We start from the raw sequence: 57,252 nt of genomic DNA on the forward strand, positions 1-57,252 counted from the left end.
GCGGTGATCATCGACTTCGGGATCGCCAAGGATACCAATCCGGGCGCGGCGACGATCGTCGGTAATGAGTTTGCCGGAAAATACGCCTATGCCGCCCCCGAACAGCTCAGCGGCCGGACCGATGCGCGGTCGGATCTGTATTCGCTGGGCGCGCTCTTGCTGGCCACTTTCCGCGGACGGCCGCCCAATGCTGGCTCCAACCCGATGGAGGTTTTGCAAAAGAAGGGTGAGCCGCTGGACACCGAGGGCGTGCCGGAGCCCTTGAAATCGCTCATCGCGAAGATGTCCCACCCGGACCCCGACCAGCGCTTCCAGAGCGCGGCCGAAGTCGTGGCGGCAATCCGCTCGGGCGGGGCGGGCGCGGCCGCGCCGCTTGAGGACAAGACGGTCATCGTCGCCCGCCCGAAGGCGGAGGCGCCGAAGGCCGCCGGTAAGACGCCTCTGGCCAAGCCCTCCGCGACGCCCGCCCAGGGCAAGAGCAAGCTTCCGCTGATCATGGCGCTTCTGCTGCTTCTCGCCGGCGGGGGCGGGGCGGGCGCCTATTTCTCCGGCTTGCTGGGTCCGTCGCTGCCGATGGCCGACCCCTTTACCTTCACCGCCTCGAAGCCCAAAGGCGGCGTGCCCGAAGCCACGGGCTTCGCGCCCTCGCAAGAGGTGCAGCGCGCGCTGGCCCAGGAGATCGCCCGACAAAGCGGGACCGCCGAACTGTCGCTCGCGCGCGGGGACATCGAGCCCGGCTGGGGCGCGGATGTCGGCCTGCTGCTCTCCACGGTGGCGGTGCTGGACGACTGGCAGCTCTCGGTCAGCGACATGACCTTTTCCGTCTCCGGCCAGACCGCCGACCCGGGCAAGGAGGAAAGTGTTACCGCGCTGCTCAACACCACCCTGCCCGGCGGGATGAGCGGAAGCGTGGACATCACGCGCGAGGTGCTGCGCCTGCCCACGGCGAATGTTCAGACGATCATGGACCAGATCGCCGACTGCGGCCCGCTGACGCAAGAGGCCGCCCCGGCTGAAGGTTACGGCGAGGCGGACAAGGTCGTCGTCTCGGGCCGGCTGGCGGACAACGGGTCGCGCATCCGCCTTTACGACGCGCTGCGCGAGGCCGCGGGCGACCGGGATGTCGTGATCGACGCGGAAATCCTGAACCCCGCACTTTGCCTGATCGAAACCCGCCTGCCCTCCGCCCCCAGCGGCGGGTTCGGGATCAAGTTCGGCTTCGGCGACAGCGCCGATCCCAACCCCTCCGGCCGCTATTTCGTCGGCGAAAACCCCGTGATCGACGTAAAGATCCCTGCCGGGATCACCGACGGGTTCCTCTATGTCTCGGTCCTTGACGTGTCGGGGAACGTCTTCCACCTGCTCCCGAACCAGACCCGCACCGGCAACGCCGTCGCGGCGCTGCGCGCGGGCCAGTCGGGCGAGGTGCCGGTGCGCGTGGCCTATGGCCTGACCGAGGCGCAAGGGACAGCAAAGCTCGCCTTCACGGTGGATGCAAGCTCACTCGGCAAGAGCAAGGTAATGGTGCTTTACGCCAAGGCGCCGCTGTTCAAGACGATGCGCGACATCTCCGAACCGGCCGCGAACTACGCGCAGGCGCTCGCGGACCTGCAATCGGGCGGCACGGCTTCTGTGGCCTCGATCGACAGCCGTATCCTGACGACGGCCCAGCCCTAAGGCTGGGCCACCGGCCTAGATCGCATCGACCACGATGATGGAGATGTTGTCGGCGCCGCCCCCGTCAAGCGCGACCTGAAGAAGCGCATCGGCCACCGTCTCGATCGGGTCGCGCGCGAGGATGCGGCGGATCATCCCGGTCGTGGCGTATTTGTTGAGCCCGTCTGAACACAGCAGGAACCGGTCGCCCGGATTGACCTCGCCCCGGATCTTGTCGAGTTCGAGCTCGTCCCCCACGCCGACCGCCCGCGTGATCGCGTTGGACTGCGGGTGGGCGTCGGCCTCGTCCCAAGTCATCTGCCCGGACAGCACGAACTCCGCCACCAGCGAATGGTCGGTGGTCAGAACCTCGATCTCACCGTCGCGTAACCGGTACAGGCGGCTGTCGCCCGCCCAGAAGCACAGGAAATGACCATTGGCCAGCATCAGCGAAACGACCGTCGCCCCGATCGTGGTCACGCCGCGCCTGTCGGCCTCCTGCCGGATGACGCCATGCGCGCGGGTGATCGCCGCGCGCAATTCCTGCATCTTCTCCCGTGGCTCAAGCCCCGGGGGCAACATGGCGACCGCATCGACGACGCACTGGCTGGCGAACTCCCCGCCCTCATGTCCCCCCATCCCGTCCGAGACCACCCAGACATCCTGTTCCGGCATCGCCAGGATCGAATCCTCGTTCAGCTTGCGGACGCGTCCCACATGCGTCGTCGCGCTGAAACGGACGTGAAAGCCCGAGCTCATGCGGCCTCCCTTCTTTGCCAGATCGCGGCGGTGAGGTCGAAGAGCCCGACCGATGCCGCCTCGTCCGGCAACCCCTCGAGGATCATCAATCGCGGGCCACTCTCGGCCTCGGCGCTCCAGACGCTGGGCGCGCGGAAGTCGCGCGCAAGGCATCCCGCCGCGAGCGCAGGTAGCGGCCCACCTGCCCCGCCAGAGGTCACCACGGCGCGGCCCGGCGCCAAGGTCACGCTGGCCGGGTCCACACCCGGTTGCCAAGCGATCTGGCCCAGCCGTTCGGCCAGCGCATCGCGCGGCAGATCGTCGAGCGCAGAGAGCGCCAGATCCTCCAGCGCCTCGAAGACGGGGGCGGCGTCGAAATGGGCGGAGACCGGGTTCAGTTCGCCCTGCGGCGTCGCGACAAGGGTCAGCGGAAACTGCCGTCCCACCCGATCGACCGAAGGCATCAGGACACCCAGGGCCGGGTTTGGCCCAGCCAACCCCGGCGCCAGCGTGAACCGCCAGATCGGCGCGGACATATAGCAGTCGTGCCAGCCCTCCCCCAGGCGGTCGCGCGCGGCAAGGATGGCGCGCTGAAGCCAGCCATCCCAGACATTGACGAAGCCGGGCGCGACCTCCAGCCGGAAGAAGTCGCCAAGCGCGGGCATCTTTCCGAAGGCGCCGAACCCACCCGCCATCAGAACGACTTCGGACAGGCGAACTTGGAGATGGCCGGCAGCGCGAAGGGGTTGAAGACCGACCCCGCCTGAAGCTGGAAGATCGCGATCCGCCCGCCGACGTTGAAGATCACGCGGTTTCGGTCGGCGACGTTGGTGGCCCGCACGTCCGCGGCGTCAAGCATCCGGAACCACGCCCAGGGGCCGTCCTTCATGAAGCTGTTCTCGGCGTTCTTGGCCGAGGGTTCCAGCTCCAGCTTCGCGACACCGACGCCGCCGGGCCAGGTGACGGCGACCGGCGCGGGTTCGCGGTGGTTGAAGACGATCTCCGTCCCGTCGATGTTCAGTGTCACCTTCTTGGCCTTGGGGTCCAGCGCCTCCGGCGTCACCTGGAAGCTGACCGCCGGGGTCGGCCCGCCCGCGAAGAAGGCGTCGCGGATCTCGGCCGCATACTGGAACTGCTGGAGCACCGAGGCCGAAATGCCCAGGTCCACGTCGTTCACCTTCTTCCAGCTCCAGGGCCGCGCGCGGGTATCGACATACTGGAACAGGTTTTCGTTGAAGAAGCTGTCGATCATGCCGCTTGGCGCGAAGAGCTTGGCGAAATCCGCGATGGCGATATCGGCCCGCGACCCGCGCGTGAACGGATAGCGGTTATCCAGCGCCTGTTCGCAGAAGGGCAGCACCGTCGCCTGCCAGCGCGCGTTGATCGAGGCGCGCGTCCCCCCCGCGGTGATCCCCGACGAGCCGGAGGAGATCTGCGTGGCCCAGCGCTGCATCGGGCCCGGCAGGCGGCCGGCCTCCTGCTGGAACTGCTGAAGGGCGCTGACCTCGCCCGTCGGCTGGGCGACCCCGCCCGAGAACGACATCTTGTTCAACTCCTGATAGACCAGCGTCAGCGTCTGCATCAGCAGGTCCAGTTGCGAGGGCTGGCCCTCGCCCCGCGCCACCAGGTCGTGCAGCCAGGAAAAGCGGTCGGTGACGTATTCGCCCGGTTGCTTAGGCGCGACGGTCTGTTCGCCCTGAAGGACCGTGCTGCTTGTCAGCGCATTCAGGAAAATCTGGCTTTGCACGTCGAGGTTCGAATGCAACTCCAACTGGCCGACCTGGCTCAGCCCCTCGGTGACGCCGCTGGTTTCGACAAGCCCGCGCCTCTGCGTCAGGTTCGTTTCCGCGGCGATGGCCATCAGCACGTTGGTGATGGGCGAGGTCGGGCCGGACAGCACGTTCGTGACCTCGACCGCGTGGCTGAGCGATTCCATCGGCACGATGTCGAGATCCGAGAGGATCCCGTCATAGCGCGCGATGTAGTCGTTGTAATAAAGGTCGAGCACGTCGCGGCTGATCGCCAGCAGTGCTGCCTCGCTCTGTTCAGAGGCACCGCGCGGCCCCAGCACCCAGCTTTCGCTCTGGATGCGCTTGGCAACGCCCAGCGCCTCGCCCAGGAAGACGTTGTTGAAACCGTTGTAGGTAAAGATCCCTTCGACCCCGTCGGTCAGCGCCTTTCCCGAGTTGCGCAGCATCACACGCGAGATTGCGGGCCCGCCCACCTCGGACAGCCGCCATGCGGGCAGTGCCGCCGCGGCGGGGCTGTTGACGATGCCGTTGTAGATGCGCTGCGCCAGCGACATTTCCGACAGGATGCCCTGCACCTGTTCGACCAGCGGGCCGTTCAGCAGGATCTCCTGCATGGGCTGGGTCAGCATCGCCTCCAGATGTTGCGACAGGTCCGCGCGCATCTCCTCGCGCGAAGGCCCGGGATAGGCCAGCGACCAGTCGATCTTCATCCATTCGGCGATCATGTCCTGGTTCATCGGCCCTTGCAGACCAAGCATCAGGTAGATCTTCAGCGCCTCATAGAGGAAGTCGTGGTTGTTCATGTTGGCCTGCATCTGCTCCTCAAGACGCAGAAGAAGGCGGGGGAGAAAATGGGTGTTGAGCGCGGCGCGATAGGTCTGCTGGGCCTGCGTGCCGATGACCTGGCCCTGGTAAAGGCCCCAGGTCAGGGCGCCGTCCGGCTCCGGATCGCCAAGCGCGGGGTTGCCCGGCATGTCGCGCAGGATGTTCAGCGCGGGCACGATCGCGGGCAGGTCGGTGTCGCCGATGGGGCTTCCCGGAATCGCCTCGGCCATCTGCTGGAAGGTGTCAGCCTGCGTCGCGGCGTTCGCGATCATGTCGCGGTTGCCCATGAAGCTGCGCGCCCAAAGCCCGAAGCCCCCGATGGCCAGAAGCGTCATCGCGGTGATCGCGATGCGTTTGGTCCAGCGGTAGCGCCGTTCCACCTTGTCGTCGGCAGAAACCAGCCCCGCCTCGCGGAAGATCACATTCTCGAAAAGCCGGGTCAGGAAGAAGGACCGCCCCGTTCCCCTGCCCGAGCCGATGGCCTGGCGCCCGATCCCGAAGGTGCGCGCCATGTTCATCATCAGCCGGTCGATCGGCGTGCCTTCCTGCGTGCCGGAGGTGAAATAGACCCCGCGCAGCATATGGCGCTGCTCGAACCGGTTGTCCTGGAAGACCTGCGCCAGGAAATCGCGCGCCACCTGCCGGACCGAGGCCACCTGCCCCGGGAACGCCGCGATCAGGCTGCGGCGCTGGTGATCGGTCTCTGACTGAAGTTTTTCAAGCGACTGCCCGTTCAACCGTTGCAGCAGAAGCGAGAACTCCTGGTCGAAATTCGCGATGGGCGAGACCTCGCCCTTCGACTTCTCAAGCGGGAAGGTGAAGCCCCAGACCTGTTCGCGGTCCTCCTTGCCGAGCGTGTCGTAGAACTCGGAAAAGCCCGCGATCAGGTCGGCCTTGGTGAAAAGCACATACACTGGGAAGCGCACGCCCAGCTTCTCACGCAGCTCATGCAGGCGGCGGCGCACGGCGTTGGCGTGTTCCTTCTGCGTCGTCTCGTCCTGCATCGACAGATCGGAAAGCGAGATCGCGATCATCGCCCCGTTGATCGGCTGGCGCTTGCGGTACTTCTTCAGAAGGCTCAGGAACCCCAGCCAGGTGCCGCTGTCGGTTTCCGCGTCGCTTTCCTGCGTCGTGTAGCGGCCTGCGGTGTCGATCATCACGGCGTTGTCGGTGAACCACCAGTCGCAGTTGCGCGTGCCGCCCACCCCGCCGATGGCGCTTTTGCCCATCGCCTCGGCGAGGGGAAACTGGAGGCCGGAATTGACGATGGCCGTGGTCTTGCCCGCGCCCGGCGGGCCGATCATGACGTACCAGGGAAGTTCGTAAAGGTGCCTGCGCCCGAGCTTCGACTTACGCAGCGCGCCAAGCGCGGTCTTCATCTTGTCGCGCAGTTCGGCCAGTTCCTGCGCGGTCATGTCGGGCTCTGCCTCGACCGAGGTCAGGTCCTCCTCCATCTTCCGGTTGCGGCGGCGGCGCAGGAACCAGCGCAGCGTCATGATCAGGAAGGCGATGACGAACATCGCCGCGATCGTGATCGCGCGGGACATCACGCTGTCGAGCGGGCGCCAGTCGCCCCAGTGGAAGAGCGGACCGAAGTACCAGATCAGGCCGCCGAAGATGATCGCCAGGATCAGGATGACGAAGTTCAGCGTACCCAGGAGGTGTCGTATTTTGCGAAAGATCATCAGCCGTCAGCCTTCACCAGAAGGACCTCGATGCGGCGGTTCTTGGCCCGCCCCTCTTTGGTATTGTTGCTCTCGATGGGTTCCTTGTCGGCCCGCCCCTCGGCGCTTAACCGGGAGGTGTCCTGAAGCTTGTTCGCCATCACCTTCATCACGCTTTCGGCCCGCGCCAGCGACAGGTGCATGTTGGACGGGAAGCGCGAGGATTTGATCGGCACGTTGTCGGAATGGCCGACCACAATGACCGGCCCCTTGGAATCGTTCAACGCCGTCGCGACCCGTTCCAGCTTGACCAGGAACTCATCCTTCACTTGATCAGAGCCGGACCCGAACATGCCCGCACCCGCGATCCGGATGATGATGATGTTGCCCTTTTCGAACACGTTCACCAGCCCCTCTTCGATCTCGGGCTTGAGGAACTCCGCCACTTTGACGGATTCGCTTTCGGGCTGCGGAGGCGGCGGCGGGGGCGGCGGCGCGCGGCGCAGAAGTTCCGGCACCGCCGATGTTTCGAGCGCCGACAGTTGGCCGATCAGCCGTTCGGAGCGCACGCCCAGCGCATAGGACAGACCCGCGTAGCCCAGGGACATGATCACGGTCGCGACCCCGGCCGCGATCCAGACCGCCTTCCAGGCCGAAAGCGGCTTGTGCGGAATGTCGAGGCCTTCCCAGTTGGGCGACAGGTCCCGCTCCACCGGGCCGCGCTGGCCCCGGATGATCCGGGCCAGGCCGTTGCGGACTTGGAGGTGCTTGTCGCTGCCGCCCTGTTCGACACGCAAGCGCCCCTCGAAGCCCAGCGACAGGCACATGTAGAGGAATTCGAGCATGTCGATATTCGCCCCCGGCGCCTGTTCAAGCCGCGCCAGAAGGTCATAGAAGCGATCGCCACCCACCGTTTCGCGGTGGAAGGTCGCGACCATCGACTGCACCGCCCAGGATGACTGCCCGCCCCAGGGCGTGTTCAGCACCACATCGTCGATCGTGGCACAAAGCGCGTAGCGCGCGACCTTGACCGTCTGCGCCTCGACCCCCGCCTGAAGCGCGCGGTTCTCAAAGGCGCGCACCTCGGCGATCACGCTTTGGCGCAGCTTGTCGGCATCCATGTGCTGGGCACGGTTGCGGATGCGCCCGATCAGCGAAAAAAGCGTGGCCGCGCAGGCGTTCAGCGTGTTCATGCCCGTCATCGACAGGGCCAGCGCCGCCGCGCCATCGGCATCCTGCCGGGGACCGGGCTCGGCGGGGCGCTGGGGCTGCTGCGGCACGCCGTAGCCCATGGGATCGGTCATTGCATCCTGCCCTGGCGCGGGCGCGTTCTGCGGCGGCTGCTGGGGATAGGCGCCCTGCGGTCCGTAACCGGGCTGGGGCGGATAACCGGGCTGCGCGGGCGCCGCGCCGCCGGCCGGGCGCCGGCCACCGGGATTGGGACGGATCACCGTGCGTTCGTTGTCGTCCGGTTCGGCAAAGGGGTCCTTGTTCGACATCTTCCGTCCCTCCCTCCGTCAGCCCTGACGGATCGCCCAGAGCTCCATGGAGAGCCCCGGGTAATCGCCCGACACATGCACCGCGATCCCGCCCGAGGTGGTCATCTTGCCCCAGTATGCGCTTTCGCTGTCCAGTTCGAAATAGACCACGCCCGCGTGATAGGGGATCTGGCGCGGCGCCACCGGCAACGGGCGCAGCGTGATCCCCGGCAAGGCGGAGTTCACCAGTTGACGGATTTCCTCCACCGGGCCGATCTTCGCGTGGCCGGAGAAGTGCCGCCGGATCGTCTCGGCGGGAACATCGGCCTTGACGGCCAGAACGAAGCCCGCTCGGTTGATCAGCTTGCGATCCGCGATGATCCCGACGCTGATGCCGTACTTGCGCGGGTCGAGCGCGATCGCGATGGCCGTCTGCTCGATGACCGAGGACAGATACTGACGCAGCACCCGGATCACCGGGTTGAAGGTCGATGTCAGCTCGCCATGCCGGTAGGGCGGGAATTCCGGCGGGTGCTTTTCGCCCGCCATGAAGGTCGCAAGCTCCCCCGCAAGCGCCACGCATTCACGATAGGCGCGTTCGGGATGCACGTTCTCGATCGACAGCATGTGGCGGAAGACCGGCAGCGTCCGGTTCACCACCATCAGTAGCAGGAAGTCCGACACATCCGCCACGCCCTTCGCCCCGCCCTCGGCCAGGCGGCCGGCAAGCGCGACCATCCGGTGCGCCAGCAGCCCCTCGATCTCGCGCACGAAATCGAAAAGCGGCGGCGCCGCGCGCAGATCGATGGCCGAGGCGATGAAGCCCCGGTCCAGCACGATCTCGCGGTCCGACTTCACCTCGATGATGCGGGCGATCGGCATGACGAGCCGGTCGGCAAGGTCATCGACCGCCAGCGCGAAGGACAGCCGCAGCTTCGCGACCCCGATGCTGGAGGCCTTGCGGTCGCGGCCCATGGAATCCATGATCTCCATCTCGGCGGGCTTGTAGCGGCTGGCCGATTGCTCTGCGCCCGACAGATCCACCTCGACCGCACCTGCCCGGCGCTGCGGCACGGTCAGGTAGACGACGCAGTCCTTCACCGTCTCCGGCACTTCGAGCGATACCGGGTGGTCCTCGACCTGCGGCACGCGGAAGACGGCGCCATCGGGGGTGATCCCGGAGCAGGCACGGATCGCGAACTTGCCGATCTTGAGCAGTTCCTCGTCGATCTCAAGCGTCGAACATCCCCAGAAATAGGGCATGACCCGCCGCGCCACGCCCGAGACCAGCGCCTCCGCATAGCGATCCGACTGCTGGAAATGATGCGGCTGAAGGAACAGGCCTTCGGTCCACAGAACCTTGCTTTCCCAGGACAAACGCGCTTCTCCCCGCTTTATTCACCCGCCTTCGGCGGCCTTATGACTTTACCCCGGACCGGCCTATTTCAGCCGGTCCAGTTGTTCCTGATAGGCGCGCGAGAACTCGCGCGCGAAGAGGTCGTGGAAATCGTTCTCCGCCTGATCGGAGATCTCCGCATACATCTTTTCGTAGACTTCCCAATAGCGGGCCTTCTTGCCCTTCAAGAAGTCGCCGATGCCGCCGCCGCCCTGGATCTTTTCCTCCAGCGCCTTGGGATCGAGGCGCTTGAGCACGCCCTTCAGCGCCGCCTCCATCCCCGTGACCATCGCGACCTCATGGGCCTTGATGTCGTTGAGCGCCTGTTCGGTCGCGGCGGAGGCGTCCAGATAGCCGCGCGCGGTCGGCTTGACCATCGCCTCGATCGCCTGTTCCGGGCTGATCGAGAACTTCAGCGGGTTGTTTCCGCCCGCGCTGATCATGGTCTGGTTGATCCGGAACTCGCCCTTGATCGAGGTCCGGGTCATCAGGATCTCCCGGATCCCCTCGATCATCAGCTTCAGGACCGAGCCCATCCGGCCCAGCGTCGCGGCCAGGTCCTCGTCCCTGAGGTTCAGCTCGGCCGCGCCCAGCGCCTCAAGGAAGGCGCGCGCGGCGGCGGCATCGGCGGGCGAGCCGGCAGGTTGGGCGGCGGCCGGGGCGGCTGGCGCCGGCGGGTTCACTGCGGGCACCGCAGCCTTCGGGGGCGTGACCGTCGCCTCGGCCGGCGGCGCCGGGGTCGGCTCCGGTGCCGCGGCCTTGGGAGGCTGAGGCTCTGCCCGGGCCGCGGGTTGCGGCGCCGGTTCGGACGTGTCCGGGTTCAGGAAATCGTCGTCGAAATCCGGGATCGCCTGCGCGGGCGGGGTCGCCGCCGGGGGTGGTGCCGGGGGTTTCGGGGCGGGGGCCTTCGGAGCGGGCGGCGGACTGGCCTTGGGCGATGCACCGGGTGCCAGGAAATCCTCGTCCCAGTCGTCGGGAATGATCGAGGCGCGCTGCGACGGCGTGAAGCTGTCCTCGATCGAGGGGTTGTGGTAGCGCTGCGCGGGGCCGCCCTTGTCGGGCTCCTCCAACGGCGCGAGAAGATCGTTTTCGCCAAGCGGCGGCAACAACGGGTCTTCCGGCTCCTCCCGCTTCAGGCCCTTGGGGCCGGTGGGCTGCGATGACCCAAGGAGGTCGTCCAGAAAATCGCCCTTGCCGCTTCCATGCGTATCCTCAAGCAGCGCCAGCGGGTCGGGTGCGCGCCCGGCCTGCCCGTGCGACACCGGCCCGTCGGACAGGGGATCGGGGATATGGGCCATGGGATCGCGCGGCGCCTGCCCGAAGCTGACCAGAAGCTCATATCCGCCAAGACTAAGGATATCGCCGTCGTTGAGCGGCGTCGGCACGCTGCCCAGGGGCACCTTGCCGTAGTTCAGGAAAGTCCCGTTGGTCGACAGATCGACCACGACGACATTGCCGTTGTGATCCTCGATCACGCAATGGCGCTTGGAGATCATCCGGTCCGGGTCCGGCAACACCAGGTCGTTCTCGGGCCCGCGCCCGATGGTGAGGTTGGTACCGTTCATCACCACCGGCCGTGCCTGGCCCGGCATCATGCCTGTGGACTGGAATCTGAGCGTAACTGCCATTCTTCTATCTTAACCGCCCGTCAATACCGTGAAACATCCGAGCGTTATCGGCCCGCCGCAGGCGCAATTGTCAAGTACGCGCGCGGCAGGAAGGCTGCAGATAAGCACCGTGGCGGAGCCCTTGATGATCGGGTGCGGCGGCACCGCGGCGGTGTTGTCGGTCAGCCGGGCCGCCGGAAGGCAGCCGACCAGAACCGTCGGCGCGCCGGGGGCCACGATTGGCAGCGGCACCGGCAGCACCGGCGGCGGCGGGATCGACGGCGCCATGCAGGCGTGCAGGTCGGTCAGACGTGCTTGTGGAAACCCCATCTAGCCCTCCTTTGCATCCTTCTGGTTGCCCTCGACCCGCCCGTTGCCCCCGCGCGCGATGTTCACGGCGCGGTCGATCAGCATCTGGCTGTATGCCTCGAACCTATCAGAGTGCTTGCCCATTGCCACGACGTTCATCGCGAAGGCCGAGACCTCGGCCGCGCCGACAGGCCCCTGGTGATGGGACAACTCCCCCGGACCGAGCGTTCCGTCGGCGAAGACGATGGCATTGGCGAGGTAAACCGTGTCGTCGTCCACCTCGGCGGTGTCCATGGTCTGGCGCACGCGCTCGCAGTTCTCGGGCGTGGGCTTGAAGACCCAGGCCTCCGCCGCGGCAAGGCTGGGCGTGTTGTTTTCCGGCGCCGCCCCGATGTAGTCGCGCGCCGCCAGGCAGGCCCACCATACCCGCTCGCGCGCGGGCAGTGCAACCGCGAGCAGCCGCAGCATGTCCACCGTCGCGCCCTCGGCGTCGAGCGCCTCCAGCACCGTCTGGACCGGGGCGCTCGCGGGCAGCGTCAGCTTGGTCTTCAGCTTGGCATTGGCCATGGCCAGCATACGCGCGGCCGGTTCCTTCGGGATCTTCTTCAGATCTGCAAAACGTTCGCTCATGATGCCCTCAGTTGATCAGTGTCAGCCCGCCCTTGAGCGTCAGTATCCCGTCACCCTTGACCGTCGTCAGCGGCGACTTCGCCTCAAGCATCGCGCTGCCCTCGGCCTTGATCATGATCCCCTTGATGGTGATGCCGCTGTTGTCGATCTTGATCGAGTTGCCACCGACCTTCAGCAGGATCTCCATCCCCGCCGTCACGGTGATCTTCTGGCCTGCGTCGATCGTGATGTTGGAGCCCACGTCCTCGGTCAGGTTGCTGCCGATCGTCACCGAACTGTCGCTGCCGATGGTGAGGGTCTGATTGTTGCCGATGTCCTCGGTGTGATCATTGCCGATCGTCTCCGTCCGGTTGTTGCCGACGGTCCGGGTGACGTCGTTCCCGACATCCTCGGTCTGGTCGGTCGCGATCGTGCGGATCTCGTTGCCTTCCTCGACCGTGAAGGTGCTGTCGCCGGTTTTGACCGTCTCGGTCCGGTGGCGGTAGATGGTCTGGGTGAGGTCGCCGGGATCCATCTTGTCCACGCCGATGTTCACGACCGCATCATTCTCGACCGTCTGAAGGAAGTCCTTTTCGGCGTGGAAGCGGATGAACTCCTCCCCCTTCTTGTCCTCGAAGACAAGCTCGTTGTAGTTGTCCGCGCCTCCGCTCTTCGTGCTGCGGGTCTTGATCCCGGTCTGGGTCATGTTGTCGGGCAGCCCGTAGGGCGGCATCGTCTCTGCGTTGTAGAGCATGCCGGTACAGATCGGGCGGTCGGGGTCGCCCTCCTCGAACATGATGGCGACTTCCTGGCCGATCCGCGGGATGGCAATGAAGCCCCAGCTACTGCCGGTCCAGGGCATCACGCAGCGCACCCAGCAGGTGGTGTTTTCGTCCTTCTGGCCAACGCGGTCCCAGTGGAACTGAACCTTGATGCGCCCATATTCGTCGGTGTAGATCTCCTCGCCCGAGGGGCCGACGACAAGCGCGGTATGCATGCCGGGAATCCGGGGCCAGGGGGTCTTCTTCGGGGCGCGGAAGTCCGTCGTCTTGGGAATGGTCTCAAAGACGCAGCGGTAGGTGTCCACCAGATCCTCACTCACCTGGATCGCGCTGCGCCGGATGAGCGGCTGGTTCATTTCATCGTCGTCGTAGTCGGTCTCGATCTTCAACTGGTGGACGGCGCGGGTGATCAGGTATTCTTGGTTTTCCTGTTCGCGCTTGTGCCCCTTCAGGGTAAAGGTCAACCCGACCGCCATCGTGCGCACGTTGCCGACGCCTTGCCATTTCACATGCTCCGCCGCCTCGGCCTCCATCGCCACGCGGGTGCGGTTGCGGCCTTCTTCGGCCACCCCGTGGTGACCGGGGTACTCGTAGATCTCGTAGGCCTTGTGGCTGTGCGCCCCCTTTTCAATGGAGGTCACGCTGGTCAGATCGGCGCTCGGCGTCGTGAAATTGTAGTCGGTCATCGTGACCTTGCCCGAGACGACCCCCTCGGCCGGGGCCCATTCGAAGATGTGGTCCTTGCGGCGCCGATAGCCCTTCTCACGATAGTTGAACTCGACCTCCGACTCGCCGGGGATCGGGCTGTAAGCGCCCGCGCTGTCGGCCAGAACCAGCTTTTCGACCTCTCCTTCGTGCTCGAAGTAGTAGAACATCCCCTCCTCTTCCATGAGGCGGCAGACGAAGTCGAAGTCGCTTTCGCGGTACTGCACGCAGTAGTCACGTTCGGCATAGGTGGCGCTCGTCGCGTCCCGGAAGTCGGAGAAGCCAGAATCCGAAAACACCTGCTTGATCACGTCCAGCGCCGTCATGGCCTGGAAGATCCGGTTGTCGCGGCGCTTGGTCAGGAACCAGAGCCAAGGGCGCACCTTCGCCTCGAAATGGCCGAAGCCCTGGCAAAGCCCCAAGAACCGGATCGAGGTGCAGATGCCCGTGAACTGACGCTCGCCGCCCTCGGCAAGTGAGACATAGACCGTGATGCGCGTCCCCGCGACATCGGCAAGGCTCAGGCTGCGGTCCTTGGCCAGGAACTCCACCGTCATCTCGGTCAGTTCGCTCAATCCTTCGGCGATGACCGCGGATTTGAGGAAGACATCGGTGGCGGGAAAGGCCGATGTCATGCGAACGATGCGGTTCTCGAAGCCTGTATCCGGTGTCGTCATAATCTACCCTCCTGCCATCGCGACCTGTCAGTCGAGCGGCGGCTCACTTTCCAATAGATGTTCGTCGCGGCGAAGCCGCTCCACGATATCGGGGTTGATGCCCCAGAAATCCGTCATCGGCCGCCCCGCGCCGACGAAGGCGCGCAGCGTCAGGTGGTCCTCGAAACGGTAGCAGATCACCGGCGTCGGGAAATAGCCGCCACCCTTCAGCATCGGGGACAGGAACTCCTCCCCCTCATAAAGCCAGTAGGTTTCGTTGATCCTGAGAAGGATCATCCGTGGTTCCTGCCCGTTTCCCGTCACCATCACAGCCCCTCCAGCAGTGCCGCAAGTTCGGGGTCCATGCCATCGTCCCCCGTCTCCGAGGTCCCCAGGTCGTCGAACCCCGCAAGCAGCGCATCGAGGTCGTCGTCGCCGGCCCCACCCCCGTCGACGCCCGTGGCGTCACCGGTGTCCAACCCCGCGAGCAGCGCGTCAAGATCATCGCCGCCGGACGTCTCCTCGCCGCCGTCCAGGCCCGAAAGCAGCGCATCGAGGTCGTCCGAACCGCCGCTGTCGGGCGCCGGGATCTCCATCTCGATGTCGGCTGGCTTTGCGGGCGCGCCGGGCATCGTCGGCGGCGGCGCCTTGGGCGGCATCGGCACACCGGTCCAGCGCCCACGGATCTCTTCGCCCGCCAGCGACTGGAAGGAACCGAGGCGAATCTCGTCCCTTCCCCGGATCGACAGCACCGGCTGATAGCCGCGCGTGACCACGTTCTGAACCTTCGAGGTGGTCAGGTTCCGCTCCGTATGCGGCAGCGCGACCTGATCGCCGTGGCGATCCTTGACGTAGTGGAAGGGGATATCGCCGATCGACATGACCGACCCGAGGCTCATCTGCTTACCATGCTTCGACCAGCCCATGCCCAGCAGCACCGCCACTAGCAGGACCGGGTTCGCCCAGAGCATGCCCGACAGGCCCTCGGCCTCGGTGAATTCCTCGAAATCGAAGGCATCGACGGGGTCGGTTCGTTCGCCATAGGGCCGCCGCAGAAGGAAGCGTGGGGTCGCGACGCCCAGATAGGCGGCCTCCGGCAGCGCCCGCAGGGCATCCCAGGCCTTGGCGACGAGCGGATGGCGATCCTCTTTCGCGACCTCCAGGAAGGCCGGCGAAATCGCGGTGAAGAAGGGCGCGTCCACATGCGCCGCCACCTGCGCGATCCGCGCCAGAAGCTCCGCATGCGGCGGGGTTTCCTCAAAGGTGTAAAGCCCGAAAAGCGCGGAATAGCCGCCCGGCCCCTCTTCGCCCAGCGGGCGTTCCGTCAAAAGCCGCAGGAACCCGCTTTCCGACAGGTCGTCGTCGGCCGCCAGATCGACCGCCAGTTCCTCGGCCGAGACGTCATAGAGGTCGATCGTCAGCTTCACGTCCGTCTCGATCCGGCGCGCCAGGAAGTCGAGCGAGCGCCAGAGCGCCTCGACCGACTGAAACTCCGGGTGATGCAGGATCAGCCGCATGGCGGAAGACAGCGCCGCATCCACCGCCGCCAGCATCGCGCCCGCGTCAGGGTTCGCGGCCTCGGTCACATGCGGACCGATGATGCGCGCCACCATGTCGTCGATGGGGGAGGCCTGGGTCAGCCGCCCGCCGGTATCGCCGATCAACTGCTGGAACGCCCCGAGCTTCAGGTTCGCGGGCACCGCCGAACCGGCGGAGGACCGGCGCGGCGGGGCAAGCCTCTGGCCATGCGCCTCGCCCCATTTCTGCAACTGTGCCATCGCGGCAGGCGCGAGAGAGGTGCTTTTCAACCTCTGGCGCAGCCCGGAGATGCCCGAGAAAATCTCGACGTTGTCGAAAAGTTCGTCGGGATGCAGGCTGTCGAGGTCAGTCAGGCTGACCTTGATCCCGGCGCCGTCCCGTCCGACGGGCAGGACAAGATCGGTGGCGAAGCCCTCGATCACCTCTTCGACCGTATCGACGTCAAGCGGAATCGCCCGGCGGTGGGCCAGCCCATCGCCCGGCTCGATCAGACCGCGCGCCGCACGACCGGTGAAATCGCCGAAGATCGCCATGCGGAAGCCGGTCCGCCGCAACTCCTCCGGCGCCGGGCGCGGCGCGGTTATGAAGCCGTTTGGATGCTGCACCGCCCGCGCGGCCGTCGCACTTGCCTCCGGTGTTTCGGGTGCCGATGGCACCGCGTCGGCCGTATCTGTCACGTCGTCTTCCGCCCCGGCGAGCAGCGCATCCAGATCGGAGCCGGAAGCCTCCACCCCCGTATCCGACAACAGCGCGTCGAGGTCCGACGCATCCTCCTCCGCCCCGGCGAGCAACGCGTCCAGATCGGAGCCGGGATCCCCGCCCCCCGTATCCGCCAGCAACGCGTCAAGGCCGGACGCATCCTCCTCCGCCCCGGCGAGCAGCGCATCCAGTTCGAAGCCGGAATCCTCCGCCCCCGTATCCGACAACAGCGCGTCGAGGTCCGACGCGTCATCGGACTCCGCCTCTGCCGTAGGGTTCAGCAGGTCCGCCAGCAGGTCATCGGCACCTTCATCGGCGGGTTGCGCATCTGGGAGCGGGGCGGGAAGATCGGTCAGGATATCGGCCAGTGCATCCGTCTCCGACATCCCGGCCTCAGCCGCCTCCTGGCCCAGGTCGCCGAGAAGGTCGTCCAGATCGTCGTTGGCGGCGCGCACCTCCGTTTCCCCGGAGGGCGCGGCGATACCGGCGAGCACGTTATCCTGATCCGTTTCTTCAGCCGTTTCCTCCAGTGCGGCCCCGCCCAATGCGCTCAGCACATCGTCGGCGCTCGTATCGACCTCCTCAATCCCCTCATCGAAGGCCGCAAGGTCCGCGAGGATGTCGTCGGCTCCATCGTCGGAGCGCCCGTCATCGGCGGGCCCGTCATCGTCCGCAACCGTCCCCAGCCCGGCCAGGATATCGTCCGCTTCCAGGCCAGCGGGCTCCTCTTCGCCCTCGGCCGTCGCAAGGCCGGCCAGGATGTCTTCCGTGGCATCCGGTTCCACGGCGTCCTCTCCGCCCACCCCCGCGAGACTGGCCAGGATGTCATCGGCATCATCGCCTGCGGGCAGGTCATCGGTGCCACCGGCAGCGATTCCGGCAAGGATGTCCTCCGCGCCATCGCCTTCTGCGGTTTCCTCCACGGCGCCCGTCGCCAGCCCGGAAAGGATATCCTCCGTGGCATCAGGTTCCGCCGGGGTGTCCTCGCCGCTCACGCCTGCAAGGCCGGCGAGGATGTCATCGACGCCGTCCCCATCGGTCGCATCGTCAACGGCCGCCGTTGCCAGACCGGCAAGGATATCGCCCGTTCCATCGTCGGCGGGCCTGTCCGCCTCTACGCCCGCGGCGAGCTCGGCCAGAAGGTCTGTCGCATCCTCCTCTGCCGCCTCCTCGACCGGCAGATCGCGGAGCGAGGCGAGGACATCGCCCGTGCGGTCGTCCTCGGCCTCACCCGAGGGTTCCGTTGCCGACAGCCCCGAAAGGATGTCGTCCGTGAGGTCAGGCTCAACAGTGTCCTCGCCGCCCAGGCCCGCAAGACCGGCCAGAATGTCTTCTGCACCATCGTCTGCGGGCGCGTCACCGGTCCCGCCCGTGGCGATCCCGGCCAGAATATCATCCGTGCCGTGGTCCAGCGCTGCGTCTTCGACGGCGACTCTGGCCAATCCTGAAAGGATGTCGTCGGTACCGTCATCAGCGAGTTCATCCGGCTGGGCCACGTCGCGCAGGCCGGCAAGGATCCCCGCGCTTTGGTCGTCTTCCACCGCTTCGTCCGCCGGTGCGGCATCGCGCAGAGCGGCCAGCGCGTCGTCTGTCGCCGTATCCGGGTCCGCGTCGGGCACGGACTGCTCCGCCAGCCCGGCCAGCACCGCCTGGGTCGTATCCGCTTCCTCAACCGGTTGCGGCGCGGCATCGCGCAGCGCGGCGAGCGTGTCCGAGGTCGTATCGGCCGGCGCCTCATCTGCAGGCGCGGCATCGCGCAAGGCGGCCAGCGTGTCCGCCGTGGTGTCGTCCCGCTCCGGCTCTGGCATCCCCACGCCAGTCGCGGCAAGCCCCCCCAGGATATCAGCGGTATCGTCGCGTTCCACGGTCGCCGCCGGCGCGGCGGCGCGCAGCGCGGCAAGCGCGTCCTCCGTCCGGTCCGGGGCCTCCTCCGCCTGCGGGGCGGCGCGCAACGCGGCGAGCACATCGGCGGCGGCATCGCCCTCAGGCCCATCAGCGGGCGCATCCTGCCGCATCCGCTCTAGGATGGCGTCGTCCGAGGGGGACGCGACCGCTCCGTTCGCCAGCGCGGACAGAAGCGCGGGATCGGTCAGAAGCTTCTCGATCAGCCCCTCGGCCCCGGCCTTTCCGTCCATATAGGTCAGAAGGTTCTGCAACTGGGTGCGCGCCTCCAGCAGGGCGCGCAGCGGCTCCACCTTGGCCGCGACGGCGCCGGGGGAGAAATCGTTCATGCTCTCGAAGGTCAGATCGACCGCAAGGCTGCCCTCGCCCGTCAGGGTATTCGCGACCGTGAAACTGGCGCGCGGCGCCATCGCGCGCATCCGCTCGTCAAAGTTGTCGACGTCGATCTCAAGGAACTTGCGGTCGCCTATGGCGGGCTGGGGCACGGCCGACTTGCCGGCCAGATCGGACAACACGCCCATGACGAAGGGCAGTTGCACCTTCTTCTCGGCGCCGTAAAGCTCCACATCGTATTCGATCTGGACGCGCGGGGCGCGGTTGCGGGCGATGAACTTCTGCGATCCGCTAGCCATTCCCCGCCCCCCGCATGGCGGCGATCTCTCGCCTCAGCGCGCTGATTTCGTCCCGAAGTTCGAGGACATGCGCATCGACCTGGTCCGTCTCGCTGCGGACAAGCTCCCGCAGCACCTCGAATTCCTGCTGTTCCTCGGCCTCCACCGCGCTTTGCATGGTGTTGACCAGAAGGCCGATGAAAAGGTTCAGGACCGAGAATGCAGTGATGATGATGAAGGGCACGAAGAAGGCCCAGGCATAGGGGAATTGCTCCATCACGGGGCGGACGATGCCCATGGACCAGCTTTCCAGCGTCATGATTTGGAAGAGCGAGTAGAGCGAACGCCCGAGGGTGCCGAACCATTCGTCGAAGGCCGCGCCGAAGATGATCGTCGCCATGACCCCGAATACGTAATAGACGATCCCCAGCATGATGATGACCGCCCCCATGCCCGGCAGCGCGTCGAAAAGCGCCTGCACGACGGCCCGCATCTGCGGTACGATCGACAAGAGGCGCAGCGCCCTGATCACGCGCAGCGCGCGCAGCGCCGACAGGCTTTCGGTCGCCGGCAGAAGGCCCACGGTCACGACCGCAAGGTCGAAGATGTTCCAGGCGGAGCGGAAGAAGGATAGCCTGTAGGCGAAGAACTTGAGCGCCAGTTCGATGACGAAGATCGTCAGTACCAGGTTGTCGATGACGGGTAGCACGCCGCCCAGGCTGGTCCTGGCCCAGTCGGCGGTGGAAATGCCCAGGGTGATCGCGTTGAAGATGATTACGGCCAGAATGCCGTTTCGAACGCTTTCCCGCTCCACGAAAGCCCGCACCGCTTCCCTCAGCGATCCTTCCTGGCTTGCGACACCGTTGCCTTCCATCGTCTCCCCCGGTCACACCAGCCCACCCGCTGGCGACGTTACTTCAGTTTCGACTCGACCCGCTTGAAATGCCCGGCCAATTCCGAAAAATCCTTGCGCGCCTTGTCGGCCTTGCTGTCAAGACCGCCGGTCTTCCGTTCAAAGTCCTTGAGATCGCTCTTGACGTTGTCGCAGTCGTCCCTGCCAGCCTCGACTTCGCCGCAGGCATCCACGAGATAATTCTTGAACTTTAGAAGTTGCTTTCGCAGATCCTCCATCGCTGGGATCTTGCTGTCCACGTCTTTGGCGAAACCTTCGACTTCCGGAATATCCATCCGCTTAAGGTTCTTGCGAAAATCCTTCAGCGCGTCGATCGCAGAAGTGATCTGCTTCAAGTTCTTTTCGTACTTGTCTTCCACTTGCTTCATCGAGCGCGCGCAGCGGGTATAGGCGGCGTCCCTGCGCTTGTCGGCGGCCTTCTGGACCGCCCGTTTCTTCTTGTCGTCCTCTTCGTCCTTGGCAAGGGCATCGTCTGCCTCTGCCTTGGTCAATTCCTTGATGAGCGAATTGTAGGCGGCAGTGATATCGTCCGCAGGCGTGCTGAATACGCCTTTCAGGGACACCGACGAAATCTCCCTGACGAAATCCAGCCCCTCTTTCAGGAACTTCTTCTCTTCGACGGCGCCTGCGGTCTTAAGCTCCTCGAGGGCTTTCTTGCACTTCTTGCGAATAAGCTTCTCCGCGTCCTTCAGGGCGGCGGGAAGATCCTTGCCAATGATCTTCTTCAGCTTTTCGGGCGATTTCTCCGCTTCCTTCTGCGCGTTGCCTACCGCCGAGGCGAGGTATTTGAGTTCATAGACGACCAGGCCTTCGAGGGCCTTGGCCAGCTTCTTCTCGCTCCACTTCGAGTCGTCGAGCTCCAGAGATTCGGAGTGCTTCAGGTGCTCCTTGAAAAGCTTCTCCAGGTCTGGGTTCGACTTAACCCAGTCCTTCGACTTCTTGGTGAACTCCGCCCGAGGGCTGACGTCCAGTTCCGCCACCATCGTCTTCTTGCCGGCCATATGGACCTCCCGTCTCCAGTGTCAGTCGAACGCGTAGGTGAACTCACCCTCGCTCACGTCGATCGCGACCTTGCTGACTGCCTCGCCCGCCATCATCCGCTTCAGGAACTCACCCGAAATGTCGGGCAGCATCGTGTTGGTGACGATCGCGTCGATCATGCGGCCGCCGCTCTCCAGTTCCTGGCAGCGTGAGACAATCGTATCCACCACCCCATCGGTATAGGAGAAGGGGACATTATGCGTGGATTTCACCCTCTTCTTGATCCGGTCAAGCTGGAGCCGCGTGATCGCGGCGATCATCGAGGGCGACAGCGGATAGTAGGGGATCGTGACCAAGCGCCCCAGCAGCGCCGCCGGGAAGATCTTCAGCAGCGGGTCGCGCAACGCCTTGGCGATCTCCTCCGGGTCGGGCATCAGATCGGGGTCCGAACAGAGATCCATGATCAGGTCGGACCCCGCATTCGAGGTCAGCAGGATCAGGGTGTTCTTGAAGTCGATCAGACGCCCCTCACCGTCCTCCATCACGCCCTTGTCGAAGACCTGGAAGAAGATCTCGTGCACATCCGGGTGGGCCTTTTCGACCTCGTCCAGAAGGACGACCGAATAGGGCTTGCGCCGGACCGCCTCGGTCAGCACGCCGCCCTCGCCATAGCCCACATAGCCCGGAGGCGCGCCCTTCAAAGAGGACACGGTGTGCGCCTCCTGGTATTCGGACATGTTGATGGTGATGACGTTGTGCTCGCCGCCATAAAGCAGCTCCGCCAACGCCAGCGCGGTTTCGGTCTTGCCCACGCCCGAGGTGCCGGCCAGCATGAATACGCCGATGGGCTTGGAGGGGTTGTCGAGCCCCGCGCGGCTGGTGCGGATGCGCTTGGCGATCATCTTCATGGCGTGATCCTGCCCGATCACCCGCTTGGCCAGGTGTTCTTCCAGGTGAAGGACCGTATCGATCTCGTCTTTCATCATGCGCCCGACGGGGATGCCGGTCCAGTCGCCGACCACGGTCGCGACGGCCTGCGCGTCGACGATCGGCAGGATCAGCGGGCTTTCGCCCTGGATACCGGTCAGCTCGGCGTTCTTGGCGCGCAGGTCCTCGACCAGCTTGGCGCGTTCCTCCGCCGAAAGCGGGCTGGCCTGCGCCGCCTCCTCGCCGGTGGCATCGGGCGCGTCAACCGGGGCGCCGCCCTCGCGCAGCTTGGCGCGGATGGCGAGGATCTCCTCCACCACCGCCTTTTCCTTTTCCCAGCGGTCGTTCAGCTCTGCCAGCCGTGCGTCCTCCTCGGTCTTGGCATGGCTGACCGCGGCCCGGCGCTCGGTGACGTCATAACCCGCGGTCGCGTCCCGATCGATGATGTCCAGCTCGATCTGGAGCCCCTCGATCCGCTTGCGGGCATCGTCGACCTCGGCCGGAACGGCATGCTGGCTGATCGCCACGCGCGCGCAGGCGGTATCCAGCACGCTGACGGACTTGTCGGGCAGTTGCCGGGCCGGGATGTAGCGGGCTGAAAGCGACACCGCCGCCTCGATCCCCTCGTCGAGCACCTGCACGCGGTGGTGCTTTTCCAGCATCGAGGCGATGCCGCGCATCATGCGGATGGCTTTCGGCACATCCGGCTCCTCGACCTGCACCACCTGGAAGCGGCGGGTCAGCGCAGGGTCCTTCTCGATATGCTTCTTGTATTCGGCCCAGGTCGTCGCGCCGATGGTGCGTAGCGTCCCACGCGCCAGCGCCGGCTTCAGCAGGTTGGCGGCATCGCCCGTGCCCGCTGCGCCGCCCGCGCCCACCAGTGTATGGGTTTCATCGACGAACATCACGATCGGCACAGGGCTTGCCTGAACCTCTTCGATGACCTGGCGCAGGCGGTTCTCGAACTCGCCCTTCATCGAGGCGCCGGCTTGCAGCAGGCCAACATCCAGCGACAGAAGCCGCGCGTCCTTCAGCGAGGGCGGCACATCGCCCCGCGCGATGCGGAGCGCAAAGCCCTCGACCACGGCGGTCTTGCCCACCCCGGCCTCGCCGGTCAGGATCGGGTTGTTCTGCCGCCGCCGCATCAGCACGTCCACCACCTGGCGGATTTCCTCGTCACGGCCCACGATCGGGTCGATCTTGCCGTCGCGCGCCTGCTGAGTCATGTCGGTGCAGAACTGCGCCAGCGCCTCTTCCTTGCCCATCTGCGCGGGCGCACGGGCGCCCGAGGCCTCGCCCGGTTCCGCGCCCCCGCCCATGACCGAGCCGTCCTGCGCGCGCAGGCCATCCTCGGGCGAACCCTCGACGGCCTTGACGAAGTTCTCGGCCAGATCGTCGGCCTTGATCTTGCCGAACTCGCCCGAGATGCCGGTCAGGATCGCCTTGAGATGCTTGGTGCGCAGCATCCCCAGGATCAGGAAGCCGGTACGGATCTGGCCCGAGTTGAACTGGAGCGAGCCGTAGACCCAGGCACGTTCCGTCGCATCGTCAAGGTGCTCGGACAGGTCCGAAATCGCGCTCGCCCCGCGCGGCAGGGCATCGAGCGCGCGGGTCATGTCGGCGGCGATCCGGCCAGCGTCGAGGTCGTAGTGGCGGATGATCCGGTGGATGTCGCTGTCCTGCCCTTGCAGGATCTGGTGCAGCCAGTGGACCAGTTCCACATAGGGGTTTCCGCGCATCTTGCAAAAGACGGTCGCGCTTTCGATCGCCTGATAGGCCAGGCGGTTCAATTTGCCGAAAAGGGCAACCCTGCTGATCTCGCTCATCCTCTCACTCCCTCCGCTGGGCCGGCCCTGGCCGGTCCCGTTATCCCAATCGCGACCGCGGCACGACGCAGAGGTCGTCCGCGTCGCCCGTTGCCGCGCGTCTGCCAATCCATGAGGTCTGGCCCAGTTGCGTATCCGCCCCGAGCCGCGCCCGGGGAACCTCTTCCGCCTTCAGGATCAGGTTCACATCCCAGTCCAGCGTATCGCCGATGTAGTTGCGCACCACGGCCTCGACCCGCGCAAGCGAGGCGCCGCCGGGCAGGAGGCGCCTGTAGTCGTCCAGCGTCAGCGGGCCTATCATCACGCGGAACTTGGCGCTGCGCGACCAGACCTTCTGGCCGATGCTCGTCGCCTGCCCCAACCCGGCGCGCGCGCCAAGCTGCCAGCGGTCGTCCGCTTCCAGTTCCAGCCAGGAGCCCACGAACTGGCGCAGATGGACCGGCACGCGGAAGAAGGCCGATAGCACCGCAACCAGCCCCTCGGCATTCTTCGCGCCGACGGACAGGTGCCCGGCGAAATAGCGCTTGGCCAGATCCGGCATCGGATCGCGCTCCGCCATCCCCTTGCCAACGTGGCCGGAGATCGCGGCGACCTTGCGCTGGACCGGGTCGTTCTGCGGCCGGTCGAACGACGGCGCCGGCTGCCCCGCGCTCCAGGCGCGATAGAGCAGGCCCATCATCCGATGCGTCAGCATGTTGGCGAAGGCGACGAAGGTCGGATCGCGGTGATTGCGCTGACGGTCGCGGGCATATTCGGTCATGTGCAACGGCAGCGGGCCTTGCGGGCCGAAAAGCCCGAAGAAACGGTTCGTCAGGCGACCCGGGTTGGCCTCCGTCGGCGGTTCGAACCCGGCGATGGTCGATGGCGGGAAGGCCAGCTCCGCCTCCTGCCCCAGGCGCACGCGGTCCTGCGACGGCCGGCGGCTTTCACCCAGGCGCGGCGAGGCGGGATACGCCGCCTCGATCACGCGAAGGGCGTGGAAAATGTGGAAGGACTGGGGGGCGTCGGTCAGCTGCGCGAGATGCGTCAGATGATCCGGCCGAGCCCCTTCGCCGGACGCCATCGCGCGATCTCTCCTCTTTGGTGGGTGGTCAGGACGGTTTCGGTGAAACTGTTCACGGCCACGTATTTCTCGAAAAACCTCTGAAGGACTGCCCCCAGCAGATAGACGCTGGTCCCCTCGAAGAAGGCCTCGTCGAAGTCGATCTTGATCTCGATGCCCCGGATCGCCGTCGACAGGACCTCGTCCTGGATGCGCCGGACGATGGGGCGGCTGGTGACGGACAGGATGCCCTCAAGCTGCTTTTCCATCACCCGGTCGCCCTGCGGGGCATAGATGCCGATCAACTCCTTGAGCGCCGCGATCCCGCCGCCCTGGGCGGTGTCGGCCACCGATAGATAATTGAGGCTCAGATGGCTGATCAGCCGCCAGGCGGTGTCGCCCTGCGCCATGGTGGGCCTCGGCCGCGTCGGCGGGACCGGCGTGCGGACGGTCTTGACCGGCCCGCCGTCGGGCAGGTGAAAGACGTTGTCCGCCCCCGTCGCCAGAAGCAGCGGCAAGTCGCGGTTGGTACATTGCGCCGTGACCGCCAGCTGGGTCAGATTCGCCGAGAAAGGCGCCTGGCGGCTGTCGACCAGGGACACATACATCTCCGACCCGAGGTAGGAGGTGCGCACCCCCCGCAGGCGCTCCTTCTCGGACCGCTGCCGCATGCGCCGACGCTGGGTGTAATAGGCGGGCCAGACATCGCCCGCCGCCGTGAAGTCGTCGGAGGAGTAGAAGGGGCGGAAGCGCACGTCATCCTCGCCCTCACCGCTGATGCCGGTCACGCTCTCGATCTGGTAGACCTCGTAATCGAGGGGCGCTGTGCGGTCCGCGACGACATGCTGTTCGATGTCGCTCGCCTTCAGGTGGATGCGGTCGCAACGGCGCTGGAACAGATTGACCGCAGGCGTCGCGAAAAGCGTGAACGCGTCGGGGGAAATCGCGGGCGCGACGCTTGGCCGCCCCTCGCGCAGCAGGATGTAGATGTCGAGCTGGTCGTTCGCCGACTTCCGGACCGCCGGTTGCAGCCCGCAAAGGTCCACGAAATGGAACCGTTCGGGCATCGCGAAATATTCCTGCAGCAGCCGGTAGCCATCGAAGGACCGCCTGGGCGTCGGCAAAAGGGCCTCGTTGCGGGCGAAACCGCGCGGCTCGGCGGCGCCGTCGGGCAGTTGCAGCGTCCAGTCCGCGCGGCGGTCCGTGGACCGGCCAATCAGGCCCGTCACCTCGGTGCAGAGAAGCTCGTGCAACTGCCAGTTCGCCCCGGACTGGCTGTTGAGAAACACCGTCAGCCGATCGAGCGCGAGGCTCGCCATCGGCACCTGGCCCAGCGTCCGCAGCCTCAGCCGGATACCGGCCTTCGCCTCCACGTCCCTTGCGACACCCGCCGCGACCAGTTCGCCGCGCCCGTCGATATATTCCGCCTCCGCGATCTCGATCGGCCAGAGCGTCACGTCCTGCGCGGTGCGGAACTGGCAGGCGGATTGCGCGCCCTCGGCGATCTTGCTGCGCAGCGTCGTGCCGCGCGGCATCGTGAACCCGTCGGCCATGGGCGCCTTGCTGGGGTCCGGCTTGAACGAGGCCACCATGACCGAAGGCGTCGGCGCCAAGTAGTGGGGATAGACGATTTCCAGAAGATGCGAGGTCAGCGCGGGGAACTGCAACTCAAGCTCAAGCTGCACCCTTGCCGACAGGAAGGCCACGCCTTCCAGCAGGCGCTCGACATAGGGATCGACGACCTCCAGCCCCTCCATGCCAAGGCGCGCGGCGACCTTCGGGAAGGCCTTGGAGAATTCCGCGCCCATCTCGCGTAGGAAGGCAAGTTCGCCCTCGTAATGACGCAGAAGCCGGGTATCCATCAGCCCCTCCGTTCCAGCGTCAGCTCGCCCGTGGTCACGTCGACCTCCGAGCGCAGGTAAAGCTCCATCGGGACCGGCTGCGCCCACATGTCGGCGCGGATTTCGAAGGTGACGATGGACTGGCGCAGGCTGTCGCCGGGCAGCAGTTCCACGTCGAGCGATCCGGGCGCGATGCGCGGCTCAAAAAGCGAGATCGCCCGGCTGATCGCGCTGCGGATCATCTGCGCCCGTTCGAGCGAGGAATACTCCCCAGAGACCTCCTTCAGCCCGTAGTTGAGGACCGATTCCGAGGCGTTGGGATAGCGGACCGCGTCGATCAGCGTATCGGCGTTCTGCGAGTTCAAGAGCCAGGAAAGGTCGCGCTGGATGATGTCGCGCAGCCGTCGAATGTCGATCACGCGGCTGTCGCGCGTCTCGTTCGGGTTCGATGGGTCGGTGTCAGTCAGCCTGTCGAGAAGAGACGGCTGGAGCCGCTCGGTGATCGTCAGGTCAGCCATCGGCCCCCGCTTCCCCGCCGTCGTCCTGGTGGATGGTCAGTGTCCGCAGTTCCATGAGGGGCGTGTCACCCGCATCGGTCGCCAAAAGCCGCTGCCCGACCCCCAGAAAGGTTTCAGCCCCGGCGTCGCGGAATTCGGTCGCGCGCGCGAGCTTGGCGGCGTCATCGCCCAAGGCGACGGTGCCGGCATAGCGCGTCGGGATCAGCGCGACGACATCCCCGCCGTTGCGAAGCGTCATCGTCGCCGGCATCCAGACGCAGTCGCGCAGGTCCTTCGGCGGCTCGACGATCATCGAGCCGATGGCGGTGAAGGGCATCCAGAAGTACCGGCCGTTGACGATGACCTCCAGAAGTGGGCCCAGCCGCATGTCGGCATCGGCGATCCAGTCGAAGGGCATGCCGTTGATCTCGCCCCGGGCCGCCGGCGCGGCCTCGAACGCGCGTTCGCGCAGGCGCGCGGCCTCCTCGGGATGTCCCTGGGCAAGAACCTTCGTCGCCTCGACCATGAGGGCGGCCCATTCCTGCGGCTCGCCGAAGATCAGCGGGACCTTTTCCCCGGCGAAGACCTTTTCGCGGAAGACCTCGCAGATGATCGCTTCGCGGTAGGTCTGGGCCATCGGCACGGCGGAGGGTTCCATTTCGGCCGAAAGCTTCAACTGGGCGATGGCACGGGTCCAGTCGCCGCGCACGCTGAGAAGCTGGAAGAGGAAGATGCGCAGCTTGGCATCCGACGCGCGCTTGCGCACCTCGGCCTGCAGTTCCTGAAGGGCGCCGTCCAGGTCCCCTGCCCTCAACAGTTCTTCGGCGCGCATAATCGGTCCTTCCCGGAAACTCGTATTCAGAATGATGCGGGCCGCCCGAAGCCTCGGGCAGCCCGTCAGGCCGTGATCAGTAGATCATCGACTTGTTGTTCTTGACGCGGTTCCAATAGGCTTCCTTGGGCTGGCCAGCCATCTTGCCCTTGGTATCCTGCGGGTAGTAGTGGATCTTGATCGCGCCGTACTGGAGCACGACGGTCTCCTCGCAGACATCGTCACCGTCCGAGCCGGACCAGGAAATATCCTGCACCATCACCATTTGCAGTTCGAAGACCATGAACTTTCCGCCCGACTTGGTGTCTTCGGCGCCCGAACGGCGCAGTTCGATGAACATGTTGTCGAAGTGCTTGCCGGTCACCAGCGCGTGGAAAAGACCGGTCGACGCGGTGTCAGTCTTCTTGGTGATCGACACTTCCTTGAAGGTCGCCTTGCCGGCGCCGCCGCCGCCCGAGATCGAACCGATGTTGATGTTGTTCTCGGCACCGAGTTCGAAGGAAATGATCTCGAATGCCTTCTTGTCGGCATAGGTTTCGTCCTGGGTTTCGCCGGGAATGTCTTCGGCGTTCGTGGTCGAGTAGCAGAAAGCGTCAAACGACATTTTGTGATCTCCTGAGTTTCAGATATGGACATATATTGTTTTTGCAGGGCGACCCTCTGCGGGCCGCCCCGAAGTCAGCCTTTCTCCGACGGGAGCTTCGAGACGAGACGAAGCGACACCGAGAGCCCCTCAAGCTGATAGTGCGGTCTTAGGAAAAACTTCGACGTGTAATAGCCGGGATTGCCCTCGACCTCCTCGACCACGACCTCGGCCGCGGCGAGAGGGCGTTTGGCCTTTTCGCTTTCCGCCGAGGTGTCGGAGGAAAAGTCGACGTACTGGTTGATCCAGTCCTGAAGCCAGGCCTGCATGTCCGTGCGGCTCTTGTAGGAGCCGATCTTGTCGCGGACGATGCACTTCAGATAGTGCGCGAAGCGGCAGGTGGCGAAGAGATAGGGCAGCCGCGCCGCGAGGTTCGCGTTCGCCGTCGCGTCCGAGTCGTCATATTCGGCGGGCTTGTGCAGCGACTGCGCCCCGATGAAGGCCGCCACGTCGGAGTTCTTGCGGTGGATGAGCGGCATCATCCCGTTCTTGGCCAGTTCCGCCTCGCGCCGGTCGGAAATCGCGATCTCGGTCGGGCACTTCTGATCCACGCCGCCGTCGTCGGTCGGGAAAGTGTGCGACGGCAGGTTTTCCACGGCACCGCCGGACTCGATCCCGCGAATACGCGAACACCAGCCGTATTGCTTGAACGAACGGTTGATGTTCACCGCCATCCCGTAGGCGGCGTTGACCCAGCCGTACTTGCTGGAATCCGCCCCGTCGGTATCCTCCTCGAAGGAGAACTCCTCGACCGGGTCGGTCTTGGAGCCGTAGGGAAGACGGCCAAGGAACCGCGGCATCGCGAGGCCCACGTATTTCGAATCCTCGCTTTCACGCAGGCTCCGCCAGGAGGCGTATTCGGGCGTCTGGAAGATCTTGGTCAGGTCGCGCGGGTTGGCCAGTTCCGACCAGCTGTCCATCTGGAACAGCGTCGGCTTGGCGCCGGTGATCAGCGGCGCATGGGCAGCCGCGGCGATCTTGGCCATCTCACCCAGAAGCTCGACATCGGGGGGCGAGTGGTCGAAGTGGTAGTCGGCCACGAGGCAGCCGTAGGGTTCGCCGCCGAACTGGCCGAATTCCTCCTCATAGACCTTCTTGAAGATCGGCGACTGGTCCCAGGCCGTGCCTTTGAACTTGCGCAGCGTCTTGTGCATGTCCTTCTTGGAGATGTTCATGACGCGGATCTTGAGTTGCTCGTCGGTCTCGGTGTTGTTCACCAGGTAGTGCAGACCGCGCCAGGCGCTTTCGAGCTGCTGGAAATCCTCATGGTGCAGGATCTGGTTGACCTGCTCGGTCAACTTCTCGTCGATCACCGCGATGATGCTCTCGATCGAGCGCAACGCGTCGTCGGAAATCAGCGCGGTATTTTCCAGCGCCTGCTGGGCCAGCGTCTTGACCGCCTGTTCGACGGCCGACTTGGCCTGGTCGGACTTGGGGCGGAACTCCTTCTGGAGGAGGTTCGCGAAATCGGACGACCCGAAGGTGGTTTCCGTCGCGGCGCCGGATTGGACTTGTTCTGCTTCGGCCATCTCTTACTCCGTCCCTTCCGCTTCGTCAGCCTTCGGCGCCGGCGTCGAGGCCAGCGCCTTCAACAGCGTGGGGTCCTGGATGATCTTGCCGATCAGGTTCTCGGCCCCGGTCTTGCCGTCCATGTAGGTCATCAGGTTGGAAAGCTGGGTGCGCGCATCCAGCAGCTTGCGCAGCGGTTCGACCTTGCGGGCGATCGCGGCGGGTGAGAAGTCGTCCATGCTTTCGAAGGTGATGTCCACCGCAAGGTTGCCCTCGCCCGTCAGGGTGTTCGGCACCGTGAAGGCCGCGCGCGGCTTCATCGACTTCATGCGGTCATCGAAGTTATCGACATCGATTTCCAGGAACTTGCGGTCGGCCACGCCCGGCTGCGGCGCCTCGGACTTGCCGGCAAGATCGGACATGACGCCCATGACGAAGGGCAGTTGCACCTTCTTCTCGGCGCCATAAAGCTCAACGTCATATTCGATCTGGACCCTTGGTGCGCGGTTGCGCGCGATGAACTTCTGTGAACTTCCCGCCATCTAGAACTCCCTCTTACTTCCTGCCGCTCCGGTCACCGGGGCCTTTGGTCGTTGAAAATTGATCAGTCGTCGTCGAGGCCGCCAATGAGGTTGACGTTCTCCACGCCTCTCGGCGCCATATCCTTCATGATTGTCATAAAATCGGCATTTACGAGGCGCTTCGCGCGCACCAGCAAAAGCGGCACCGGGCTCGAAGGCTCCGCGCGCTTGTAATAGGCGATGATGCGGTCAAGCGCGTTCGAGACATCGTTGGGCGAATTGATCGCCCCGCCGCCCGCTGCCGCCGCGGGCTGCCCTGCCCGGGGTGCCGCTGCGGGTGCCGCGTCCTCGGTCGCGCCCTCTTCCTCGGCCGCCGCCTCGGCCCCGCCGCCGCCGGTGGCGTTGCGCAGCCGCGCCACGATCTGGTTCATCATCCGCACCAGCGGATCCAGCTCCGGCCCCTGGCCGGGCGTCATCTCATCGAATCTTACGGAAATCGCCTTGACGTTCTCGGCGGCCTGTTCGGCGGCGGCCCGCAGCGCGCCCAGCTTCTCGGGGCCGGTTTCCTGGAAAGCCGCTCCGATCAGAGTGGAATCGGGGACGTTCTCGTCCTCAGGACCGGCGACAATCTCGCCCTCGGCGATCTGGATATCGCGCAGGTTGAAGCGGCCGAAGGCGCGGCTGTCGGTCAGCGGCGCGCGGCGCAGGCCGCGCAGGACCGTGTTCGCATCCGCCAGCGCCAGAACGGCATTCACCCGCATCGTCGGGTCGTTGTCGTCATCGGCGTCAAGCTGAGGATGGCAGGTTTCCCAGTAGTCCTGGAGGCAGGACCGAATATAGCCCGTCACATCGGCGAACCCGGCAAGGCCGCGGGTCGCAAGCTCCGCCGTCGCCAGGAAGACCGCCGCACGCAGATCGTGGCTCTGCTCCAGTACCGCCGTCGCCTTTTCGGCGACCTCGCGCCAGTCAGGCTCCTCGGCGGCAAGCACGCTGTCGCCCATCTGGCGCTCTTCGCCCGGCGCCGCGGCAAGTTCCATTTCGGTGAAAACCGGATCGTATTCCAGATTCTCTCCGCTTGGCGCAGCGTCACCGAAGCTTCGAAGAAGCGACGTAACGTCCATGTTCCCTCCACTCGTAGCGGCTTGTCGGGGCGCGTCTTGCGGCTACGCCATCGTTTCTTGTTACGCTACGTTAATCTATACTATTGGCGATTTCGTGACACGTTGCAAAGCCTCAAATATGTCAAAATTAGGGCGCAGCCGGATCTAAAGTATTTCGCGGCAAAGCTTCTTGACCGTATCCTCGTTCTCGCCGTTTCTAGTTTCGACACAGGCGTTGTGCCCGAGGTGAAGCTTAGAACCAGGACAGGGGAACGAGGAATGGGAAAAATTCGGAAAATTTCCATCGGCGTCGCACTTGCAATCGCGCAGGCCACCTCCGTCGCCGCCCAAGAGGGCCGGTTGACGGTCGAACTGAACAAGTTCGAGCCCGCCGAGGGCGGGGGCTGCAGGGCTTTCTTCCTCTTTCGCAATGACACGGGCCTGGCCCTCGAAGGGTTCGAGATGTCGCTTGCGATCCTCAACGCGGGCGGCGTGATCGACCGGCTGCTGACGATCGACGCGGCCCCGCTGCCCGCCCACCGCACGACGCTGAAGCTTTTCGAGATCCCGGGGCTGGGCTGTGAGTCCATCTCCGAGATCCTCATGCACGACATCCCCGCCTGCAAGCCGCAGAACGCCGATCCGGTGGACTGCTATTCGTTCCTCGCGCTGTCCTCCAAGACCAGCGCGCGGCTGGTTGAATGACGATGGGCGGCCTCTCCCTCGATGTGCTGCGCTCGGGCGGGCCGATCATGGTGGTGCTGGCGATCCTTTCGGTCGCCTCGCTCGCGCTGATCGTCGTCAAGACGCTGGACCTGTGGACCTGCCGGTCGGGCGAGGCCGCGCGCCGGGCGGCGATCGCGACATGGGCCTCGGGCGATACGACCGGCGCGCGCGCGGCCGTGCTCTCGGGCAGATCCCCGGCCGACCGGGTAACGGCCGCGGCCATGGCGGCGCTGACCGCAGGCATGCCGCGCGAACGCCTGCTGGCCGAGATGACGCGGCGCGGCAATGCGGAGCTGGACCGCATGACCCGCCACATCCGGATCCTGGAGCTGATCGCGATGGTCAGCCCGCTTCTGGGCCTTCTTGGCACGGTCACCGGCATGATCCAGTCCTTCCAGGAACTTGCCGCGGCCGAGGGGGCAGCCAATGCCTCGGTCCTGGCGGGCGGGATCTGGCAGGCGCTTCTGACGACAGCGGCGGGGCTTGTCGTGGCCATCCCGGCGGCGATCGCGGCCTCGCTTCTGTCCGGACGCGCCGAAGGTGCGGCGGCGTTGATCGAGCAGTCGGTCGGCGCGCTTCTGGTGGCCGCCGACGGCCACCACCTGGAAAGCTGAGGTCCGAAAGGGGACGGGCGCATGGAACTGCGGCGAAGACCCAAGGGACAGCGGCTGATCTCCCTGGTGCCGATGATCGACGTGATGTTGATCCTGCTGGTCTTCTTCATGGTGACCTCAAGCTACCTCGACCTCGACATGGTGCCGATGGTCGAGCGCCAGGACGATGCGCCACCTGCGCCGTCGGCGGCCCCTTCCGACGCGCCGGGCCTGGTTTTCGTCCGCATCGGCGCGGACGGGGCGCTCAGGGTCGGGGCGCAAGATCTTGATGCCATGGGCTTCAGGGCCCTTCTGTCCGAACGGCTGGCGGCGGACGCCGGGCTTCAGGTGCTGATCTTGCCATCCGGTCATGCACCGACACAGGCGCTGGTCTCGGTCATGGACATGGCGACGCGCGCGGGCGTCCAACGCCTGCGGATCGTGCGCCTGAAGGAGGCGCCATGAAGCTGCGCCGCGCGCCCTCCCGCCCCGAGCACGAGACCATCGTTGCGCTGATCGACGTGGTGCTGTTCCTGCTGATCTTCTTCATGCTGATCGGGCGGATGGACGCGACGGCGCCCTTCATGGTCTTCCCCTCGACCGCGCAGACCGGGCAGAATCTTCCCGCCGGGGGCGAGACGGTGGCAATCGCCGCCGACGGGCGCATGGCCCTGAACGGGCACCCGATGGACCCGGCCGCGATCGACGCCGCGCTGGCGGCTGCCGTCGCCCGCGACCCTTCGCTGGTCGTGCGCATCAACGCGCATCGCGACGCGGAACTGCGTCACACGCTGGCGCTGACCGGCAAGCTTGACGCCATGGGGGTGCGGGACATCGTCCTGATCGTCACCCCGAAGGCGCCGTGATGCGCGCCCCGGCAGTCTGGCTTGCGGGCGGGACGGCGTCGCTGGCGCTTCACGCGGCCGCGGTCCTGATGCTGCCGGGCCTTTGGGCGCCTCAACCTGTCGAGGACCAGCCCATGCCGGAGGCAAAGCTGGAGATGACCACCTACGAGGTCGCCCACGCCGACGCGGTTCCCAAGACCGCCGAGGGCGAGGCCGCGGCGCAGACCGCCGCGACCGGCGTGATGGCGCGGCAGGACGCGGTGCCGGTGGTCCGGGCGGAACCGGCAGCCCTTGAGCCTTCGCGCGCGAGCGCGGCCCCGGCGGCGGCCGCGCGGCTTGCCGCCGTCGCCGCCCCTGCTGCCATGGCGCCCACCCCCGCCCCGCCCGCGCCAACTTTGGCCGCCGCGCCCGTCGCGGGGCCTGCCGCGACCACCGTCCCTTCCCCCGGCGACCGGACGCAGACCGTCGCTCCGGAGGCCGCGACGGTCCCGCCCTCTGCCCCTTCGGCCGAACGCGCCGCCCCCTCGGATCTCCCGGGCGAGCGCGCGACCGCCGCGCTTGCCTGGAGCGGGGGGGAGGACGCGACCGTCGATCCCGTCTCGCTCGCCGCGATCCAGTCCTTCATGCGGCCCGGCGATACGGCGGCCTCGCAATCGAACGCCGGGGACGCGCGCGACGCGATCGGCGAATTGCTGGCCGCTGTCCCCTGCGCGCGCCTCCAGGCCGCGTTCATCCCCGAAACGGGCGTGCTGGAACTGCGCGGCCATGTGCCGGAGGACGGGCTGCGCGACCCGGTGCTTGAGGCGCTGCGCGCCCAGATGGGCGGGGCCATCCCGGTGACCGACAACGTGCTCGTCCTGCCGCGCCCGCAATGCGGGGCGCTGTCCGGGATCGCGGAGGCCGGCCTGCCGCAATCGACCGATCAGGATACCGACGAACGGCTGGTGGGCGAGAACGCCCAGGCGCGCGACTATGGCTATGCGGAGGGTGAGCGGCTGACCTTCGACCTCGTGACGCCAGACTACCCGGCCTTCGTCTATGTCGATTTCTTCGATGCCGACGGCAATGTCGTGCATCTCGTTCCGTCGGACTACGCGGCGCTGACGCGGCTGGAGCCCGCCTCGCGGCTGGTTGTCGGCGGCGACAACGGCGCGGCGGCCTTCCGCATCACCGTCGGCCCGCCCTTCGGACAGGAGATCGCGGTGGCCTTCGCGGCCTCCGCCCGTCTGTCCGACCAGCCACGCCCGATCGTCGAGCCAGCCGGCCCCTATCTCGTCTGGTTGAAATCCGCCGTTGCCGAGGCCCGCGCAGCCGACCCCGACTTCAAGGGGGAGTGGGTCTATTTCTTCATCTCCACCACGCCCGCGTCGAACTGATCCGGGGCGATGCAGTCCTGGCCGACGCCCCCGCAAACGGCACGCCCGCCGAGCATCGACATCGGCACCTCTGTGTCGCCGATGTCACGCGGGTCGGGGGCCGCGGGCCATGTCGTGATCTGCCTGCCCGATTGCCTCTCGGTCCTGATGTCGCGCCCTCAAGGCGTCGAGTGATTTGGGCTCCAACCCCTGGCAGACCTTCGTTCGCATCACGCGACCGTTTGCCTTACCCGGGGGGAGTTCTGTTCGCGGCTCGGCCCCTCGGGCTGGGCCAAGACCACGCTGCCCGTGCCTTCAGGCCGGTTCCTACCTGGGCGACCGGTGCCTCCATGTGCTTTCAAGCGCGAAAGGCGGGCAGCGGATCGCCGTGCAAAGCGGCCCATCGGCCGGAGAGGTGCCGGGGACAAACGCGGCGGAACTCGGGCTCTGCGGGCTGGCCGGGGCAGACCGCATCCCACCAGGTTGACGCAGGGGCAACCTGGCCTTCGGGTTGCGCCGTGGCTCTGGTACGCTGCGGCAATGTGTGCAATCACTTGAAAAACAGCGCACGAACGGAGCAATTCCAAGAATGACGCCTTTCGCCATAGCCGGCATCCAGATGCATGTCGCGGCGGTCCATTCGAATGTCGAGGCCATGCGCCACCGGATCGAGATCGCGATGGCGCGGTTCCCCTGGACACAGATGATCCTGTTCTCCGAGCTTGCGCCCTTCGGTCCGCTGGACCACTACGCCCAACCCTTCCCCAACCAGGTGCTGGACCAGTTCTGTGTGGATGCGCGGCGCTTCGGCATCTGGCTGATCCCCGGCTCGATGTTCGAGAAGACCCCCGACGGGCGCATCTTCAACACCTCGGTCGTGATCAACCCCGAGGGGGAGATCGTCGCCAAATACTCCAAGATGTTCCCCTTCCGCCCCTATGAGGCCGGGATCTCTGCGGGAACGGACTTTTGCGTCTTCGACGTGCCGGGCGTCGGACGCTTCGGCCTGTCGATCTGCTACGACATCTGGTTCCCGGAAACCACGCGGCAACTGACATCGCAGGGGGTGGAGGTGCTCTTGCACCCGGTCCTGACCGGCACCACCGACCGCGACGCGGAACTGGCGATCGCACGGGCAACGGCGGCGCAGTTCCAGTGCTACGTCTTCGACGTGAACGGGCTGGGCGCGGGCGGGGTCGGCCGGTCGCTGGTCGTGGACCCGACGGCGACCGTCCTGCACCAGTCGGCCGGGCAGGAGGACATCTTCCCGATCGAGATTGACCTCGATTACGTCCGCCGCCAGCGCGAAACCGGGATCAAGGGCCTGGGCCAGGTCCTCAAGAGCTTCCGCGACCGCGACGCGGAGTTTTCCGTCTACGACCGCAGCAGCGGGGTGGACGCCTATCTCCACACGCTGGGCCCGCTGACCATGCCCAAGCAGGGATCGCGCCTGGGCGTGCACACCGACAACCCGCGCAGCGCCCTTTCGGCGCTGACGCAGCCGCAGACGACAAGCGCACAACTGACCTATCTGGAAGAGAGGTCGACCAACGACTAGACGCCACCTGAGGCGTCGCCATGGAGGGAGGATCCATGAACGCTCAGCCGCACGGCCGCAAGATCCCGGGCATAGGCGATTACTACAGCGCCACTCAGCTTCGGGCCGACAGATGGAGCGCGTTGCGCGAAGCGGTCGAGGCGTTGAGCCGGCATGGTGTGGAGGGCAGGCAGGGGCAGAAGATCCTGGCCTCGGTCCAGGAGCTTTTCGAGGCCCTAGCCCCCATCGAGCTTTATTGGGCCTTCCCGGGCGCAAACGCCTTCGAACACCTGCGCCGCCTGTTCGACAACCGCAATTTCGAGGACCTGACCATCCTGATCCGCCGCGTGGCGCGCGCCCTGACCTCGGGTGCCTATCGCCGGCGGACTGTGCCTCTCATGGCGGAGGAGGCGGACGCAGACGACTACGAGGACGAAAGCGCCATCGCGCCCGAGGCGCGCGCGCTCGGCCGTCCCTATTTCGAGGTCATGATCGTCGATCACGTCAGCGAACAGCAGGAGCGGTTCCTGAAGTCGAGCCTCCAGCGGATGCGCCGCGCCGAGGATTCGTTCATCTACGAAGCCGTCATCGTCCCCTCGCTTGAGGATGCGCTGATCGGCATCCTCTTCAACCACAACGTCCAGGCCGTCGTGGTGCGCCCGGGCCTCACGCTGAAGTCCCGCAACACGCTCCAGATTCTCAGCAAATACCTGCGCCGCGTCGGCGATGACGAGGACGTGGACGCGCTGGAGCCCAGCGAATACGGGCCCGAGGCCTGCCGCCTGATCGCCAAGGTCCGGCCCGAGCTTGACGCCTACCTCGTGACCGACCGTTCGGCGGAGGAGATCGCGGGCCTCGACCTCGGCCGCTGTCGACGCGTGTTCTACAACCAGGAAGACTTCCTGGAATTGCACCTGAACATCCTGCGCGGCGTCGCCCGACGCTTCAAGACGCCCTTCTTCAACGCGCTGAAGGAATATTCCAAGCAGCCGACCGGCGTGTTCCACGCGTTGCCGATCAGCCGCGGCAAGTCGATCACCCGCAGCCACTGGATCCAGGATATGGGCGCCTTTTACGGCGCCAACATCTTCCTGGCCGAAACCTCGGCGACCTCGGGCGGGCTCGACAGCCTGCTGGAACCACGAGGCCCCATCAAGGAGGCGCAGGAACTGGCGGCCCGCGCCTTTGGCGCCAAGCAGACGTTCTTTGCAACCAACGGCACCTCGACCTGCAACAAGATCGTCGTGCAGGCGTTGGTCCGGCCGGGCGACATCGTGTTGATCGACCGAGATTGCCACAAGTCGCACCACTACGGCATGGTGCTGGCGGGGGCGAGTGTCGTCTACATGGAAAGCTACCCGCTCCACCCCTATTCGATGTACGGCGCGGTGCCGCTGTCGGAGATCAAGGGCAAGCTGCTGGCGCTGCGCGCGGCGGGCAAGCTCGACAAGGTGCGGATGGTGCTGCTGACGAACTGCACCTTCGACGGCATCGTTTACGACGTGGAGCGGGTGATTTCGGAATGCCTGGCCATCAAGAAGGACCTGATCTTCCTTTGGGACGAGGCCTGGTTCGCCTTTGCGCGCTTCGGTCCGACCTATCGCCAGCGCACCGCGATGAACGCCGCCAACAACCTGCGCGAAAGCCTGAGGCGGCCGGAAACGGCCAAGGCCTATGAAAAGCAGGCGAAGGCGCTGGAGGGCGCGCCGGACGATGTCTGGATCAAGACCCGGCTGGTTCCCCCATCCGACGCCCGCGTCCGCGTCTATGCGACCCATTCGACGCACAAGACGCTGACGGCGCTCCGGCAGGGCTCGATGATCCATGTCAACGATCAGGACTTCAAGGGCGAGGTCGAGCAGAGCTTCCACGAAGCCTACATGACCCACACCTCAACCAGCCCCAACTACCAGATCATCGCCTCGCTCGACGTGGGCCGCAGGCAGGTCGAGCTTGAGGGGTTCGAGTTCGTCCAGCGCCAGATCGAAAGCGCGATGTCGATCCGGCGCGCGGTCGCGACCCATCCGCTCTTGAAGAAGTATTTCCGCGTCCTGACCGCCGGCGACATGATCCCGGCCGATTACCGTGAAAGCGGCATGACCAGCTATTATGACCCCGAACAGGGCTGGCATGACATCTGGCACAGCTGGGCGCAGGACGAGTTCGTCCTGGACCCGACCCGGATCACGCTGGCGGTGGGCGGCACCGGCTGGGATGGCGACACCTTCAAGACGCGCATCCTGATGGACAAGTACGGGATCCAGATCAACAAGACCTCCCGCAATACCGTCCTTTTCATGACCAACATCGGGACGACGCGATCCTCCGTCGCCTATCTGATCGAGGTTCTGGTGGAGATCGCGAAGGACCTGGACGAGCTTCTCGACGACGCCTCCCGGATGGAGCGGCTGGCCTTCGAGCGGCGGGTGACGAGCCTTGTGGAACATGTACCACCGCTGCCCGACTTCTCGCGCTTCCACGACGCGTTCCGAAGTGCCGAGGGCACGCCTGCGGGCGATATCCGCAGCGCCTTCTTCCTCGCCTATGACGAGGACAACTGCGATTACGAGGAACTGAGCAAGGAGCTGGTCGAGCGCGCCGAAGCGGGGGAGGAACTTGTCTCCGCCTCCTTCGTCATTCCCTACCCGCCAGGCTTCCCGATCCTGATGCCCGGGCAGGTCATCAGCGCCGAGATCCTCGCCTTCATGCGCGCGCTCGACGTGAGCGAGATCCACGGCTACCGCCACGACCTGGGACTGAGAGTTTTCAACAAGGCCGCGCTTGAGCGGGCCGCCAAATCGTAGATTGAGACAGGGAGGACAAGATGCCCAAGAAGGAACTCGGCAACATCTCGGAAATCCGCCGCTTCTTCCACACCAACAAGGACCCGATCTATTTCGTCTCGGCGACCAACTTCAACCTGCTCGGCCTTGATGAATGGGTGAAGAATTTCAAGTACATCTGCTATATCGACTGCTTCGACGGGCGCCACCCGAACGTCTTCGTCCCCTCGGAGGCCCCGCATGAGGAATTCCAGTCGATCGAGGACATCAACAACTACCTGCTCAGCCACAAGGAGGTCATCGACCTCGTGAAGCGGCGCGGCGGCAAGCCGAAGTTCGTGTTCCTGATGTTCGACCAGAAGACCGAGGAACTGGTGAAGCAGTTGGGGGGCGAGCTCTGGTTCCCCAAGGCGAAACTGCGGGAGTACTGCGACAACAAGATCAACACCGTCCGCATCGGCAACAAGGCGGGCGTTCCTTCGGTCCCCAACACCCTGTCGGAGGTCAAGAGCTACGACCACCTGATGAAGGTCTGCGAAAAGGCGGGGCTGGGCAGCGACCTCGTGCTGCAATCGGCCTTCGGGGACAGCGGCCACACGACCTTCTTCATCAAGAGCGCGGCCGACTTCCGCCGCCATGAGCATGAGATCGTCGGCCAGGGCGAAATCAAGATCATGAAGCGGATCGACTGCCGCGGTTCCGCGATCGAGGCCTGCGCGACGAAGGAGGGCACGATCGTCGGCCCGCTGATGACCGAGCTTGTGGGCTTCAAGGAACTCACCCCCTATCGCGGCGGCTGGTGCGGGAATGAGATCTTCTCGACCGCGTTTCCCGCCAAGACCCGGCAGCGCGCGCGCGAACTGACCTTCCAGTTCGGCGAGCAGCTGCGCAAGGAGGGCTACCGGGGCTACTTCGAGCTCGACTTCCTCGTCGACAAGAAGACGGGCGACATCTGGCTGGGCGAGTTGAACCCGCGCATCACCGGCGCCTCGTCGATGACGAACCACGCGGCCTTCGCCCATGCCGACGCGCCGCTCTTCCTGTTCCACCTGCTTGAATTCACGAACAAGAAGTTCACGCTCGACGTGGACGAGTTGAACGCCCGGTGGGCCGATCCGGAGATGATCGACAGCTGGTCACAGATGGTGATCAAGCATACCGAGGATACGGTGGACATCGTCACCCACGCCCCGCAGTCGGGCATCTACCGGATGCTTGAGGACGGGCGCGTGGTCTACGACCGCTTCGACTACCACCGCCGCGCGGTTGAAAGCGAGAACGAGGCGTTCTTCCTGCGCATCGCGCGCCCGGGCGATTTCCGCTACGAGGGCGCGGATCTTGGTATCCTTGTCACCCGTGGCCGTTCGATGACCTCCGGCTTCAAGCTGACCGACCGGTCGCAGCGCTGGATTCACGGGATCAAGCAGGCGTTCTCCGCCCGCCCGCTGCCTTCGGTCAACGCCTTCGAGGATCACGCCTTCAAGATCATGTAACGATGCATCTGATCTTCCGGGCGATATCGGAGGCTCGGCCCGGCCCCCGCTGGGCCGGGCTTTTCGCCGAATACTGGCCCGCCTATCGGCGCTGGTGGGCGAAGGACGGGGTCTCTGTCCGCCCCTCCTTCGCGGAATGCCAGCGCGCGCTCCGGCGCTACATGCCCGAGATCGTGCCCCTGTGGGAGGAACTGACTGAACTGGCCGGCGGCGGCGACGACGCGGCGCGGTTTCTCAGCTTCTACGGTCCGCCGCCCTATCTTTCGGCCTGCTCGCAGGCCATCTGGCCGGGCAAAGAGCCGCTGCTGGTCCGCAACTACGACTACAGCCCCAAGGCCTTCGACGCGCTGATCCTGCGCAGCGAATGGCAGGGGCGCGCCGTGCTCGGCATGACCGACGGGCTTTTCGGGCTTGTCGACGGGATGAACGATGCAGGCCTTTGCCTGTCGCTGACTTTCGGCGGCCGTCGCGAGGTCGGCGAGGGCTTCGGCGTGCCGCTGATCCTGCGCTACATTCTGCAGACCTGCGAGACAGCCGCCGAGGCGGGCCAGGCGCTGAAGCGCATCCCTTCGCACATGAGCTACAACGTCACCGTTCTGGACCGCCACCGGCGCTACCTGACGGCCTTCCTGGCGCCCGACCGCGAAACCATCCTGACCCATGCGGCAGTGGCCACGAACCACCAGGAGCGGGTCGAATGGGTGGGCCACGCCCGCTTCACCGCGACGGTGGAGCGGGAACGCTTCCTGCTTCAGCGCCTGACGCTGCACGTCGATCCCGAGGAAAAGTTCATCGGTGCCTTCCTGCGCCCGCCGCTTTATTCCACCGCCTTCGGGCAGGGCTTCGGCACCCTTTACACCGCCGCCTACCGCCCGGCCCGGGGCCTTCTGGAAGTGCATTGGCCCGGCTCGACCTGGCCCCTGTCGCTCAGCGGGTTCGCGCAGGGCGGACGCTCCATCGTGGTGCCCGCCTCAGGCTGAAGGTCATGCCGGCGCGGTAACGGCGGGCAGCACGATCTCGAAAGTCGTGGCCTCTCCTGGCACGCTCCGGGCATCGATACGGCCACCGGCGCGCGTCACGATCTTGCGGCTGATCGACAGGCCCAGCCCCGTGCCCCGGCTGCGCTTGGTCGTGTAGAACGGGTCGAAGATACGCTGCAACACCTCCGGCGTCATCCCGTGGCCGGTGTCGGTGACGGCAATCCGCACGCCCTCGCCCGCCCCCTCCGCCGGTTCCGCGGTGATCGTCAGGGAGCCGCCATCGGGCATCGCCTGAACCGCGTTAACGATGAGGTTGACGAGGACCTGCTGTAGTTCGGTGGCGTTCATCGCCACCTGGGCAACGGGGTGCAAATCAAGTTCGAACCGGATCTCCGATTTCGTCAGGATATGCTGGACCAGGGGAAGCGTGTCGCGAATGACCTGGCCCGGCTCGGTGCCGATATCGCCATCGGCATATTCCTCGGGCCGCGCCAGAGTCAGGAGCTTGGTGACAAGGACGTGGATCGCCTGGATCTGCTCCTGGATCAGCGAAAACTCGGTCGCAAGCGGTTTGGCATGCGCGCCAAGGTCTTCACGCACGACGTCGAGGTTGCCCTGGATCACCGCAAGCGGGTTGTTGATCTCATGCGCGACGCCGGCGGTGATCTCTCCGATCGCGGCGAGCTTTTCCGAGACGATCAACTGGCGGCTGGTCATCTCAAGTTCGCGGTTGGCCTTTTCGAGGTCGGCGGTGCGTTCCAGGACGCGCCGCTCAAGCTCCTCCGCCCAGTTCCGAAGCTTCCGGTCGCGGTCCTGCAACTGTTCCAGAAGCGTGTCCAGATGCTCGGACACCCGTCCGATCTCGTCCCCCGCGCCGTGGGCGCCGGTCCGCGCGCCAAGATCGCCTGCCTCAACCTGCTCAATCGTCTGGTTCATCCGCTCCAGCGGCGCAAAGATGCCCCGCGCCCAGCGCAGCAGGATCGGCACCGCGACAGCCAGGATGACCCCTGCCGTCACGACAATCTCGATCAGGGCGGTGCGACTGGCTTCGCGGTACGGCGTTTCGAGGAAACCGACGTAAAGCATCCCCACGCGCTCGCCGAAGCTGTCGATGACCGGCTCATAGGCCGAAACATACCAGTCGTTGACCACGAAGGCGCGGTCCAGCCATACAGCGCCCTCATCGAGCACCCGGGAGCGGACGGCGGCGGAAACGCGGGTACCGAGCGCGCGCACATCCTCGAAGAGGCGCACATTGGTGCTGATGCGAACGTCGTCGAGGAACAGCGTCGCGGTCCCCTGCCCCTCGCCCGGCAGGCTGCCCTCGGGGTAGACGAGGTTGTTGATCTCGTCGATGAAACCAAGGTTTCGGTTCAGGAGCGTCCCGCCGACCAGCGCGCCCCCGTCGGCCGGGGCGGCCGCGTGGACCATCATGCCCCGCCCTTCCACGGTCCGGTCGGTGGGGCGGGCCGCCGTGGTGGGCACCAGGGACAGACGGGCGCGTTCGGCCAGGTCCGGCGCGATGCCTGCCAGGTCCTCGGGCACGAAGATGTCGATCGCCGTGCGGCTTTCGCCCGTAAGCGCGGCCGAGACCACGGGCCATCGACGTGGGTCGGCAAGCTGTCCGGAGCGGGGCGCCATCGTGATCTGCCCGTCCGGATCGACGAAGTAGAGAAAGTCGAAGCCGAGCGCCCCACGCTTGCGCTCAAGCAGATCGGCAAGGACCGACGGCTGCCCAAGCGCCGCCGCCAGTTCGGCCGAGGCGCTAAGCGCGGCCACATCCGCGCCCCGGCTCGCCAGCAACCCCGCGAGGTGCTGATGCGCGATGGTCAGCTCGCCCGCGACCTTGTCGATCAACACCTCGTCGAAACGGTCGAGCCAGTTCTTGACCGTTGTCGCCAGCAGCAGCGGCAACAGGATCAGGGTGGGGATGAGCGCCAGCAGCAAGAGCCGCGCGCGCACCGTGCGCCAGAAGGGCAGCGCAGTGGCCGCCGGAGCCTGCCCGCGCTCAGACATTCCACATCGAACATTTCCGGTCGATGGTCTTGCGCGACACGCCCAGGCGCCGCGCCGCCTCCGCGCGGTTGCCGCCGCAGGCTTCGAGGACCGAAAGGATATGCTGCCGCTCCACCGCATGAAGCGACTCGTCGGGTTCCAGGCCAGCGTCGCCCGCACCGTCGGCAAATTCGGGCGGGATCGCACCCAGGATCAGCGAGCGTTCGATCAGGTTGCGCAACTCGCGCACATTGCCCGGCCAGCTGTAACGCGCCAGGTTCAAGAGGACGCCCTCGCTCAGCGTCAGGGGCGCAACGCCAAGCTGGCGGGCGAACTTCGCGATGAACTGTTCGGCAAGCTCCGCGATGTCGCCAATCCGCTCGCGCAGCGTCGGCATCTCGACCCGGAGTACGTTGATCCGGTGGAAAAGGTCGCGGCGGAACCGGCCTTCCTCGACCGCGCGTTCCAGATTGGCGTTGGTAGCAAAAAAGAAGCGCAGGTTCAGCGGCACTTCGCGTTCGGACCCGCCGGGCCGGATGCGGTTGTCCTCGATCACCCTGAGAAGCGTGGCCTGCACCGGCAGCGGCAGTTCCGTGACCTCGTCGAAGAGCATCACCCCGCCGCTGGCATACATCAAGAGCCCGTCATTGCGTCCCGCCCCGATCTCTCCGAAAAGCTCGGCCGCCATGCGGTCCGGGGAACCGGCGGCGCAGTGGAACGGCACGAAGGGCTTGTCGGCCCGGTCGGACAGCGCGTGAAGCGTGCGGGCCGCGATCTCCTTGCCAGTGCCGCTTTCGCCGGTGAAAAGGACCGGCGTCGGCAGCGGCGCCAGCCGCTCAAGCGTCTTGCGGACCGCCTCGATCCGGGGCGAGCGGCCGATCAGCCGCCCCCGCGCGTTCATGCGATCAACCCGCAGTTCGTAACGCAGCAGGAAGTTTTCCCGCCGAAGGTAGTGCTGATCCATGCAGCGCGCCACCGCGTTGAGGATCTGGTTCGAGCGGAAGGGCTTCAGAATGAAATCTGCGGCCCCGACCCGGAGCGCATGGATCGCGGTTTCAAGATCCGCGTAGGCGGTCATCAGGATCGCTTCGGCGAAGAGGCCCACGCGGCGCTGCTGGGCCAGCCAGTCGAGGCCCGACTGCCCCGGCATGACGTTATCGAGCACGACCAGGTCGAAGTGATGCGCGTCCAGAAGGCGCGAGGCTTCCTCCGCGCTCGCGGCGGCCTCGATCCGCCGGCAACGCGGCCCGAGCGTACGCACGAGGAAATTGCGCATTCCGGGTTCGTCATCGACGATCAGGACCGAGACATGCTGAAGAACACGTCCGATCTCCCCCGACGGGGTTTCATCCCCGCCCTGAGGGGTGGGTGTCAGGGCCTCTGACATCTTCGTCTGAAACCTTTCGGTCAATCCAGCCGCACAGCCGGCCCGCTGGTCACATCGCGTGACGAAAAGCCCGCGTAGTCAAGCCCGAAATGGGCGATCACCGCGATCAGGATCGCCGCCAGGAACGCGAGATACATCGATTTCATGCGTTCGTTTCCCTTGCCTATTCAGCGGGCACCTTGTCGCGCGGCTTGCGCCCCGACACCTCGTCGTACCAGAGGCTGTGATGTTCCTTGGCCCACTGGATGTCCACCTCGCCCGAGCCCATGGCGTCGAAAGCGCCCTCCATCCCCACCGAGCCGATGTAGATATGCGCGAGGATCACGCCAATGAAGACAAACGCCACGATGGCGTGCCAGCCCTGGGCGAATTGCATCTCCTCATGCGGTGTCATGGCGGTGGGCAGGTCCGCGATCCCCAGAACCTGCGGCACGCCAAGGTCGTTCAGGACCGCGAAGGTCTTGGCGAACATCGGCAGCTCGAACGGGAAGAGAAGCGACAGACCCGAAAGCGAGATCGAGAAGCCCAGCACCACGACAAGCCAGAAGATGATCTTCTGGCCCGCGTTGAACTTGCGGGCGGGGGGGTGGACGCCCTTGGAAAAGAGCCCGCCGCCCTTCGCCAACCAGACCAGGTCCTGCCGGTTGGGGATATTGTGGAGCACCCACATCACCGTGACCATCGCCAGCCCGATCATGAAGGCCCAGGAGAGGTTGTTATGCACCCATTTCCCCGCCGCCATCGCCGGTGCGTAGGCCTCTTTCCCGACCAGCGGGATCAGGGCCACACGGCCGAAGATCATCATGAGCCCGGTGAGCCCCAGGACGACGAAAGACCCCGCCATCAGCCAGTGCGCGAACCGCTCAATGGCCGAAAACCGCAGGACGGTCAGGCCGGTTATGCCGCCATCGATCCGAATGCGCCCGCGCAGAAGGTAGAAAAGCACCAGCGCCGCCAGCACCGCCAGAAGCAGGTAGCCGCCGTAATGCAAGAGCGGCCCGGCGCGGAAATGCAGCCAGGCCATGCCCCCGTCCTGGATGATGACATCCGCCGCAGGGGCGCGCGACGACACGGTCACATCCGCCGAGCCGAAGCGCAGCGCCCGCCACAGTTCGGGGTCCGAGACCCCGCCAAGGGTGCCGAGTTGATCGGTGATGGCCGCCGCCTGATCGGGGTTCCCCGTCGCCTCGCTTCGGAAGGCCTGATCTACCTTCAGGCCCTGTTGGCGGGCCAGGATGTCCTCAAGCGTCTGCGCCCCGCCGGTCGCGGCGCGGCTGGCGCTGTCCTGGGCACGGGCGGAGGGCGCCGGCCCCATCAGAAGTAGCACCGCCGTCAGCAAAAGCGAAACGCATATCCGAAACGTCATCCGAGCCATCCTGCCCCTCTAGATCCGAACGCCGCCCCAGACGCGGCGGCAAGGGGCGGCCCCCCGAAGCCGAGGGGGCCGCAGCCTGACCGTCAGTTCCCGGCCTTCTGGTCGTAGGCGGTGCCCCAGCCCCAGGCGCCGGAGCCGAAGCCGCGCGCCACGACCCGTTCCCGATAGATCGCCGAGACGACATCGCCGTCGCCTGCCAGAAGCGCCTTGGTCGCGCACATCTCGGCGCAGAGCGGCAGCTTGCCCTCGGCGATGCGGTTGCGGCCATACTTCTGGAACTCCGCGGCGGAGCCATCGGGTTCCGGTCCGCCCGCGCAGAAGGTGCATTTGTCCATCTTGCCGCGCGAACCGAAGTTGCCGGCCTGCGGGTATTGCGGCGCGCCGAAGGGACAGGCGTAGAAGCAGTAGCCGCAGCCGATGCAGAGGTCCTTGGAGTGCAGGACGATCCCGTCCTCGGTCTGGTAGAAGCAGTCCACCGGGCAGACGGCCATGCAGGGCGCGTCCGAACAATGCATGCAGGCGACCGAGATCGACCGTTCACCGGGTGTGCCGTCGTTGATCGTCACCACCCTGCGGCGGTTGATGCCCCACGGCACCTCATGCTCGTTCTTGCAGGCGGTCACGCAGGCGTTGCACTCGATGCAGCGCTCGGCGTCACAGAGGAATTTTACGCGTGCCATATCTCTGTTCTCCTCAAGCTGCGCTGATCTTGCAAAGCGTGCACTTGGTTTCCTGCATCAGGGTCACCGAGTCGTAGCCATAGGTCTGCGCGGTGTTGGAGGCTTCGCCCAGGACATAGGGGTCCGCGCCCTCCGGGTAGTTGCTGCGCAGGTCCTTGCCCTGGAAATGCCCGCCGAAGTGGAAGGGCATGAAGGCCACGCCCGCGCCCACCCGTTCGGTCACCATCGCCATGACCTTGACCGCCGAGCCTTCGGCGCCCTCGACCCAGACCTGTTGCCGGTCGCGGATGCCCAGGTTGTTGGCGTCGCGCGGGTTGATCTCGACGAACATGTCCTGCTGCAGTTCAGCCAGCCAGGGGTTGGAGCGGGTCTCCTCCCCACCGCCCTCGTACTCGACCAGACGGCCCGAGGTAAGGATGATGGGGTAGTCCTGGCTGAAGTCCTTCTGCTGGATCGAGGCATAAAGCGTCGGCAGGCGGTAAAGCCGCCGGTCGTCGTAGGTCGGATAGTCCGCGACCAGATCGCGCCGGTTGGTGTAAAGCGGCTCGCGGTGCAGCGGCACCGGGTCGGGGAAGGTCCAGACGACCGCGCGGGCCTTGGCATTGCCGAAGGGCGCGCATTCGTGCTTGATCGCGACCCGCTGGATGCCGCCCGACAGGTCGACCTTCCAGTTGGCCTTGGGGCCGCCCACGGCCTCGATCGCCGCGCGCTCCTCATCGGTCAGGTCGCCGTCCCAGCCGAGGTCCATCAGCATCTGCATGGTGAACTCGGGGTAGCCGTCCTGGATCTCCGAGCCGGCGGAATAGACGCCCTCGGCCAGCAGGTTCTGCCCGTCGCGCTCCACCCCGAAGCGGGCGCGGAAGGTCAGCCCTCCTTTTGAAACCGGCATCGACATGTCGTAGAGGTTCGCCGTGCCGGGGTGCTTCATCTCCGGCGTCCCCCAGCAGGGCCAGGGCAGGCCGTAGAATTCGCCATCAGCCGGGCCGCCATTGGCGCGCAGCGTCGTCTTGTCGAACGTGTGCTGGTTGGCCATGTGCAGCTTGAGCCGCTCCGGGCTCTGGCCGGTGTAACCGATGGTCCACATGCCGCGGTTGAACTCGCGGGTGATGTCTTCGACCACCGGCTCGCCGTCCTTGACCTCGATATTGCGGAACAGCCGGTCGGCAAAGCCGAATTTCTCGGCGAACTTGTTGATGATCGTCTGATCGGGAAGGCTCTCGAAGACCGGGTCCACAACCTTCTCGCGCCATTGAAGCGAGCGGTTCGACGCGGTGACCGATCCGGAGGTCTCGAACTGGGTCGAGGCGGGCAGCAGGTAGACGCCATCCGTCCGGTCATGCATCACCGCCGAGACGGTCGGATAGGGGTCGATCACGACCAGCGTGTCGAGCTTTTCCATCGCCGTCTTCATCTCCGCCCCGCGGGTCTGGGAGTTCGGCGCATGGCCCCAAAGCACCATCACGCGGACGTTGTCGTTCTGGTCGATGTTGGCCTTGTCCTCCAGCACGCCGTCGATCCAGCGGCTGACCGGGATGCCGTTTTCGTTCATTAGGCTGCGGTCGTTGCCATCCTTGTCCTTGGCAGGGTTGCCGTCGGCATCCAGCAGCGTGGCGAACCGGCCCTTGAGCCAGTCCAGATCCTCGCCCCAGACGCGCGACCAATGCGCCCAGGCACCGGGGGCCAGACCGTAGTAGCCCGGCAGGTCGTGGCTAAGCACACCAAGGTCGGTCGCGCCCTGTACGTTGTCGTGGCCGCGGAAGATGTTGGTGCCGCCGCCCGAGACGCCCATGTTCCCCAGCGCCAGTTGCAGCACGCAATAGGCGCGGGTGTTGTTGTTGCCGGTGGTGTGCTGGGTGCCGCCCATGCACCAGATCACGGTGCCGGGGCGGTTGTTGGCCAGCGTGCGCGCCACCCGTTCAAGCTGGCTGCCGGGCACGCCGGTCACGCGCTCGGTCTCTTCGGGGGTCCATTTCTTCACCTCGTCCCGAATCTGGTCCATGCCCCAGACGCGGGTGCGGATGAACTCCTTGTCCTCCCATCCGTTCTCGAAGATGTGCCACAGAAGGCCCCAGATCAGGGCCACGTCGGTGCCCGGCCGGAAGCGGACATATTCGTCGGCATGCGCGGCGGTGCGGGTGAAGCGCGGGTCGCAGACGATCAGGGGGGCGTTGTTCTCCTCTTTCGCCTTGAGGATGTGCATCAGCGAGACGGGGTGCGCCTCGGCCGGGTTGCCACCGATCAGGAAGATCGCCTTCGACTTGTGGATGTCGTTGTAGCTGTTGGTCATGGCGCCGTAGCCCCATGTGTTCGCAACCCCCGCAACGGTGGTGGAGTGGCAGATCCGCGCCTGGTGATCGACGTTGTTGCTGCCCCAATAGGCCGCGAACTTGCGGAACAGATAGGCCTGTTCGTTGGAATGCTTGGCCGAGCCGAGCCAGTAGACGCTGTCGGGCCCGCTTTCCTCGCGCACCTTGAGCATCTTGTCGCCGATCTCGTTGATCGCGTCGTCCCAGCTCATCCGCTTCCAGACGCCGCCTTCCTTCTTCATCGGATACTTCAGGCGGCGCTCACCATGGGCATGCTCGCGCACGGACGCGCCCTTGGCGCAATGCGCGCCGAGGTTGAAGGGGCTGTCAAAGCCCGGCTCCTGTCCGACCCAGACCCCGTTGTCGAGTTCGGCAATCACCGTGCAGCCGACCGAACAATGCGTGCAGACCGACTTGGCCGTCGTCAGGGCGCCGGTCGCGGTCTGGGCCTCGGCCTTGGTGACCGTGCCGCCGGTCGCGCCGACAAGCGCCAGCCCGCCGATGGCGAGCCCCGAGCCGCGAAGGAACGCGCGACGGTCAACCTTTGCCTCGGCAACCTGCGACAGTATCGTCGAACGCTGCGCCTGTCTGGCATCCCGGCTGGTTTTCTTCCTGAGCATCCTCATCTCCCTATCTGGTCCGGCGCATCCGGCCGGGGGGCGCGTGCCGCCCGCTCATGCCGGTGTCAGAACCGGGCGCTTTCGTAATAGGCGCGCGTATGCGCGGTATCCTGAAGGCCGCCGGGCTTGGCGGTCTCGGCCGCTTCCGCCTCGGTTCCGCTCATCGCGCTTGCCGCGACCGCGGCCGGTGCCGCGGTGGTCGCAAGCTTGAGGAAGCCACGACGGCTCGTCCCCTCGGTCTTGCTTGTCTTGCCCATCTGCCTTTCCTCCATTCTGTTGTCACGGCGGCCTCGCCGCCCTCTTCCCTCACGCCCCGGACAGCCGGAACGCCTCCTTCTCGATCTGCATGAACAGCCGCCCGACCGTGCCCACCGGCGCGTAGAAGACCGAGGTCTTGGCCCCTTCGAGGTCGGCGAAGAAATGCCCCGCCCAAGAGCCGACGTTGCGGTTGAAGAATTCGCGCTGCTCCTCGACCGAGGCAGGCGGGCCGAAGCGGCCTTCGATCAGCGCGGCCATCATCTCCATCAGGCTCGCGATGCCGTCCTCGGGCTCGAACACGCCCTTGCTGCGGGCGATCCCATGGCGCGCCATGTCGCCGCGCAGGACCGCCAGCGGCTTTTCGTTCAGGAAGCCCGTCAGGTAGAAGCTTGCGTAGGGAACGAGCTCGCCCCGCCCCAGACCGATGAAGAGGTCGTTGAATTCCCGCTCGACCCCGCCGGGGGTCGCCGCCTGCGCCAGCTTGTTGAGCGCGCCGATGGCGTTGCCCATGGGGGTCTCGTCGCCCTTCAGGCGCACGCACTTCGCCAGAAGCTCCCGATCCGGCGGCGCGGCCAGGAGCGCCGAGAGGAAGGAATAGAGATCCGCCCGCATCTGGTCTTCCTCTGCGATCCGGATCGTCTCGGCGGCTTCGGTCATGGGGCTCTTTCCTCAGGCATGGTCTGCAAATGTGAAACGCGGGCTGCGGCGCGGAACCGTTGGGGGGGCGGCGTCATCGGGCGGGGCGGCGGCTTCGTCCTCCACGTCCTCGACGTGGGCGGGCGCGGCGTGCTGCGTCTCGGTGGGCGCTTCGGGCTTCGGGCCGTCGTCCTCCACACGCGCCGCTTCGGCGTCCTGCGCGCGGGTAAGGGCGGCCAGATGGCCCATCATCCCGCGCCCCACCTGGTAGGCGGTCTGCATCCCCTCCTGCACCGTGGCCGCGTTCGAGAAATCTTCTCCGTGATCCACAAGCCCGTCCAGGTTCGCCAGCACCGGGTTGGTCCGCCAGAGCCGACGCAAGGCGCGTTGGCGCAGATGCAGCGGAACGCGCTCCTTCAGGAAGGCCGCGAAGTCGTCGCCCGCAACCATCGTGTCCGGGTCCTTCAGGCCCAGTTCCGACAAGATCTCCGCATCGCTGCGCGGGGCCGCTTCCTGCGCTTCGGCCTCTGGCGCCGGGACTTGCGCGCTTGCGGCCACACGCGCCTCTTCTTCGGCTCGGGCGGCCTCGGCACGAACGGCGGCACGGCGGCGGGACCAGAAGTCTGTGGGCGCGGCACCGGTCAATGGACATCCCCCTGGTTGCCGCCATGCGGGGCGCGGTAGACGTCTGAGAGCTGACGGATGCGCGCGTCGCCCTTGCCGTCCTCGACCAGGTCGATGCGCTTGCGGTCGCGCTTGCGCTTGATGAAGGCTTCCTCGACATGGTGTTGTGCGATGAAGTCACGCACCCAGCCGATCATGCTCAGCGGCATCGGCACCAGTTCGATCAGCCCGTCGCCGCTGTCCATGTAGTCCTGCCCCTCGTAGGGCGAGGCGGTGATGATCTCGGGCCGCCAGGGCACATCCTGCGCGGGATCGGGCTCATCCCGCAGTACCACGACCACGCCGGGGGTCTTGGCGGCCAGCGCAACCCGGTAGGCCTCGGTATCCGTCGACCAAAGGTCAAGCGTGAGCGTCGCCGCGTGATACTCGACCGACTCGCCCTCGCGCCGAAGTTCGCGCCAGTTCGCGGGCGGCGCACCGGGCAACACCGCGACGACCTTCCACGCCCACTTCGCCCATCGCGTGACGCCTGGCGTCCTGCGAACGACGATTCCAACGGGCATGCTTGCGCGCTCAAGCGCCATGGTCCGGGTATCCTCCCAACGGGGCCTCCCAACCCCACGGCAACAAACTGAACCCGAGCCTTTGCCCCACCAAGTAAAAACCTGTTGATTCGGCAGAATAATCCAGTCAGCCAAGACCCGAGGGACAAAATGTCCCTCACCCGCTGCCAGACATGAAATCAAGCTGGACGAAATGTCCCTTGGGTGCTTGCCGCCTGTTTTTGTCAGGAAAACCACCGCCAAATGCAGCCGAATCACGCGACCCCGGCGGCTTGTGCTTTACGGCCCAGGCCCATTCATGCCTAGCTTCGGTGCAGGAAGCCGAAGAGGCGGGGGGATCATGGCCGAACGCGTGCTGCTTTGCGATTGCCTGGGCAGCCAGAAGATCGACGCCACCGCGATCGAGCGGGCGACCGGCCTGACCTGTTCGCGCGTCCATACGGCCCTGTGCACGCGCCAGATCGACCTGGCCGCCCGAGCCATCGCCGACGAAGAGGTCATCGTGGCCTGCGGTCAGGAATCCCAGCGATTTTCTGAGCTTGCGGCCGACCTCGGGCGTCCGGCCCCCGCCTGTGTCGATATCCGCGACCGCGCCGGCTGGGGCGCGGGCGGCGATGCGACGGCCAAGATGGCGGCCCTTCTGGCGGCATCCCGCGTCACACAGAACCAAACCAAGACGCTCGATGTTCTGTCCGAGGGCAGTTGCCTGATCCTCGGCCGCGACACGCGAGCCTTCGAGGCGGCCGATCGCCTTGCCGAAGCCCTGGCGGTGACCGTCCTTCTGACCGACGACTGCGAGATTCCGGCCCAGCGCGCCTATGAGGTCGCGGCTGGCCGCATCCGCGCGGCGACCGGCAGCCTTGGGCAGTTCGTGCTGACCTTCGACGCGCTGCGCCAGCTGGAGCGCGGCGGGCGTGGCGCCCCCGCACTCGGCGCCCCGCGCGACGGGGCGGAGACGCGCTGCGACATCGTGCTGGACCTGACCGGCGGCACGCCGCTGTTTCCCGCCTGGCGCAAGCGTGACGGCTATCTGCGGGCCGACCCGGGTGACCCCGGGGCCGTCGCCGCGGCCGTTTTCGAAGCCGCCCAACACCAGGGAACCTTCGAAAAGCCCGTACATGTCCGGCTGGAGGAGCATCTGTGCGCCCATTCGCGGGCAGGCAAGATTGGCTGCACGCGCTGCCTCGACAACTGCCCGACCGGCGCGATCACCCCGGACGGCGACCATGTGCGCGTCGATCCGCTGATCTGCGCGGGCTGCGGCGCCTGTTCGGCCCTCTGCCCCTCTGGCGCGATCAGTTACGACGCGCCCCCGGTTGCCGATGTGCTTCGGCAACTGCGGGCGCTGTCGGAAACCTACGCGCGTGCGGGCGGCACCAGCCTGCGGCTTCTGGTCCATGACGCCGAGCATGGGTTGCCGATGATCGCCTTCGCCGCGCGCTTCGGGCGCGGACTGCCCCCCGACGTCTTGCCACTGGAAGTCGCAGCACTTTCGGGCTTCGGCCATGCCGAGGTTCTGGCGGCGCTGGCGATGGGCTTTGTCGCGGCCGACCTGCTTGTCGGTCCGCGCACCGAGCGCCCGGTGCTGGAGCGCGAGATCGCCCTGGCGCGCGCCATGGGCGCAGGCGATCGCGTCCGCATCCTGGACCTGAGCGACCCCGATGCGCTGTCCGACGCGCTTTACGACCAGCCCGCGCCCGCCCCGGCGCCCGCACCGGTCCTCGCGATGGGGTCCCGCCGCCAAGTGGCGCGCCTTGCCGCGCGCGCGCTGATGCCCGAGGCCGACGCGCCGGTCCCCCTGCCCGAGGGCGCCCCCTATGGCGCCGTCCTCGTCGATACCGGGGCCTGTACGCTTTGCCTGTCCTGCGCCTCTCTCTGTCCGTCGGGGGCGCTTCTGGACAACCCGGACAAGCCGCAATTGCGCTTCCAGGAGGATGCCTGCCTGCAATGCGGGCTTTGTGCCACGATCTGCCCCGAAAAGGCGATCACCTTGGTTCCGCAATTCGACCCCAGCGACGCCGCCCTGTCCCAGAAGGTCCTGAACGAGGAGGAACCCTTCGCCTGCATCGAATGCGGCAAGCCCTTCGGCGTGAAGTCCACGATCGAGAAGATCATGGAGAAACTCGCGGGCAAGCACCCCATGTTCATGGAAAGCGACGCCGGACGACTGATGCAGATGTGCGACGACTGCCGGGTGCGCACGCAGTACCAGGGTCAGTCCAACCCGTTCCAATTGGGTGAACGTCCACGCGTGCGCACCACGGACGACTATCTTTCGAAACGCCGGGACCACTGATGGCGGGACTAGCGGCTTTCGATCTCTGCCCCAAGATCGGCGGGCGCCACGGTGCTGGCGTAGGCCAGAAGCGCGTCGAACTCCGCCGTCGTGATTACCAGCGGAACGATGGCGGGCGGGCTTGCCGGGTCGAAGGGGGCGCTCAGCCCCGCGACCTGCACGAAAGCCGGGTGCGGGGCGCGCAGGAAGAAGGTCGTCAACCGCTCGGACCAGTCCGACAGGGCGCGCAGCACCGCGAAGGAGGGCGCCTGCCCCATGGCCAGCGCGCCGCTGTCGTCAACGCTGTGACAGCGCGCGCAGTGACGGCGGGCAACCTGTATGCCCAAGGTGGCGTCCCCCTCGAACCGGACCTCCTCGACCGCTTCCGCGCGGGCGGGGACCGTAAAGGGTGCGCCCGCGTCCGGCTCGAAACCGGTGATCGCCGCCTGCCCGGGGCCGGAGGCGAGCCAGCCGGCGAAGAGGGCCGCGGCGCTGTTGCCGGTCAAGAGGGTCAGGGCATAGGGAACGCCCTCGCGCGCAAGTTGGGCGGGCGCTCCGGTCTGGACGGGATGAAGACTGGCATCGCCGCCCGATGCGACAACCACGGCCTTGCGCCCGGTCTTCAACGAAAACCGCGGCAGCATATATTCCAGAAGGCCGGTCCGGGCGATCTCGGGCGCGACGGACAGGGTGAAGCTTTGCGCTTCCTCGGATCGCAGGGGCGTTGCAGCCAGGCAGGCGACAAGGCAGAACAGACGCAGGATCATCGCTGACACCTCTGCGCACGAGGTTAGGGGGTCTGGCGAAACCCGGTCAAGGAAAGGCGAAGGAGGATGACGATGGACGACGATTTCAACATGTCGATGCGCAAGTTCCTCAAGCAGGTTGGCGTGACCTCGCAACAGGCGATCGAGACGGCGATGCGCGACGGCGGGACGGCGGCTGCGGGCAAGAGCTTTGAGGCACGCGTGGTGCTGACCGTGGCGGGGCTTGATCTGGAACATGTGGTCACCGGCAAGATCGCGGGCCCCAAGGAATGAGCCTGTCGCGCGAGGCGGTTCTGAAACTGCTGGGGACGGTCGCCGACCCGATTGGCGGCAAGGACATCGTGAGCGCCGGCATGGTCCGGGCCCTGACGGTGGAGGACGGCAACGTCCGCTTCGTCCTGGAAATCGACCCGGCCCGCGCAGCCCGGATGGAGGCCGCCCGCAACGAGGCCGAGGCGAAGCTGCGTGACCTGCCCGGCGTCACCTCGGTTTCGGTCGTGATGACGGCGCACAGCGCCCCACCCCCACCTGACCTGAAATTGGGCGGCCACGCCAAGCCGAAGGGGCCGGAGAAGGTGCCCGGCGTCGCGCGCGTGATCGCCATCGCCTCGGGCAAGGGCGGGGTCGGGAAATCGACGGTCGCGGCGAACCTTGCCGTGGCGCTCGCCGCCGAGGGGCGGCGCGTGGGGCTTCTGGACGCCGATGTCTACGGGCCGTCGCAGCCCCGCATGCTGGGGGTCACGGGCCGTCCGGCCTCGCCCGACGGCAAGACGATCCTGCCGCTCAGGAACCACGGTGTCACGCTGATGTCGCTAGGCCTGATGACGCAGGAGGACGAGGCGGTTGTCTGGCGCGGGCCGATGCTGATGGGGGCGTTGCAGCAGATGCTGTTCCAGGTCCAGTGGGGCGCGCTCGACGTGCTGATCGTCGATCTGCCGCCGGGCACGGGGGATGTGCAGATGACGCTGGCGCAGAAGGCCGAACTGGCAGGCGCCATCATCGTCTCCACCCCCCAGGACATCGCGCTGCTGGATGCGCGCAAGGGCATCGACATGTTCCGCAAGATGGGCACGCCGATCCTCGGGCTGATCGAGAACATGGCCGTGCACATCTGTTCCAAATGCGGAAACGCAGAGCACATCTTCGGCCATGGCGGCGTCGCCGCCGAGGCGGAGAAGCTGGGCGTGCCGCTTCTGGCGGAGATTCCGCTGCATATCGGCATTCGCCGGGCGGCCGATGGCGGCGCGCCCATCGTCGTCTCGAACCCCGAGGCGGCAGAGGCACGGGCCTTCCGCGACCTGGCCCGCGACCTGGTCGCGAAGGGGATCGCATGATCCGAACGCCGGTCTTTCCACCGTTGATGAAAGGGCTGGCCGCCGGACCCGCAAACCCCTTCGCCATCGCCTGCGACCAGGCACGGCGCGGGGTGGATGCGGGCCTGATCGCCTGGTCGTGCTCCGACGACCGGCTGCGCGCGGCGCTGGTCCTGGCGCCGGAGGAACCGCTGGAGCAGGCGATGGCCGGGCTCGTCGCCTGCGCCGTCGGGTTCCAGAACGCCTTCGGCGCGCTGGCCCCGTCAGAGACCGCGCTGCATCTGGACTGGGCCGGGGGCCTGCGGGTGAACGGCGCCCATTGCGGCGCGTTACATGCCGCTGCCGCGACACGGGACCCCGCCGCCGTCCCCGATTGGCTGGTGGTCGCGCTGGACCTGACGCTGCGCCTGCCCGACGAATTCGAACCCGGGGAGACCCCGGACTGGACCGCCATCGACCAGGAGGGCTGCGGCCTGATCGACCCGATCGACCTTCTGGAGGCCTGGTCGCGCCACAGCTTGCGCTGGCTCCATCTCCTTGAGGACCCGGAGGGTCGCGCGACCCTCGCGCGCGACTGGGTGG

Annotated in this window: 48 protein-coding genes (2 of these 48 only partly in view); 15 read left to right on the forward strand and 33 right to left on the reverse strand. The window is 66.1% G+C overall.

Translation table 11 applies throughout. The annotated features are described in order from the left end of the window. Window positions 1-1,677, forward strand: the 3' portion of a protein-coding gene (locus OE647_RS06975) for a serine/threonine protein kinase (RefSeq protein WP_263721000.1). It extends 471 nt beyond the left edge of the window; 1,677 of the gene's 2,148 nt are visible here — the last part of the coding sequence; its start codon lies beyond the left edge, outside the window; its stop codon occupies window positions 1,675-1,677. Between the two features lie 15 nt (window positions 1,678-1,692). Here the strand turns inward: OE647_RS06975 and OE647_RS06980 are convergent, their stop codons facing one another. The 22 genes from OE647_RS06980 to tssA all read right to left on the reverse strand — a co-directional run bounded on the left by OE647_RS06980 (window position 1,693) and on the right by tssA (window position 31,580). After that, window positions 1,693-2,415 carry a PP2C family protein-serine/threonine phosphatase gene (locus OE647_RS06980; RefSeq protein WP_263721001.1) on the reverse strand — a complete coding sequence of 241 codons (723 nt, stop codon included), beginning with the start codon at window positions 2,413-2,415 and terminating at the stop codon, window positions 1,693-1,695. Further along, a complete protein-coding gene (gene tagF / locus OE647_RS06985; protein ID WP_263721002.1) occupies window positions 2,412-3,089 on the reverse strand; it encodes a type VI secretion system-associated protein TagF in 678 nt (225 codons plus the stop codon). The genes OE647_RS06980 and tagF overlap by 4 nt, the downstream gene beginning before the upstream one ends. Next, window positions 3,089-6,655 carry a type VI secretion system membrane subunit TssM gene (tssM, locus tag OE647_RS06990; RefSeq protein WP_263721003.1) on the reverse strand — a complete coding sequence of 1,189 codons (3,567 nt, stop codon included), beginning with the start codon at window positions 6,653-6,655 and terminating at the stop codon, window positions 3,089-3,091. The genes tagF and tssM overlap by 1 nt, the downstream gene beginning before the upstream one ends. Further along, window positions 6,655-8,133, reverse strand: coding sequence for a type VI secretion system protein TssL, long form (gene tssL, locus OE647_RS06995; RefSeq protein WP_263721004.1), 1,479 nt, complete (start codon window positions 8,131-8,133; stop codon window positions 6,655-6,657). Before tssL ends, tssM begins: the two co-directional genes overlap by 1 nt. An 18-nt stretch (window positions 8,134-8,151) precedes the next feature. Then, window positions 8,152-9,489: a type VI secretion system baseplate subunit TssK gene (gene tssK / locus OE647_RS07000; RefSeq protein ID WP_263721005.1), complete on the reverse strand. Its 1,338-nt coding sequence runs from the start codon at window positions 9,487-9,489 to the stop codon at window positions 8,152-8,154. A gap of 63 nt (window positions 9,490-9,552) precedes the next feature. Next, a complete protein-coding gene (gene tagH / locus OE647_RS07005; protein ID WP_263721006.1) occupies window positions 9,553-11,136 on the reverse strand; it encodes a type VI secretion system-associated FHA domain protein TagH in 1,584 nt (527 codons plus the stop codon). Window positions 11,137-11,145: 9 nt separating this feature from the next. After that, window positions 11,146-11,445: a PAAR domain-containing protein gene (locus OE647_RS07010; protein ID WP_263721007.1), complete on the reverse strand. Its 300-nt coding sequence runs from the start codon at window positions 11,443-11,445 to the stop codon at window positions 11,146-11,148. Further along, window positions 11,446-12,054: a DUF6931 family protein gene (locus OE647_RS07015; protein ID WP_263721008.1), complete on the reverse strand. Its 609-nt coding sequence runs from the start codon at window positions 12,052-12,054 to the stop codon at window positions 11,446-11,448. A 7-nt stretch (window positions 12,055-12,061) separates the two neighbouring features. Further along, window positions 12,062-14,197 (reverse strand): type VI secretion system Vgr family protein, encoded by a 2,136-nt coding sequence (locus OE647_RS07020; RefSeq protein ID WP_263721009.1) that lies wholly within the window; start codon window positions 14,195-14,197, stop codon window positions 12,062-12,064. 27 nt (window positions 14,198-14,224) lie between these two features. After that, window positions 14,225-14,503 (reverse strand): hypothetical protein, encoded by a 279-nt coding sequence (locus OE647_RS07025; protein ID WP_263721010.1) that lies wholly within the window; start codon window positions 14,501-14,503, stop codon window positions 14,225-14,227. Then, a complete protein-coding gene (gene tssB, locus OE647_RS20140; protein WP_412174931.1) occupies window positions 14,503-18,948 on the reverse strand; it encodes a type VI secretion system contractile sheath small subunit in 4,446 nt (1,481 codons plus the stop codon). Before tssB (OE647_RS20140) ends, OE647_RS07025 begins: the two co-directional genes overlap by 1 nt. Then, window positions 18,941-19,801: an ion transporter gene (locus tag OE647_RS07040; RefSeq protein ID WP_263721011.1), complete on the reverse strand. Its 861-nt coding sequence runs from the start codon at window positions 19,799-19,801 to the stop codon at window positions 18,941-18,943. The genes tssB (OE647_RS20140) and OE647_RS07040 overlap by 8 nt, the downstream gene beginning before the upstream one ends. A 38-nt stretch (window positions 19,802-19,839) precedes the next feature. Further along, window positions 19,840-20,841 carry a hypothetical protein gene (locus OE647_RS07045; protein WP_263721012.1) on the reverse strand — a complete coding sequence of 334 codons (1,002 nt, stop codon included), beginning with the start codon at window positions 20,839-20,841 and terminating at the stop codon, window positions 19,840-19,842. Between the two features lie 21 nt (window positions 20,842-20,862). Further along, entirely contained in the window at window positions 20,863-23,574 is a 2,712-nt protein-coding gene (gene tssH, locus OE647_RS07050) for a type VI secretion system ATPase TssH (protein WP_263721013.1), read from the reverse strand. Between the two features lie 40 nt (window positions 23,575-23,614). Further along, complete coding sequence (tssG, locus tag OE647_RS07055) at window positions 23,615-24,637, reverse strand: type VI secretion system baseplate subunit TssG (RefSeq protein WP_263721014.1); 1,023 nt, start codon at window positions 24,635-24,637, stop codon at window positions 23,615-23,617. Next, on the reverse strand, window positions 24,601-26,478 hold the full coding sequence (tssF, locus tag OE647_RS07060) for a type VI secretion system baseplate subunit TssF (RefSeq protein WP_263721015.1): 1,878 nt from the start codon (window positions 26,476-26,478) through the stop codon (window positions 24,601-24,603). Before tssF ends, tssG begins: the two co-directional genes overlap by 37 nt. Beyond that, entirely contained in the window at window positions 26,478-26,975 is a 498-nt protein-coding gene (gene tssE, locus OE647_RS07065; RefSeq protein WP_263721016.1) for a type VI secretion system baseplate subunit TssE, read from the reverse strand. Before tssE ends, tssF begins: the two co-directional genes overlap by 1 nt. After that, the gene (locus OE647_RS07070) at window positions 26,968-27,786 is read right to left on the reverse strand and encodes a type VI secretion system accessory protein TagJ (protein ID WP_263721017.1); all 819 of its coding nucleotides are present in this window, start codon (window positions 27,784-27,786) and stop codon (window positions 26,968-26,970) included. The genes tssE and OE647_RS07070 overlap by 8 nt, the downstream gene beginning before the upstream one ends. A 76-nt stretch (window positions 27,787-27,862) precedes the next feature. Then, entirely contained in the window at window positions 27,863-28,390 is a 528-nt protein-coding gene (locus OE647_RS07075; RefSeq protein ID WP_263721018.1) for an Hcp family type VI secretion system effector, read from the reverse strand. 74 nt (window positions 28,391-28,464) lie between these two features. Continuing rightward, entirely contained in the window at window positions 28,465-29,958 is a 1,494-nt protein-coding gene (gene tssC, locus OE647_RS07080; protein WP_263721019.1) for a type VI secretion system contractile sheath large subunit, read from the reverse strand. A gap of 3 nt (window positions 29,959-29,961) precedes the next feature. Continuing rightward, window positions 29,962-30,480 (reverse strand): type VI secretion system contractile sheath small subunit, encoded by a 519-nt coding sequence (tssB, locus tag OE647_RS07085; protein ID WP_263721020.1) that lies wholly within the window; start codon window positions 30,478-30,480, stop codon window positions 29,962-29,964. A 62-nt stretch (window positions 30,481-30,542) separates the two neighbouring features. Next, complete coding sequence (gene tssA, locus OE647_RS07090; RefSeq protein ID WP_263721021.1) at window positions 30,543-31,580, reverse strand: type VI secretion system protein TssA; 1,038 nt, start codon at window positions 31,578-31,580, stop codon at window positions 30,543-30,545. A gap of 258 nt (window positions 31,581-31,838) precedes the next feature. Here tssA and OE647_RS07095 point away from each other — a divergent pair, with 258 nt between their 5' ends. The 10 genes from OE647_RS07095 (at window position 31,839) to OE647_RS07140 (ending at window position 41,871) form a co-directional block, all read left to right on the forward strand. Then, on the forward strand, window positions 31,839-32,264 hold the full coding sequence (locus OE647_RS07095; RefSeq protein ID WP_263721022.1) for a hypothetical protein: 426 nt from the start codon (window positions 31,839-31,841) through the stop codon (window positions 32,262-32,264). Then, window positions 32,261-32,899: a MotA/TolQ/ExbB proton channel family protein gene (locus OE647_RS07100; protein WP_318527937.1), complete on the forward strand. Its 639-nt coding sequence runs from the start codon at window positions 32,261-32,263 to the stop codon at window positions 32,897-32,899. Before OE647_RS07095 ends, OE647_RS07100 begins: the two co-directional genes overlap by 4 nt. Window positions 32,900-32,920: 21 nt before the next feature. Continuing rightward, window positions 32,921-33,343: an ExbD/TolR family protein gene (locus tag OE647_RS07105; protein WP_263721023.1), complete on the forward strand. Its 423-nt coding sequence runs from the start codon at window positions 32,921-32,923 to the stop codon at window positions 33,341-33,343. Continuing rightward, window positions 33,340-33,744, forward strand: coding sequence for an ExbD/TolR family protein (locus tag OE647_RS07110; RefSeq protein WP_263721024.1), 405 nt, complete (start codon window positions 33,340-33,342; stop codon window positions 33,742-33,744). Before OE647_RS07105 ends, OE647_RS07110 begins: the two co-directional genes overlap by 4 nt. Next, on the forward strand, window positions 33,744-35,099 hold the full coding sequence (locus OE647_RS07115; protein ID WP_263721025.1) for a DUF4384 domain-containing protein: 1,356 nt from the start codon (window positions 33,744-33,746) through the stop codon (window positions 35,097-35,099). Before OE647_RS07110 ends, OE647_RS07115 begins: the two co-directional genes overlap by 1 nt. Before the next feature lie 9 nt (window positions 35,100-35,108). Continuing rightward, on the forward strand, window positions 35,109-35,273 hold the full coding sequence (locus tag OE647_RS07120; protein ID WP_263721026.1) for a hypothetical protein: 165 nt from the start codon (window positions 35,109-35,111) through the stop codon (window positions 35,271-35,273). Between the two features lie 394 nt (window positions 35,274-35,667). After that, complete coding sequence (locus OE647_RS07125) at window positions 35,668-36,636, forward strand: carbon-nitrogen hydrolase family protein (protein ID WP_263721027.1); 969 nt, start codon at window positions 35,668-35,670, stop codon at window positions 36,634-36,636. Window positions 36,637-36,671: 35 nt separating this feature from the next. Beyond that, complete coding sequence (locus OE647_RS07130) at window positions 36,672-39,419, forward strand: aminotransferase class I/II-fold pyridoxal phosphate-dependent enzyme (protein WP_263721028.1); 2,748 nt, start codon at window positions 36,672-36,674, stop codon at window positions 39,417-39,419. 20 nt (window positions 39,420-39,439) lie between these two features. Then, on the forward strand, window positions 39,440-40,891 hold the full coding sequence (locus tag OE647_RS07135; RefSeq protein WP_263721029.1) for a biotin carboxylase: 1,452 nt from the start codon (window positions 39,440-39,442) through the stop codon (window positions 40,889-40,891). Between the two features lie 2 nt (window positions 40,892-40,893). Then, window positions 40,894-41,871, forward strand: coding sequence for a C45 family autoproteolytic acyltransferase/hydolase (locus tag OE647_RS07140; RefSeq protein ID WP_263721030.1), 978 nt, complete (start codon window positions 40,894-40,896; stop codon window positions 41,869-41,871). Between the two features lie 3 nt (window positions 41,872-41,874). On the opposite strand, the gene OE647_RS07145 is transcribed toward OE647_RS07140, so the two are convergent. From OE647_RS07145 to OE647_RS07190, 10 genes are all read right to left on the reverse strand, one after another. Further along, window positions 41,875-43,887 carry a sensor histidine kinase gene (locus tag OE647_RS07145; protein WP_263721031.1) on the reverse strand — a complete coding sequence of 671 codons (2,013 nt, stop codon included), beginning with the start codon at window positions 43,885-43,887 and terminating at the stop codon, window positions 41,875-41,877. Then, window positions 43,880-45,253, reverse strand: a complete 1,374-nt coding sequence (locus OE647_RS07150) for a sigma-54-dependent transcriptional regulator (RefSeq protein ID WP_263721032.1) — start codon at window positions 45,251-45,253, stop codon at window positions 43,880-43,882. Before OE647_RS07150 ends, OE647_RS07145 begins: the two co-directional genes overlap by 8 nt. A 20-nt stretch (window positions 45,254-45,273) precedes the next feature. Further along, the gene (locus tag OE647_RS07155; RefSeq protein ID WP_263721033.1) at window positions 45,274-45,399 is read right to left on the reverse strand and encodes a hypothetical protein; all 126 of its coding nucleotides are present in this window, start codon (window positions 45,397-45,399) and stop codon (window positions 45,274-45,276) included. Between the two features lie 17 nt (window positions 45,400-45,416). Beyond that, window positions 45,417-46,628 (reverse strand): formate dehydrogenase subunit gamma, encoded by a 1,212-nt coding sequence (locus tag OE647_RS07160; protein WP_412174932.1) that lies wholly within the window; start codon window positions 46,626-46,628, stop codon window positions 45,417-45,419. A gap of 83 nt (window positions 46,629-46,711) precedes the next feature. Beyond that, a complete protein-coding gene (gene fdh3B, locus OE647_RS07165; protein ID WP_263721034.1) occupies window positions 46,712-47,308 on the reverse strand; it encodes a formate dehydrogenase FDH3 subunit beta in 597 nt (198 codons plus the stop codon). A gap of 13 nt (window positions 47,309-47,321) precedes the next feature. Then, window positions 47,322-50,234, reverse strand: a complete 2,913-nt coding sequence (locus OE647_RS07170) for a formate dehydrogenase subunit alpha (protein ID WP_263721035.1) — start codon at window positions 50,232-50,234, stop codon at window positions 47,322-47,324. A gap of 65 nt (window positions 50,235-50,299) precedes the next feature. Continuing rightward, entirely contained in the window at window positions 50,300-50,491 is a 192-nt protein-coding gene (locus OE647_RS07175) for a twin-arginine translocation signal domain-containing protein (protein ID WP_263721036.1), read from the reverse strand. Between the two features lie 49 nt (window positions 50,492-50,540). After that, window positions 50,541-51,149: a TorD/DmsD family molecular chaperone gene (locus OE647_RS07180; protein ID WP_263721037.1), complete on the reverse strand. Its 609-nt coding sequence runs from the start codon at window positions 51,147-51,149 to the stop codon at window positions 50,541-50,543. Between the two features lie 12 nt (window positions 51,150-51,161). Next, window positions 51,162-51,773 carry a DUF3306 domain-containing protein gene (locus OE647_RS07185; protein WP_263721038.1) on the reverse strand — a complete coding sequence of 204 codons (612 nt, stop codon included), beginning with the start codon at window positions 51,771-51,773 and terminating at the stop codon, window positions 51,162-51,164. Beyond that, complete coding sequence (locus OE647_RS07190; RefSeq protein ID WP_263721039.1) at window positions 51,770-52,336, reverse strand: DUF3305 domain-containing protein; 567 nt, start codon at window positions 52,334-52,336, stop codon at window positions 51,770-51,772. The genes OE647_RS07185 and OE647_RS07190 overlap by 4 nt, the downstream gene beginning before the upstream one ends. Window positions 52,337-52,655: 319 nt before the next feature. On the opposite strand from OE647_RS07190, the gene OE647_RS07195 reads away from it, so the two are divergent. After that, the gene (locus OE647_RS07195) at window positions 52,656-54,611 is read left to right on the forward strand and encodes a 4Fe-4S binding protein (protein WP_263721040.1); all 1,956 of its coding nucleotides are present in this window, start codon (window positions 52,656-52,658) and stop codon (window positions 54,609-54,611) included. Between the two features lie 8 nt (window positions 54,612-54,619). Here OE647_RS07195 and OE647_RS07200 read toward each other — a convergent pair whose 3' ends face one another. Further along, window positions 54,620-55,357, reverse strand: a complete 738-nt coding sequence (locus OE647_RS07200) for a cytochrome c family protein (protein WP_263721041.1) — start codon at window positions 55,355-55,357, stop codon at window positions 54,620-54,622. Window positions 55,358-55,429: 72 nt separating this feature from the next. Between OE647_RS07200 and OE647_RS07205 the strand changes: the two genes are divergently transcribed. The 3 genes in view from OE647_RS07205 to OE647_RS07215 are tightly spaced (each overlapping or abutting the next) and all read left to right on the forward strand, a layout consistent with a single transcriptional unit that may run on beyond the window. Further along, window positions 55,430-55,630 carry a DUF6494 family protein gene (locus OE647_RS07205; RefSeq protein WP_263721042.1) on the forward strand — a complete coding sequence of 67 codons (201 nt, stop codon included), beginning with the start codon at window positions 55,430-55,432 and terminating at the stop codon, window positions 55,628-55,630. Further along, window positions 55,627-56,691 carry an Mrp/NBP35 family ATP-binding protein gene (locus OE647_RS07210; protein WP_263721043.1) on the forward strand — a complete coding sequence of 355 codons (1,065 nt, stop codon included), beginning with the start codon at window positions 55,627-55,629 and terminating at the stop codon, window positions 56,689-56,691. The genes OE647_RS07205 and OE647_RS07210 overlap by 4 nt, the downstream gene beginning before the upstream one ends. Beyond that, window positions 56,688-57,252 carry the 5' portion of a biotin/lipoate--protein ligase family protein gene (locus tag OE647_RS07215; protein ID WP_263721044.1) on the forward strand. It continues 158 nt past the right edge of the window, so only the first 565 of its 723 coding nucleotides appear in the window; it begins with the start codon at window positions 56,688-56,690; the stop codon falls past the right edge of the window. The genes OE647_RS07210 and OE647_RS07215 overlap by 4 nt, the downstream gene beginning before the upstream one ends.

Origin of the sequence: Albidovulum sediminicola (genome assembly GCF_025751575.1) — a bacterium.
GTDB lineage: Bacteria > Pseudomonadota > Alphaproteobacteria > Rhodobacterales > Rhodobacteraceae > Albidovulum > Albidovulum sediminicola.

What these genes read in the sequence shown, in the direction of transcription:
- OE647_RS07140 (WP_263721030.1), top strand. Translation starts at nt 40,894, where the DNA reads ATGCATCTGATCTTCCGGGCGATATCGGAGGCTCGGCCCGGCCCCCGC.
- OE647_RS07015 (WP_263721008.1), bottom strand. Translation starts at nt 12,054, where the DNA reads ATGAGCGAACGTTTTGCAGATCTGAAGAAGATCCCGAAGGAACCGGCC.
- OE647_RS07160 (WP_412174932.1), bottom strand. Translation starts at nt 46,628, where the DNA reads ATGGCTCGGATGACGTTTCGGATATGCGTTTCGCTTTTGCTGACGGCG.
- OE647_RS07150 (WP_263721032.1), bottom strand. Translation starts at nt 45,253, where the DNA reads ATGTCAGAGGCCCTGACACCCACCCCTCAGGGCGGGGATGAAACCCCG.
- OE647_RS07195 (WP_263721040.1), top strand. Translation starts at nt 52,656, where the DNA reads ATGGCCGAACGCGTGCTGCTTTGCGATTGCCTGGGCAGCCAGAAGATC.
- OE647_RS07125 (WP_263721027.1), top strand. Translation starts at nt 35,668, where the DNA reads ATGACGCCTTTCGCCATAGCCGGCATCCAGATGCATGTCGCGGCGGTC.
- OE647_RS07070 (WP_263721017.1), bottom strand. Translation starts at nt 27,786, where the DNA reads ATGCGCGCCGAAGAACTGTTGAGGGCAGGGGACCTGGACGGCGCCCTT.
- tagH (WP_263721006.1), bottom strand. Translation starts at nt 11,136, where the DNA reads ATGGCAGTTACGCTCAGATTCCAGTCCACAGGCATGATGCCGGGCCAG.
- OE647_RS07120 (WP_263721026.1), top strand. Translation starts at nt 35,109, where the DNA reads ATGCAGTCCTGGCCGACGCCCCCGCAAACGGCACGCCCGCCGAGCATC.
- OE647_RS07205 (WP_263721042.1), top strand. Translation starts at nt 55,430, where the DNA reads ATGGACGACGATTTCAACATGTCGATGCGCAAGTTCCTCAAGCAGGTT.
- OE647_RS07040 (WP_263721011.1), bottom strand. Translation starts at nt 19,801, where the DNA reads ATGGAAGGCAACGGTGTCGCAAGCCAGGAAGGATCGCTGAGGGAAGCG.
- OE647_RS06980 (WP_263721001.1), bottom strand. Translation starts at nt 2,415, where the DNA reads ATGAGCTCGGGCTTTCACGTCCGTTTCAGCGCGACGACGCATGTGGGA.
- OE647_RS07075 (WP_263721018.1), bottom strand. Translation starts at nt 28,390, where the DNA reads ATGTCGTTTGACGCTTTCTGCTACTCGACCACGAACGCCGAAGACATT.
- OE647_RS07130 (WP_263721028.1), top strand. Translation starts at nt 36,672, where the DNA reads ATGAACGCTCAGCCGCACGGCCGCAAGATCCCGGGCATAGGCGATTAC.
- OE647_RS07175 (WP_263721036.1), bottom strand. Translation starts at nt 50,491, where the DNA reads ATGGGCAAGACAAGCAAGACCGAGGGGACGAGCCGTCGTGGCTTCCTC.
- tssA (WP_263721021.1), bottom strand. Translation starts at nt 31,580, where the DNA reads ATGGACGTTACGTCGCTTCTTCGAAGCTTCGGTGACGCTGCGCCAAGC.
- OE647_RS07025 (WP_263721010.1), bottom strand. Translation starts at nt 14,503, where the DNA reads ATGGTGACGGGAAACGGGCAGGAACCACGGATGATCCTTCTCAGGATC.
- tssE (WP_263721016.1), bottom strand. Translation starts at nt 26,975, where the DNA reads ATGGCTGACCTGACGATCACCGAGCGGCTCCAGCCGTCTCTTCTCGAC.
- OE647_RS07010 (WP_263721007.1), bottom strand. Translation starts at nt 11,445, where the DNA reads ATGGGGTTTCCACAAGCACGTCTGACCGACCTGCACGCCTGCATGGCG.
- OE647_RS07045 (WP_263721012.1), bottom strand. Translation starts at nt 20,841, where the DNA reads ATGGCCGGCAAGAAGACGATGGTGGCGGAACTGGACGTCAGCCCTCGG.
- tssL (WP_263721004.1), bottom strand. Translation starts at nt 8,133, where the DNA reads ATGTCGAACAAGGACCCCTTTGCCGAACCGGACGACAACGAACGCACG.
- OE647_RS07200 (WP_263721041.1), bottom strand. Translation starts at nt 55,357, where the DNA reads ATGATCCTGCGTCTGTTCTGCCTTGTCGCCTGCCTGGCTGCAACGCCC.
- OE647_RS07180 (WP_263721037.1), bottom strand. Translation starts at nt 51,149, where the DNA reads ATGACCGAAGCCGCCGAGACGATCCGGATCGCAGAGGAAGACCAGATG.
- tssG (WP_263721014.1), bottom strand. Translation starts at nt 24,637, where the DNA reads ATGGCGTCCGGCGAAGGGGCTCGGCCGGATCATCTGACGCATCTCGCG.
- tssF (WP_263721015.1), bottom strand. Translation starts at nt 26,478, where the DNA reads ATGGATACCCGGCTTCTGCGTCATTACGAGGGCGAACTTGCCTTCCTA.
- OE647_RS07155 (WP_263721033.1), bottom strand. Translation starts at nt 45,399, where the DNA reads ATGAAATCGATGTATCTCGCGTTCCTGGCGGCGATCCTGATCGCGGTG.
- tssB (WP_263721020.1), bottom strand. Translation starts at nt 30,480, where the DNA reads ATGGCGGGAAGTTCACAGAAGTTCATCGCGCGCAACCGCGCACCAAGG.
- OE647_RS07145 (WP_263721031.1), bottom strand. Translation starts at nt 43,887, where the DNA reads ATGTCTGAGCGCGGGCAGGCTCCGGCGGCCACTGCGCTGCCCTTCTGG.
- tssH (WP_263721013.1), bottom strand. Translation starts at nt 23,574, where the DNA reads ATGAGCGAGATCAGCAGGGTTGCCCTTTTCGGCAAATTGAACCGCCTG.
- fdh3B (WP_263721034.1), bottom strand. Translation starts at nt 47,308, where the DNA reads ATGGCACGCGTAAAATTCCTCTGTGACGCCGAGCGCTGCATCGAGTGC.
- OE647_RS07210 (WP_263721043.1), top strand. Translation starts at nt 55,627, where the DNA reads ATGAGCCTGTCGCGCGAGGCGGTTCTGAAACTGCTGGGGACGGTCGCC.
- OE647_RS07115 (WP_263721025.1), top strand. Translation starts at nt 33,744, where the DNA reads ATGCGCGCCCCGGCAGTCTGGCTTGCGGGCGGGACGGCGTCGCTGGCG.
- OE647_RS07170 (WP_263721035.1), bottom strand. Translation starts at nt 50,234, where the DNA reads ATGCTCAGGAAGAAAACCAGCCGGGATGCCAGACAGGCGCAGCGTTCG.
- tssM (WP_263721003.1), bottom strand. Translation starts at nt 6,655, where the DNA reads ATGATCTTTCGCAAAATACGACACCTCCTGGGTACGCTGAACTTCGTC.
- OE647_RS07095 (WP_263721022.1), top strand. Translation starts at nt 31,839, where the DNA reads ATGGGAAAAATTCGGAAAATTTCCATCGGCGTCGCACTTGCAATCGCG.
- OE647_RS07135 (WP_263721029.1), top strand. Translation starts at nt 39,440, where the DNA reads ATGCCCAAGAAGGAACTCGGCAACATCTCGGAAATCCGCCGCTTCTTC.
- tagF (WP_263721002.1), bottom strand. Translation starts at nt 3,089, where the DNA reads ATGGCGGGTGGGTTCGGCGCCTTCGGAAAGATGCCCGCGCTTGGCGAC.
- OE647_RS07020 (WP_263721009.1), bottom strand. Translation starts at nt 14,197, where the DNA reads ATGACGACACCGGATACAGGCTTCGAGAACCGCATCGTTCGCATGACA.
- tssC (WP_263721019.1), bottom strand. Translation starts at nt 29,958, where the DNA reads ATGGCCGAAGCAGAACAAGTCCAATCCGGCGCCGCGACGGAAACCACC.
- OE647_RS07110 (WP_263721024.1), top strand. Translation starts at nt 33,340, where the DNA reads ATGAAGCTGCGCCGCGCGCCCTCCCGCCCCGAGCACGAGACCATCGTT.
- tssB (WP_412174931.1), bottom strand. Translation starts at nt 18,948, where the DNA reads ATGGCTAGCGGATCGCAGAAGTTCATCGCCCGCAACCGCGCCCCGCGC.
- OE647_RS07100 (WP_318527937.1), top strand. Translation starts at nt 32,261, where the DNA reads ATGACGATGGGCGGCCTCTCCCTCGATGTGCTGCGCTCGGGCGGGCCG.
- OE647_RS07105 (WP_263721023.1), top strand. Translation starts at nt 32,921, where the DNA reads ATGGAACTGCGGCGAAGACCCAAGGGACAGCGGCTGATCTCCCTGGTG.
- OE647_RS07190 (WP_263721039.1), bottom strand. Translation starts at nt 52,336, where the DNA reads ATGGCGCTTGAGCGCGCAAGCATGCCCGTTGGAATCGTCGTTCGCAGG.